We start from the raw sequence: 41,441 nt of genomic DNA, 5'->3' as shown, positions 1-41,441 counted from the left end.
GGCGGACGCCGCGGTGCGCCGCGACCGGGCCCTGCGGGAGCTGCGCACCGCCGAACGCGACGTCACGCAGGCCGAGCTGCTCCACGAACGGGCCAGGGCGCGACTCGCGTCGCTGCGGACCGACGGGCCCACCGCCGGGGCCGCCGACCCGCTGGACGCCGTACGGGAACCGCGCGTCGCCGGGACGCCGACGACCGCCGGGCCGTCGCTCCGCGAAACCCTGGTGGCCACCGGCGAGTTCAACGAGGCTGTACGAGCCCTGCGGGCCGCGCACCAGCGGCTCACCCGCACCGCCGAGGAGACCGACCGGGAACTCGCGGGGCTCGGCACGGGCCCGGCCGAGCGGACCGTGCACCCGGCCGGCGGCTCGACCACGGCCGAGGAGCGGTCGGCGCGCGCCGAGGAGCACCTGCGGGAGGCGGAGACCGCGCTGACGGCGAGCGTGCACGCCCGGGACGAGGCGGTCAGGGCCGTCCGGGCCGTCGACCAGGAGCAGGCCGCCGCGAGCGACGAGCAGAACCGCCGGGCGGCTGAACAGCGCACGGCCCGTCGAGCACTGGCCGACGCGACGCCTGCCCTGCGGACGGCCCGTGGGACGAGTGGAGAGGGCCGTATCGAGCTGCCGGTGGCGTCCCTGGCCTCACGCACTCCTCGGCGCCCGGTCACCGACACCGGGCTGCGAAGCCGCCGTCCCGCCCCGGAACCGGCCCCGCTGCGCGAGATCGTGGTGGAGAAGTCCGACCGTACGACGACACCCCCGCAGGCCGCCCCGCGCCCCGGGACCGTCACCAAGTCCCGCACCGCACCCGGCCGCAGCACCGCACCGACCGGCGGGAAGCGGTCCGCCGGATCTCGCTCCCACACCTCCACGACCCCGAACCCGGGACAGACCCGCGTCCTGAGCGGGCTGAACCGGACCGCCATCGACGTACCCCACGACGGCGACTGTCTGTTCAGCGCGCTGCTGCGCACCGCTCCGGGCCAGATCCTCGACCCGGACGGAAACACACCCACGCCCACCGGCATGCGGCAGCGGATCTCCGCCGACCTCACCCGGGAACTGGACCTGCCCCCGGCGGACCGGACCCGGTGGAACAGCATGACCGGCCAGGTCCAGGAGAGCCTGGCGGCGGACCGGGCCCGCCGGCGCCAGGGCGAGGCGGCACTGAACCGGCCGAAGGAACCCGCTCGGACCGACGCCGAACGGCGCGCGGAGTACGACCGGTTCGCCGACGAGGAGCGCGAGCGGCTCGCCGACACCGGCCCGACCGACGACGAACTCCGCGGGATCGCCGCCGACATGGGGACGCCGGGGGTCTACGACTCGGCCGCCGGTGACCTGGCCCTGGGACTGGCCACCCAGATCTACGGATTCAACGCCCGGGTGATCGGCCGGGGAAGCCCGTACCCGGTCGGCGACGGCCCCGGCGCGCCCGTCGTGCTGGTCCGCCTGGACCGGGCCGAAGCGGGGGCCGACCACTGGATGGCGACCGGGCCGAGGTCCAGCGGATCCAGGTCCACCGACACCACCGCGCCGGCCCCGCCGACGACCGCGGCGGCGCCGGAGGCGGCGGCCCCGACCCACCGCACGGCACGGACCGTGGAACGCCCCGTTGCCCGTGCCGCCTGGACCCACCGCCGGGCCGGTGCACCCGTGGCGCGCCTGAGTATCGAGCGCTTCGACCCCGCCCGCGACCCCGCAGCGGACACCCGCAGCGAGGGAACACTGGCCGGGAGCCAGACCCTGATCCGCTACAGCGCCCGCCGGGTGCAGGCCGACGACGGCACCTGGGTGCGCGACTTCACCCTGAACCTGCCGGTGCGGCGGACCGGAACCATGGACCCCTCCGTGCTCACCGCGCTGCAGGCGCAGCTCCAGTCGCTGTTGGACACCCACGTCAACACCGGTTACGCGCTGCCGAAGTCGGGCGACCAGGTGCATGTGGGCGTCCGGCTGGTCGACGCCCCCGACCACGGTGAGCACATCACGCTCACCGACACCCCTGAGGGTTCCGCACCGCCCCGCGCCCGCCAGCGGACCCTGGACCTGCGGCACAGCGACGGGGTGAAGCTGCACGAGATGCTGCACTACCTGGGGCTGCCCGACACGTATGTCGATCCCGACGCCCTCTTCCGGCGGTCGAAGGACCAGCCCGCGGTCCGTACCGAGGGGGTGATGACGGCCACCTGGAACCTCGTTCCGGGAACCCTGCCCCAGGAGTACGTGGAGCGGATCGAAGCCGTCGCCGACTCCCATCTCGTCCTGCGCGACCACCCGTTGGCCGCCCCATCGGCGACCACACGACCTTCCCGCCCGACCCCGGCGGACGCGGATCGCGCGGCGGAGCCCTACTCCACCACCGACACCTTCGACGACGAGTTCACCGCTCTGACCGACGGCAGCTTCCCCGTGCACGCCGCGACGGACCGCTGGACGGTCTGGGGAGTCGACGGGGACGCCAAGGCCCTCGTGGCCGAGATCCCCGGCCTGGGTCTGCGCGGTGCCCACGTCGACGGCGGGGAGCGTCCGCACGCCGGCCCGTTCACCGACCCGGCCGGGGAGCCCCGGCGCGACCAGGACCGGTCCCCCGCCTGGAACTGGTATCTGCCCGGCGAGGGCGCCGTCGCGTCGTCGCACTGGCGCACCGCCCCGCCGGACGCCCCGCACCCGGTGGGCCCGCGCCCCCCGGTCGACCCCGCCGTCACCGCCGCCCGCCGCACCGACACCACGGCCCTCCCCGAGGGCACCCGGTGGCGGCAGGACGACGACACACTGCACGTGTTCAGCGACCTGGCCCCTGACGAGGTCTTCCGTACAGGCCTGCTCCCGGGCGGCCACAACCCGGTGCACCTGCTCAAGCACGCCGCCGACGCGCCCGCCGACAGCGCCTACCTCACCGCCGGACGCCGAACCGATCATCCACGGTCCGCCACGGCGCGGTGGCGGTACGACCTCAGGGTGCCGGGCGGGATCGATCTCAACGCCACCCTCGACATCGCCTCGCCCTTCCCGGACCGGCACGAGGTCGCGTTCCCCGGCGGCGTCGGCTCCCGCTTCGTCCAGGGCGCGCAGCGGCTCACCGACGGGGCGCCGGACGGCACCCGCCACGAGAACCCCGGCTTCGCCCCGGACCGGACAGAACCGGACCGGACAGAACCGGACGGGGCAGAACCGGACGGGCAAGGCGGCCACGACGCCCCGACGAGCGAGGCGGACGGCGACGACCGGTGGGAGACGAGCCCGGCACCGCTGCAGCAGGTCACGGACTACACCCTCCTCTTGACGAGCCCGCAGGCCGTACCGTTCCGGCGGATCGCGCCGGTGGAGACAGTCCTCGCCGTCGACCAGCAACTGCCCGGCGCGGCGGCGTTGGCCATGGTCCGGCGACCGATCGTGCTGGACCCCGGCCATCCCCCGCTCAGGGTCTCCGGCGACGGAACCCTGGCGATCAACAACGCGGGACCCGGTGTCCAGGAGGTCTACGCGACCGATCGTGCCATCGCCGACGCCAACCGCGAACTGGCCGAGGTCGGCAGCGCGGTCACGCTCGGCATCGACCCGAGCACCGTGGTGCGGCTCTTGCCGCACACCCTGCCTCTCCGCCGGGTCGTACCGGTCTTCTCCGGCGGTTCGAGGCCGTCGCCCGAGTGCAACAACTTCGCGGGCCGGGTCCTCGGTGGCCTACCCGACGCCATCGTGCTGCGGAACGGGATGGGCACCATCGTCCCGGTCAGGACGAGGGACGTGTCCAACAACCTGATGGCCAACACCCACCAACTGGTCCACTCGATGAGCCGCCAGATCGAGCAGAGCCCCTCGGCCGACACGCGCACGGCCGTGAACGCCATCGTCCGGAACGTGAAGCTGAACGAGCGGAACGGTTCCGGGTCAATCGCAGTCGGGGCGCGATACCAGGCCCTCACCACGCACCCCGTGGCAGCACCCCGGTGGGATCGGCTGAGCAGCACGATCCGGGTGAACGAGTACGCCTCGGCGGGTGTGGGTGACGGTTACCTCATCCAGTCGACAGGCGATCTGAACGCCAACGGTGAATTGCGGCTCCCCACCCCGGCGCCGGGAACAGTCCCGCCCTTCGGCTATCACTTCGCCACAACGGTGCTCGCCAGCGAGGACGGAACGTCGCACGTGACGCTGGAGAACCGCAATCGCGCCGGGGAGACGCAACGTGCCATGGACGAGGCCATCGGCATCAACCGGGCGAACCACCAGCCCGTGGGCACAGATCGCCGCAGCGTCCAGCAGCTCTCACGCGACCACGACCTCATGCCCAACGACTCGGACCTGTGGCACTTCCGGATCTACGGGCCGGGTGAGGGGGTTCACCGATCGGTGAACCAGCCGGTGGCCGGTACGGACAGCGCGGCGATGCATCGGCCGTTCACAGCCGTGGTGACCGGTGGCCGCACACCGAACCGGTTCTCGGCGGTGCGGTTCGAGGAGAAGGCCAAGACCCTCGAAAGGCCCTATGTCAACCAGCTCAACGAACTGGCCGCGAAAACGGCCCGCAACGCCCTGTGGAGCGCCAAACGCAACCTCCCGATGCCGACCGTGACCATCACCGGGTACGGCCACAGCTCCTTCCCGCCCCGCGCGGAGGCCACCGGCACCGCACGGGCGATCCACACCACCGAGCTGTTCCGGCACGCTCTGCAGGGGGCGCTCGACAGTCTCCAGCGGCTCCGGCCTCCCGGACACCCCAGGATCACGGCCCAACACATCACCGTGCGATCGGCGACCGGCGGCAACAGGTTCCCCACCGACATCGAGGACAGGGGCGGGACGGAGCAGAGCCTCCCGTTCGACCCGGCGGACCGGTTGCGGACCGCCACGATCGAGATCGACATCGCACCGTTCACCCTGCCCTGAGCGGCGCCCCGAACGAGCACCACCCACACACGACGGAGTAGGAACACGTGGAACAGACGCCGGCACGACGGCAGACCACCGAGGACCCGGCCGCGGTCGGTGGACGTCCCGCACCGGAGCCGAACGACGACGAAGCGGCGGTCTGGGAACAGCCACTGCCCTGGCCGGCCACCTCGTCCGAGCCGGAACCGGACCCGGTCGCCGAGTCAGAGCCCGTTCCCGCCCCTGTGGCGGCGCCGGCGGTGTCCGACGACCGCACCGCGACACGTCCCGACCGGCCCGTGGCCGTACCCCCGACCACCGGACAGGACGACGTCCCGGCCGGGGAACCCGCGGACGCCGACAACGCGGAGCCGCCGGATCCTGACGATCAGCGGTCCCGGCTGCTCGACCGGCTCGCCTCGCTGCGCGCGTTGGCCGCGTCCTCACGGGAGGCCGGCGACGAGGAGTACTCGCCGCCGTCCGGAGGGTCGGGAGCATCCGCGCCGGGACCGTCCGACGCGGACTCCACCGCACGGGTGCCCGGAGCAGTCGTCGGCGGTGCCGTGCTGCTGGTCTGCGCGCTGGCCGCCGTCCCGTTCCTGCTGGCGTCCGGCGACGACACACCGGCCCGGAAACACCGCGACTCCGCAGCCGATGCGGCCTCCGACGTGACCGTCCGCTACAACTCTCCGGGCGCGACGAACGGGCCCGGCGCCCCGGAGCCCGGCAAGGGCGGCTCGTCGCACAAGCCCGCCAAGGACGCCGGGGGGAAGTCCCCGGGCAGCGCGACGGACGAGGCCGACGGCAGCGACGCCGGCAGTACGAATGCCGACCCGGACAGCACGTCGTCCGGGAAGCCCGCCGCCTCGGGCGGCAAGAACACCAAGCCCGCCGAGGAGGGAGACACCACGACGGCCTCTCCCACGACGAAGGCCACCGCCCACGCGGCCACCGCGACCAATGGCACAGTGGCCCCCGCCGGCAGGATGATCGCCGGTTACCCGTCCTCCCGGTGCATCGAGATCTCGTCGCACAGCGGCACAGACGGCTCTCCGCTGCGGCTGTGGGACTGCGGCAGCGCCTCATGGCAGAAGTGGGTCTTCAAGTCCGACGGCAGCGTGCGGTCGATGGGCCTGTGCATGGACGCCGCCAACGCCGGCACCGCGAACGGCACCCGGGTCCAACTGGCCACCTGCAACGGCGGATCGGCGCAGCAGTTCAACCTCAACAGCTCCCACGACCTGGTCAACATCCGGGCCGGCAAGTGCGTCGACGCCGTCGACACGGGCACCGGCAACGGCACCCGGCTGCAGCTGTGGGAGTGCGAGGGAAGCTCCAACCAGAAGTGGTACCTGAAATAGCCTCACCTACCGCCGCCCCCGTCACGGCGGGAAGCTCCGCCGCGACGCCCCTGCCACGCTTCGAACCCGCCCTGACCGTTTCCCAAGTCACTACCGGGGGTTTCCGGTCCGGGACTCCTGGACGAGTCATTCCGAATGCTGACGGTGTGTCCGGGAACGCGGACGGGGCGTCCAAAATCATTGCGTGACGAACAACCTGGACGCCCTGCTGACCGCACTGCACATGCAGATCGACGACGAGATCGGGGAGTACCCGGTGGCTGGGCCGACCGCTGCGGCCGACGGATTCCGAGCTTGTCCGCCTCACTGTCGCGCAGGCGCTGCTGGGCTTCACCTCGGAGTCGCGGTGGCTGCGGTTCGTGGACACCCGCTCGGGCGGGATGATCCCGGGACTCCACGAGACAGGGTGCATCTCATAGTCCCCGGATTCGGCCGTGCACAGTTGCGGTCGCCCGGGGGCGCCGGGATCTGACCGGGCCAGGGGACACCCGTCGAGGCCGCCTGCCGCATCATCATCCTCGAAGACCAGCTCGAGGAAGCCCAGCGCATCAACACCGAACACCGCCGCGCAGCCGAAACACCGGATCCGACGACCACGGCCTGAGACGGCTGAACCCGGCGCAATCAGACCCGGCCGTCGGCACCGTACGGGGCGTACAGGTCCAGCAGTCGGGTCCGGGCCGAGCGGAGACGGTGGGTGAGCACGTCACCGACCCACTGGGCGATGGTGCTGCCGATGGCCGGGTCCTCCTGGCACATCGCGCGGACTGCCGTGGCGTCGAACTCGTACGCCCGCACCGGGGTCGTCGCTTCGGCGCCCAGGTGCCAGGTGTGCGGGCTGAACAGCCAGGACACACCGACGAGTTCGTTGTGCCGGAGGGTCTCGATGACGGCCGCGCGGCGGCCCGGCACATGCATGTCGAGCTGGACCGTGCCCGTGCGGATGATCCAGAAGCGGTCGGCCCGGCTGCCCTCCTCGAACAGGCGCGTCCCCTGCGGGAAGGAGACCTCGTGGGCGAAGCGCATGAGCCGCAGCCGGTGCTCGGCAGGCAGCGCGCGCGGCAAGCTGAGTGTGGGGGCGGTGATCATGGCGTGCCTCCCGACGGAACGTGGGAACTGTCAGGACCAGCGTGTGCCCGACACCCGGCGGCAGCCCATGGGCCACCCGGTCCATCGGCCGGGCCACTCGGCTCCGAGCCGGGGACTTCCGGCATGCTGTGGCACCGGCGCCCCGGCTGTTCCATGAGTACGCGAGAGGGCCCACCCGGTGGAGGGGCGAGCTGTGGGTACCTGCCTCGCTCCCGACCTTGCGTACGCGTCGTCCCCCTGGAGGACTGAGCCATGCGCATCGTCATCGCTCTCGGCGGCAACGCCCTGCTGCACCGAGGCGAGCACCCCGACGCGGCGGTCCAGAAGGCGAACATCGACCGGGTGACCACCGCGATCGCCGCCCTCGCCCACGATCACGATCACGAGACCGTCATCACCCACGGCAGGTCGGGCACGCTCGTCCACCCGGACCCGCCCGTCGTGTGACGGTCGCCGGCCGGATGGCCGGCCGGCCCCGGCAGGAGGGGGCCGGACGGCCCGTCCGCGACCCTGTCCGGCCCTCCCGACGACCAGCACGTCGCACGAGCATGGAGCCAGGGAGACAGGGAGACATCCCAGTGCCGAGCAAGGGAGAGAACCGGCGATGACAGCGACAGTGACAGCGGGAACGACCGCGGGAACGCGCGCGTCCGAGGCATGGCACGGCTTCGTCGGCACCCCGTGGCGCGAACACGTCGACGTGCGCGCCTTCATCCAGGCCAACTACACGCCGTACGAAGGCGATGCCGCGTTCCTGGCCGGTCCCACGGACCGCACCCGAGCCGTGTGGGAGAAGGTCAGTGCCCTGTTCCCGGAGGAGCGGCGCCGGGGCATCCTCGACGTCGACACCGCGACCCCGTCCACGATCACCTCGCACGCACCCGGATACATCGACCGCGAACGGGAGTTGATCGTCGGCCTGCAGACCGATGCCCCGCTGAAGCGCGCGATCATGCCGAACGGCGGCCTGCGGATGGTCGAGAACAGCCTGAAGGCGTACGGGTACGAGGCCGACCCCTTCGTCTCCCGCGTCTTCGGGACCTACCGCAAGACCCACGACGACGGTGTCTTCGACGCGTACACCCCCGAGATGCGCGCCGCCCGCAAGGCCGGGATCATCACCGGGCTGCCCGACGCCTACGGCCGGGGCCGGATCATCGGCGACTACCGGCGCGTCGCGCTGTACGGCACCGCCTTCCTCGCCCACGCCAAGCGTGCCGAGCGCGCACTGCTCGACGCCGGGCCGTCGACGGCGGACACCATCCGGGACCGGGAGGAACTCGCCGAACAGATGCGGGCGTTGGGTGAGCTGACGCGGATGGCGGCCACGTACGGCTGCGACGTCTCCCGTCCTGCCGGCACCGCGCACGAGGCCGTGCAGTGGCTGTACTTGGGCTACCTGGCCGCCGTGAAGGAGCAGAACGGCGCCGCGATGTCGCTGGGCCGCACGTCCACCTTCCTGGACGTCTACCTCCAGCGGGACCTCGAGGCAGGGCTGATCGACGAGAGCCGCGCCCAGGAACTCGTCGACGACTTCGTGATCAAGCTACGGATCGTACGGTTCCTGCGCGCCCCCGAGTACGACGCGCTGTTCTCCGGCGATCCGACCTGGGTGACGGAGTCCATCGGGGGCATGGGCGCGGACGGGCGGACCCTGGTCACCCGTACCTCCTTCCGCTTCCTGCAGACCCTCCACAACCTCGGCCCGGCACCCGAACCGAACCTGACGGTCCTGTGGTCGCCACAACTGCCCGCCCCCTTCAAGGAGTTCTGCGCCCAGGTGTCGATCGACACCAGTGCCGTCCAGTACGAGTCCGACGAGCTGATGCGGTCCCGTACCGGTGACGACACCGCGATCGCCTGCTGTGTGTCGGCGATGGCGGTCGGGAAGCAGATGCAGTTCTTCGGGGCACGGGTCAACGTGGCCAAGGCGCTGCTGTACGCGGTCAACGGCGGCCGGGACGAGATGACCGGCGACCAGATCGCGCCCCCGACGCCCCCACTGACCGGGGAGTACCTGGACTACGACGAACTGTCCGCGGCGTACGACCGTGTCCTGGACTGGCTGGCGCGGACGTACGTCGACGCGCTGAACGTCATCCACTACATGCACGACAAGTACGCCTACGAGCGCGTCGAGATGGCGCTGCACGACCACCCTGTGCACCGTTTCATGGCCTGCGGCATCGCGGGGCTGTCTGTCGCCGCGGACAGTCTGTCCGCCGTCAGGTACGCGCGGGTGAAGGTGTTCCGGGACGCCAACGGCCTCGCCGTCGACTTCCGTACGGAGGGCGAGTTCCCGGCGTACGGCAACAACGACGACCGCGCCGACAGCATCGCCGTCGGCCTGGTGGAGTCGTTCATGGCGAAGGTGCGCGAGCACCCCGCCTACCGGGACGCCGAGCACACCCAGTCGGTGCTGACGATCACCTCGAACGTCGTCTACGGCAAGCGCACCGGGCACACCCCCGACGGGCGCCGGGCCGGACAGCCCTTCGCGCCCGGCGCCAACCCGATGAACGGCCGGGACCGGCACGGGGTCGCCGCCTCCGCGCTCTCGGTCGCCAAACTCCCGTACGAGCAGGCCCGCGACGGCATCTCACTGACGACGACCATCACCCCGGAGGGGCTGGGGCACGCCCCCGAGGAGCGTGTGGGGCACCTGGTCGGCATCCTCGACGCCTACATGGCCGCGGCGGCTTCCACATGAACGTGAACGTCCTCGACCGCGCCACGCTGTACGAGGCCCTCGGTGTTCCGTTCCCGCTGCGCGACGCTCCCGTCCCCAGTCCCGAACTGGTCGAACGTGTCCGTGAACAGTTCCGGGCGCATGGCCTGTCCGCCTACTGAGCGCGACACCAGGCACGGCAGGGGGCCGCCGCAGCCGCCGGCCGCGGTGATCGCGGGAGGCGCTGCGGGCTCGTCGGTGGGCCCGCAGCGCGGAACACGTGCCAGGGCCGTTCGGTCCCCGGCAGGGACCTGCGGCCCCTGCCGGGCGACTCGTCCGAGGACGAGGCTCTCACCCAGGACCCCCGATCCGAGAGGTGGGCATCATGCCCCGCACCGTCACCGTCGGCCTCGACGGTTCAGCCGAGAGCCGCACCGCCGCAGAGTGGGCCGCCCGCGAGGCACAACTGCTCGGCCTGCCATTGAAGCTGGTCCAGGTCTGGGAGCCGGTGCCGGCACCCATGGCGGAGGCGCCACTGCCCGGCGCCGAGACGCAGAAGTACTGGACCGAGAGGATTCCCCGCGAGACGAGCGAAGGGATCCGACTGCGCCATCCCGGCCTCGACGTGACCAGTGAACAACTGTCCGGCCGGCCCGCCGACGTGCTGGTGGGCGCCATGAAGGACGCGGAACTGCTCGTCCTCGGCTCGCGCGCGCTGGGCGGGATCGGCGGGTTCCTGGTCGGCTCGGTCGGGCTGTCCGTCGTGGCGCATGCCGACCGGCCGGTCGTGTTCGTCCGCGCCGGGGAACAGTCCGCCGACGAACACGAGACCGACCCGGTCGGCATTCCGTCCGCGGCGACTCCGTTCCGGCCCGTCGTCCTCGGCCTCGACGTCGAGCACCCCGACGACGAAGTGATCGGCTTCGCGTTCGCCGCCGCCGCCCGCCGCGGCACCTCCCTGCGCGTCGTGCACGGCTGGAACCCGCCCGCCTACTACGCCCACGGCCTGTCCATCGACCTCGAACTGCACGGATCCCTGGCGGTGCGCGAATCCACCGCCCTCACCGAGGTCCTGCGCCCGTGGAGCGAGAAGTTCCCGGCGACCGAGGTCACCGAGGAGTGCCCCTACGGCAGCCCCGGCAATCACCTCGTCGACGCATCCCACAAGGCTTCCCTGGTCGTCGTCGGCCGTCGCCGCCGCCGCGGCCCGCTCGGCGCCCACATCGGCTCCGTCACCCACGCCGTCCTGCACCACTCCACCGCCCCCGTCGCCGTCGTCTCCCACGGCTGACCCATCACCCCAGCACCCCATCACCCCCAACACCCATCCCAAGGAGCAGCAACCATGAAGGCAGCGGTTGTCCGAGCCTTCGGCGAACCCCTCGTCATCGAGGACCGCCCCGACCCCGAGCCCGGCCCCGGCCAGGTCCGCGTGCGCGTCGAGGCGTCCGGGCTGTGCCACACCGACATCCACGCCGCCCACGGCGACTGGCCGATCAGGCCGACCCCGCCCTTCGTCCCCGGCCATGAGGGCGTCGGACTCGTCGAGAAGCTCGGCGACGGCGTCACCCACCTGTCCGTCGGGCAGCGGGTGGCCGTGCCGTGGCTCGGCTGGGCCTGCGGCCGGTGCGAGCACTGCCTGACCGGCTGGGAGACGCTGTGCGAGCGGCAGATCAACACCGGCTACGGCTGCGACGGCGGGCACGCCGAGAAGATGCTGGCCTGGGCGGACTTCGCCCAGCCGGTGCCCGATGGTGTGAGCGCCGTGGACGCGGCCCCGCTGGCCTGCGCCGGGGTGACCACGTACAAGGCGCTCAAGGTCGCCGGTGTGCGGCCCGCGCAGCTCGTCGCGATCTCCGGGATCGGCGGGCTCGGTCACCTGGCGGTGCAGTACGCGAAGATCGCCGGGGCGACCGTCGCCGCGATCGACGTCACCGACGAGAAACTCGAACTGGCCGCCGAACTCGGCGCGGACCTCGTCATCGACGCCCGCAAGGACGATGTCGGCCAGGTCCTCAGGCAGCACGGCGGAGCGCATGCCGCGATCGCGCTGGCCGTGAACGAGGCCGCGTTCGGGGCCGTCAACTCGGGCCTGCGGCGCGGCGGGAAGCTCGTCATGGTGGCGCTGCCCGCGCACGGCACGATCCAGGTCCCGATCTTCGACACCGTACTGAACGGCACCTCGGTGATCGGCTCAATCGTCGGTACCCGGCAGGACCTCGCCGAGGTCCTCCAGCTGCACGCGGCCGGACAGACCAAGGTCATCTGCGAGACCCGGCCGCTGGCCGCCGTCAACGAGTCCATCGACGAGGTGCTGCGCGGCGAGGTCAAGGCACGGATCGTCTTCGACCTCGGTACGGGACGGTGAGGACGATGGACCTCCCGATCGTCGTCGGAGTCGACGGCTCCGAGCCCGGCCTGCGGGCCGTCGACTGGGCGGCCGACGAGGCCGTACTGCACGGGCTGCCGCTGCGGGTGGTGTACGCGTCGCTGTGGGAGCGGTACGAGGGCACCTCGCTCGCCCAGGACGTCGGCAAACCGTCCGAGCAGGTGCTGGCCGAGGACATCGTGGAGACCGCCGCCCGGCGCGCCCGCCGGCGTCGGCCCGACCTGAAGGTCTCCACGGACGTGCTGCCCGAGGAACCCGAGTACGCGCTGGTGCGGGAGAGCCGCGGAGCCACACTGCTGGTGACGGGCAGCCGTGGCCGCAGCGGCCTCGCCGAGGCGCTGCTGGGCTCCGTGAGCCTCACCGTGGCCGGGCACGCGCAGTGCCCGATGATCGTGATCCGCGGCAACCACGACAACCAGGCCCGGACCGGAACGCACGGCCGCGTCGTCGTGGGCGTCGGAGAGAAACCCGCGGGCTCGGCGGCGGTGCGCTTCGCCTTCGAGGAGGCGCGGCGACGCGGGGTGCCGCTGGACGCCGTACGGGCCTGGCGGTGGCCCGCGCACCAGAGCACCGACCATCCCCTGCTCACCGGAGAACCCGCTCGGCTGCACGAGCAGCAGGCGGTGGAGACCCTGGAAACGGCGCTCCAGGACGCCCCCGCCGACGTCGAGGCACACCGCCGCGCGGTCGAAGGCCACACCCGGACCGTGCTCGTGGACGCCTCACGGGACGCCGACCTCCTGATCATCGGAGCCAGGCGCCGCGCCGGGCACCACGGACTCCAGCTGGGCCGGGTGACCCACGGAGTACTGCACCACTCGGCCTGTCCGGTCGTCATCGTGCCCGAGCGGGGATGAGCCGGCTGAGCACCGGGGCACGGCGGCTTCCCGCACCGGGACCCCGGCTTCGTCGCCCCGGTTCTCGACAAGAGCTCTGAGGTCGTGCGCGTCCGCTTGCCGGATGTGCGGTGCAAACCCGGCGCGACCGGGACTCCTGACTCGTACCGGCAGCCGAGATCCCGCCCCCCTTCCGGCGTCGCAAGCCGAACGGCCCTGTCCCAAAGGGCCGTTCGGCTTTCTGACGGGTCCTCATGGCTCCTGCCCCTCGGGCCGGCGGACGACGAGCATCGTCGGTGGAGGCACTCCGGCTCGGATCGTCGGGCGGCGCCCCGGTCCGCAGCGGACCTGTTCTCGGCGCCTCCTGCCTCAGGCACACACGCCCTGGGCACACCCTGAGCGTGCGGAAGGGAAGCAGGCCCATGACTCTCCAACACGTGGTCGTCGGAGTGGACGGCTCACTGGTCTCTGTACGGGCGTTGGACCAGGCCGCGGAGGAAGCGGCCCGGCGTGGCATTGCGCTGCGCGTGGTGTACGCCGTGCCCGACCGCGACGAGGCCGGCCCGGTTCTCGCGTCCGCCGCCTCGCGCGTGCGTGAACGCCACCCCACCCTGCCCGTGGAGACCAGGGCCGAGGAGGGCGGCATCGTCCGGGCGCTGGTCCGCGAGAGCACGGACGCGGTGCTCACGGTCGTGGGCACACGGGGACTCGGTGGACTGGCCGGCTGGGCGAGCGGAGCGGTGAGTTCACGGCTCGCCGCGCAGGCACACGGCCCGCTGCTGGTCGTACGCGGGGAACGTCCGCACGACGTCTGCCGCGAGGTGCTGCTCGGTCTGGAGAGCGACATCAGCGCGGACGCGGCCCTCTACGCCATCAAGGAGGCGGAACGGCGCGGCACACGCCTGCGTGTCCTGCACTCCTGGACGCACCGGCACCCGAGTCCCGAACTGTCCTCGTCGGTACCGGCGACGAGCCCGGGACACGAGCCCCACCCCAGGACGGAGTCCGAGAGCCGGACAGTCCGCACCGCCCCGGCGGCATCCCTGGTGGAGGCCACCCGGGATGCCGCCGTCGTGGTCATCGGATCGCACCGGCCGGGCAGCCGGCACGGCGGACACCTGGGGCCGGTCGCACACGCCCTCCTGCACCACTCGCACTGTCCCGTGGTCGTCGTCCCCACCGGGTGAAGCACCCCCGTTGATGGGGCGACTACCCCCCTGAGCTCTGCCCGCCACGGCGCAGCACGGTCACAAGGACGACTAGAGTCAGCATGCCTGTCCCCTACCCAGGGGTGTGCCGGGTTCGGCTGGGGCTGCGGGGTGGGAGAGGCTCCTGTGAATGATCGGGACCGGGGTAGCTGGAAGATGCTGGCCGGTCTGCTGGCGTCGAGCCAGCTGATACCCCTTGAGTGGTTGCCGGCGAAGACGGCCGAGCATGCGGCGTCCGCGGGTTTCACCCAGGCACTGATCTATCTGGCGGACCTGCAGCGCGAGGTGCTGCAACTGCTGACCGGCCACGGACTGGACGCCGCGGGTGAAGCCGGCGCCGAGGAGACCGGGATCAGGATCGAGGGCACGCTGCCGGGCCGGGCGTACCAGTACGGGCAGATACTGCGCGGTGGCCGCTCGGATCCCGGAGAACAGCAGTGGTGGGTGCCGTTGCTCAACGGCACCGAGCGCCTGGGCGTGCTGCGCCTCACCACGCGGGCCGATGACGCGCGCACGCGGGAGAACATGGAACTGCTCGCCTCCCTGATCGCACTGATCATCGTCAGCAAACGGCAGAGCAGTGACTCCTATGCCCGGCTGATGCGCACCGGACCGCTGAACATCGCCGCCGAGATGCAATGGCATCTGATGCCGCCTCCCACCTACTCCGACAGCCGCGTGGCGATCTCCGCCGCGATGGAGCCGGCGCACCACATCAGTGGCGACGCCTACGACTACGCCACCGCCGGCTCGGTGGTGCACGTATCGATCTTCGACGCGATGGGCCACGACACCGCCGCAGGCCTGACCGCGGCCCTGGCGATGGGTACCTGCCGCAACACACGCCGCCAGGGTGGGAGCCTGCTGGACATCGGCGAAGCGATCGAGAAGGCGCTGATCAAGCAGTACCACCAGACGCGATACGTCACCGGAATCCTGGCCGATCTCGACACGGACACCGGAGTCCTGACGTGGGTCAACCGGGGCCACATGCCGCCGGTGCTCATTCGTGCGGGCCGTTCGAGCAACCAGTTGAGCTGCAAACCCGCACACCCGATGGGCACCGACCTGGGGCTGGAAGCCACGATGTGCCGTGAACAGCTGGAACCCGGTGACCGCATCGTGTTCTACACCGACGGCATCACCGAAGCCCGCGGCAGCGGCGATACCGAACTCGGTCTGGAACGCTTCATCGACTTCCTGATCCGCCACCATGCCGACGGACTGCCCGTCCCCGAAACGCTGCGCCGTCTCATCCACGCACTCCGCGACTACCACGACGGCCGGCTTCAGGACGATGCCACCATCCTGATCTGCGAATGGCACGGCCCCACCGATGCCCCCACGGCACCCGGGACAGGCAGCGACTGAACAGCCCGGTCGCGCCGCTGGACCAGCACACAGAACCGGTGGCGCCAACCTCGTCCGCAGGCCGGCGCGCCCTGATCGGTTGACGGAGGACCTCACGGCGCTGGTGGCCGACGACTGAGAGCACCGGACTCAGGCAGGCGTCCTCCCCGCCCAGGCCCATGTCCGCACCCTCGATGTCCCCCAGGTGCCGGCCTGGGCCGTTGCCTGTGTGGGACCAGGCATTAGGGCCGACCGGCCCCCCACGCACCCCCGGACAGCCCATGGGATCGCCGCCCGATCCGCTGGATGCTCGAAGTGGTGAAAAGCCTGGAGGAGACCCACGATGACGGATGACACGGTCAGCCGACCGACGGTCCATGCCCTGCTCTCGGACGGCACCACGGTGTGCGTACGTCCTGTGCTGCCAGGCGATCACGAGCGGCTGCAGGGGCTCTACGAGGACATGTCCGCGGAGAATCTGCGGCTGCGGTTCTTCGCGGCGAGCCGGCGTTCCGCCGTGATGGCCGCCGACCGGGCCTGTGCGCCACCGCGCCCCGGATCCGGCTACCGGGCGCTGCTGGCCGAGTCGCGAGGGCAGGTGATCGGCCTGGCCGAGTACGAGGCCGGCGAGGACGCGGCCTCAGCCGAGATGTCCATCGCCGTGGCCGACACCTTGCACCACCACGGCGTCGGCACGCTCCTCGTCGAGCACCTAGTCTCCGCCGCCCGCGCTGACGGCATCACCACGTTCACGGCGGATGCGCTCTCGGAGAACCACGAGGTGCTTCGGCTCTTCGCCGACCTGGGTCTGCGCACCGCGCGCCGTTTCGATGGTCCGGAGGTGCGTTGCGTCATCGAGTTGAAGGAGGACGACGGTTATCTCTCCGCCGTCGAGGCCCGTGGCCGGGCCGCGGACGTGGCCAGTCTGGAGCCGCTGCTGCGGCCGAAGGCGGTCGCCGTGGTGGGCGCCGGGCGCCGGCCAGGATCGGTGGGGCGGGCCCTCCTGCACCATCTGCACGAGGGTGGCTTCACCCGGCGGCTCTTCGCGGTGAACCCCTGTGCCACGTCGATCCTCGGCGTGCCGTCCCACCCCTCGGTCAGCGCGCTGCCCAAGGTCCCGGATCTCGCGGTCCTCGCGGTGCCCGCGGCCGCCGTCCCCGACACCGCGGAGGAGTGCGGCAAGGCCGGAGTACGGGCACTGCTCGTCGTCTCGGCCGGCCTCGACAGCCGGCAGGCGGAAGCCCTCATGGCCACGTGCCGTACCTACGGCATGCGGCTCGTCGGCCCCAACTCCCTCGGCGTCATCAACACCGACCCGGCGCTCTCCCTCGACGCCACCTTCGCGGCGGATCATCCGCGCCGCGGTACGGCGGGCGTCGCCGTGCAGTCCGGCGGCGTCGGCATCGCCCTGCTCGACGGACTGTCCCGCCTGGGTATCGGCGTGTCGTCCTTCGCCTCGCTCGGCGACAAGTACGACGTCAGCGGCAACGACATGCTCCAGTGGTGGGAGAGCGACGGCCGCACCGAGCTCGCCCTGCTGCACCTGGAGTCCTTCGGCAATCCGCGGGCCTTCTCCCGTACCGCACGGCGGGTGACCCGCCGTATGCCCGTGCTGACGGTCGACGCGGGCCGTACCGACGCCGGGCGCCGCGCCGCCGCCTCGCACACCGCTGCCGCCGCCACCCCGACGATGACCCGGCAGGCCCTGTTCACCCAGGCGGGCGTCACCGCCACCCGCTCGGTGGGCGAACTCCTGGAAACCGCCGCCCTGTTGCACTCCCAGCCGCTCCCGACGGGAAGCCGCGTGGTCATCGTCACCAACGCGGGCGGCGCGGGTGTCCTGGCCGCGGACGCCTGCGTGGAAGCGGGGTTGTCGCTTCCACCGCTCACGCCCTCGGTGGTCGAAGACCTGCATGCCGTACTGCCCGACGGTTCCACCGTCGGCAACCTCGTCGACGCCACCGCGGCCGTCACGGAGGAGCAGCTCGGAGACTGCGTGGACCTGATCATGGGGTACCCGGGTATCGACGCCGTCCTCGTGGCCCTCGTCCCCACGGCCGTCGCCGCCGCGACCGGCGACGACCTGGTGCGGGCCCTCACCAGCGGCCCCGCGCGCCGCGCGCTTCCGGTCGCCGTCGTACGCCTGGAGCAGGACCTGCCGGTCAGGCTGTTGCAGACGCGGGACGGCGGCGCCATCCCGTCGTACGCCGAACCAGGCTCGGCGGCACGGGCGTTGGCGCACGCCTCCCGCCGTGCGGCCTGGCTGAGCCGGCCCGCGGGCACCGTGCCGGAACTCCCTGAGGTCGCGGAGGTCGACACGGCCCGGGCCCGCACGGTCGCCGAGACCTATCTCGCCGCCCATCCGGACGGCGGCTGGCTCGATCCGCGCACCTGCGCCGAACTCCTCGGCTGCTACGACATTCCCCAGCTCCCGTGGTCCTGGGCGGAGACGGAGGACGACGCCGTCCTCGCGGCCGAACGGCTGCGGGGCCCCGACGGGCGGGTGGTCATGAAGGCCCACTGGCCCGGCCAACTGCACAAGAGCGAACAGCATGCCGTGCACCTCGATCTTGAAGGTGACGCCCAGGTGCGCTCCGCTTTCAGGGACTTCGAGACACGGTTCGCCGGCCTGATGACCGGGGTGGTCGTCCAGCCGCTGGCCGCACGCGGCACCGAACTGTTCGCGGGAGTCGTGCAGGACGAGGTCTTCGGCCCGCTCGTGCTGTTCGGGCTCGGCGGCACCGCGACCGAGGTCCTGGCCGACCAGGCCGCCCGCCTCGCCCCGCTCACCGACCACGACGTCCACGACCTGATCACCGCGCCGCGCTGCGCACCCCTCCTGTTCGGCGCGCACGGCAGCGGACCCGTCGACCTCCAGGGTCTGGAACAACTGCTGCTGCGCCTGTCCCGCCTCGCGGTCGACCTTCCGCAACTCGCCGAGGCCGACTTCAACCCCGTCCTCACGACGCCTGAAGCGGTCACGGTGCTCGACGCACGAGTCCGTCTGCTGCCACGCACGGCTCAGGACCCCTATCTGCGCCGACTGCGCTGAGCCGCGAACGCTCTGAGAGGAAGTGCACCGTCATGCTGAACAAAGTGCTGATCGCCTACGGAACGACGAACGGTTCGACCGCGCGGATCGCCGAGACCATCGCCGAAGTCCTGCGCAAGGAGGGGGTGTCGGCCGAGGCCCTTCCCGCCCGGTCCGTGACGAGCGTGGAGTCGTACGACGCGGTGGTGGTGGGTGGCGGGCTGTACGCGGGGCGCTGGCACAAGGACGCCCGCCGCTTCGTCCGCCGTCACGGCCGCACGCTGGCCGGGCGCCCGCTGTGGTTCTTCAGCAGCGGCCCACTCGACGCCTCGGCCTCGGAGCGGAACATCCCGCCCGTACCCGGAGTGAAGCGGGCCATGGTCCGGCTCTACGCCAGGGAACACGTCACCTTCGGGGGCTGCCTCGAAGAGGGAGCGAAGGGATTCGTCGCGCGGAAGATCGTCTCCTCCGGGAAGGGCGGAGACTTCCGCGACTTCGACCAGGTCGAGGCGTGGGCCACACGGATCGGCGCCGGGTTCACGGCCGAGTCGCAGAGGATCTGAGCCAGGCGGGCCTCCCCCGTGCCCGTACGCCGCGCCCGGAGGACACGACCGGAGGACACGACCGCAGCCGCCTCGTCGAGGAGCTGCGATCGTCCCCCACTCGACCTCGACGCCCACGGGCACGTCGGTGCGGCACCCGTGAAGCACGGCGAGACGGCGTGCTGGAACCGGCGTCGTGCCTGAGGGAACGCAACGCGCCACCGGGACGCCAACATGACTTCGGCCCGTCCGGCGGCCATGTCGAGGCACCCGGACAGTACGGTGAAGGCAGGGCAACCGGTTCGATCCGCCCTGTCTGCTGTGTCGGTCGGAGGAAGTCATGAGCGAGGATCGACGCGGCGGTACCGAGGAACTTGTACCCAAGCTGCGGCTCGACGAGCTGCTGGGCGAGCTGCAGGTGCGCATCGACGCGGTGCGCGGGACCCGGGACCGCCTGCACAGCCTGCTGGAGGCCGTCCTCTCGGTCGGGCGGGAGCTCGACCTGCCACAGGTGCTGCGCAGCATCGTCGAGGCCGCGGTGGTGCTGGTGGACGCCGAGTACGGGGCGCTGGGCGTGATCGGCGGTGACCAGAAGCTGTCCGAGTTCCTGACCGTCGGTATAGGCGAAGAGGGACGGTCGGAGATCGGGGCTCTGCCCAGCGGGCACGGGCTCCTCGGAGAGCTGATCCGGCACCCGTCGCCACTGCGGCTTCCGGAGCTGTCTGAGCATCCGGCGTCGTACGGCTTCCCGGCGCACCACCCGCCGATGCACTCCTTCCTCGGCGTACCGATCCGGGTGCGCGACGAGGTCTTCGGAAACCTCTACCTCACCGAGAAGCGCAGCGCCCGGGAATTCGACGTGGAGGACGAGTCCGTCCTGTCGACGCTGGCGGTGGCCGCCGGAGTGGCCATCGAGAACGCACGGCTGTACGAGGAGACCATGCTGCGCGAACGCTGGCAGCGGGCCAGCGGCAAGGTCACCAGCATGCTCCTGACCGGTGCGCCGAGCGCGGACGTGCTGGAACTGATCGTCGACGAGGCCCGGAAGATCGTATCCGCCGACATGGGACTGATCGCGGAACACGTACCGGGTGAGGAGACACTGCGGCCGGCCCTGGCGGTCGGCCTGGGCCGGGAGGAGCGCAGCGGTCTGGTGCTGTCCGCGCGGGACGGTTTCGTCGGAGCGGCACTCGGCGCGGCGGCGCCGGTGGTCAGCGCCGACATCGAGCGCGACGCACGCACGGGCGAGGACGAAGCCCAGTGGGCCGGGCTCGGACCCGTGGTCGCTGTGCCACTCGGCGCCGGCGGCAAGGCGCGGGGCGTGCTGCTGCTGGGACGCGTGCCGACCGGCACGCCGTTCGGCGACCTGGACACCGGGCCGCTGCTCGGGTTCGCCGACCAGGCGGCACTCGCCCTGGAGCTGGCCGAACGACGGCGGGACGCGGAACAGCTCACGCTGCTCCAGGACCGTGACCGCATCGCACGCGACCTCCATGACCTCGCCATCCAGCGGCTCTTCGCAGCCGGCATGACCCTGCAGAGCACCCAGCGCTTCATGGAACACCCCGAGGGCATGGAGCGGCTGACCCGGACCGTCGACGACCTCGACGACACCATCAAGATCATTCGGTCCACGATCTTCGGACTGCGCACCCACAGCGGGGTCGGGCGGGAGAGCGACGGCCTGCGCGGCCGGGCGGCCGAGGCGGTGAGTGCGTCGGCCACGTCACTCGGATTCCCGCCCGCACTGCGCATCGAGGGGCTCGTGGAGACCGATGTCCCCGGCGACATCGCCGACCACGTGATCGCCGTGCTCGGCGAGGCCCTCAGCAACGCCGCCCGGCACTCCGGAGCACAGGCGGTGGACGTCCAGCTTCAGTGCGCCAGGGGCGAGTTGACGCTCACGGTGACGGACGACGGCTGCGGGGTGCCGGGTGACGTCGGACGCAGCGGGCTGAAGAACATCAAGGAGCGGGCCGTCGCCCTCGGCGGAACCCTGACACTCTGCGAACGGCCGGAGGGCGGCGGCACCCGGCTGGTGTGGCGGGTGCCCGTGAGTGCGGACGGTGTCACGGACGGGAGCTGACCGCGAACGGAGCCTGACCGCGGTTGGCCGCGGCCTCGCCGACCCGGACGACGAGGCGGGGCAGCGCGGACTCATCGCGCCGGGCGGTCGGGGGAGGCGGGCTGTTCGAGATGGCTGGCCAGGACCGCCGCCTGCACGCGGCGCTGGACACCGAGCTTCGCCAGCAGCCGGGAGATGTGGTTCTTCACCGTCTTCTCGGACAGGTAGAGCTTCTTGCCGATCTCACGGTTGGTGAGCCCGTCCCCGATCAGCGCGAGGATGTCCCGCTCGCGGGGTGACAGGCCGGCGAGCTCGGGTGCGGGTGCCGGTTGCTCGGTGGGGTCCGCCCGCAGCGAGCGCATCAGGCGGGCGGTCGTCGCCGGATCCAGCATCGACTGGCCGGAGGCGACGGTGCGGACCGCCGCGACCAGGTCGGACCCCCTGATCTGTTTGAGCACATAGCCCGCCGCCCCGGCCATGATCGCGTCGAGCAGGGCTTCCTCCTCGTCGAAGGACGTCAGCATCAGACAGGCCAGCTCCGGCATCCGGCTGCGCAGCTCACGGCAGACACTGATCCCGTCACCGTCCGGCAGGCGCACGTCGAGGACGGCCACGTCCGGACGCAGCGCCGGCCCGCGCACCAGCGCCTGCTCGACACTGTCCGCGTCGCCGACCACCGAGATGTCCGGCTCGGAATCCAGCAGGTCGGTGAGACCGCGTCGGACGACCTCGTGGTCGTCCAGCAGAAAGACCCGGATCGGGTTCTGCTCGGTGAAGGTACGCGCCTCGGCCATGACGACCCCTCGTTCGCTGGTGAACCACGGACCATGGGCCACATTCCACGGACCGCATGCCGACTGTGATGACGATCGTCTCCCGTCCGAACCACCCGCACCAGGGCCGACCGGGCCAACCCGAGCCCACCGCGGCGTCCTCGCCGTCCTCGGCGTCCTCGCCGTCCTCGGCGTCCTCGCCGTCCTCGGCGTCCTCGCCGTCCTCGGCGTCCTCGCCGGGCCGGCATCAGGGCCGAAGGGCCCCACGGAAGGGCCCGCCCGGCCTCTGTCCCGGTGCTCCCCCCGGTACCAGGCTCAGTGGCAGAAGAGCGACCCATGGGCAGCAACGCTGGAGGTACGCCTCATGCTTCGACACGTCACCGCGGGGATCGACGGCACTCCCGAAAGCCTGGCAGCCGCGCACTGGGCGGCCCGGGAAGCCACGCGCCGGGGCGTCGCGCTGTGCCTGGTGCATGCCTGGGAGTGGCATCCGCGTCCGGCCCCGACCGTGCCCGCGGACATGTCCGAACGGGCCGTGGCCGAGGACCTGCCGGAACGGGTGGCGGACAGCATGCGCGCCGCGCACCCTGGTCTGCGGGTCATCAGCCAGGCGCTCGCCGACTCGCCGGTCTCGGCCCTCCTCGAGGCGGCCGGGCAGGCCGAGCTGCTGGTCCTCGGCTCCCGTGGACTCGGCGGCGTCGCGGGGTTCCTGTTGGGGTCGGTGTCACAGCGGGTCGTCGCCAGGGCACCCCGTCCCGTGGTGCTGGTGAGGGCAGGCGCGAGCACCGCCGACGAGCACTTCTCGGCACCGGACGGCATCTCCCCGGAAGAGATTCCCGGGATCCCGTACCGCGACGTCGTACTCGGTCTCGACACGGACCGGCCCTGTGACGAGCTGATCGAGTTCGCGTTCGACGCCGCCGGGCGCCGGGGATCCTCGTTGCGCGTGATCAACGCCTTCAGCCGTCCGCCGGACTTCGCGGCGGCGGACAGGATCGTCCCGGTGAGCGGCCCGGAGCTTCGGGCGGAGCGGGAGCACGCCGTGGCCGCCGTCCTGCGCCCTTGGTGCGAGAAGTTCCCCGAGGTCGCCGTCACCGAGAGCGTCACCGAAGGACGTGCGGCCGACGAGCTGATCAGCGCCTCGGCCGGCGCGGCCCTCGTCGTGGTGGGAAGCCGGATCCGCGAATCCCGTCTCGGCACCCACCTCGGCCCCGTCGCACACGCGGCGCTGCATCACGCGCCCTGCCCCGTCGCCGTCGTCCCGCACGCCTGAACGCGCCTGAACGTGCGTGAAGAATGGGCGAGTTGGCCCGGTACGCATACATGTACATGCGCGTATACGCATTTGCCGAGGGCGGCCGTGACATGGCGGACGTGCTCGGTCACGAGCTTCCTGCCGGTCCGCTTCTGAACAGGGACGTTCGGCCCCGTGACGGTACCTCTCGGCCCCTGACGGTCCGACAGGTCCGGGCGGGACATTGAACTCAGGACGACGACGGCACGCGGACAGATACCGCGCCACGCCTACCAGACCTCCGGACAGGGATGAGCATCATGGCGGTACACGAAACTCCCGGCCCGCACACGGGTTTCCCCCTCCCGTCGCGGCACCGGGCCAGGACGGCCCGAAAGGCCGACGACACCACGGCGGACACGACCGACACGACGACCACGACGGCCGCGGCGACCCGCGCCCGGGTCTTCGCGGGGCTGCGGATCGTCACCGGGTTCGTCTTCCTGTGGGCCTTCCTCGACAAGACCTTCGGCTGGGGCTACGCCACCGCCTCCGGCAAGGGCTGGGCCGACGGCGGCTCGCCCGCCAAGGGCTTCCTCAGCGGCGTCGCCGCCGGGCCCATGGAGTCCACCTTCCACTCCTGGGCCGGAGCGGGCTGGGCGAACTGGCTGTTCATGCTCGGCCTGCTCGGCGTCGGCCTCGCCCTGGTCAGCGGCATCGCACTGCGGCTCGCCGCGGTCGCCGGGACCGCCCTGATGGCGTTCATGTGGATCGCCGAGTGGCCGCCCGCCAAGGCACTGTCCGACGGCACCCCGAGCATGTCCTCCAACCCGCTCATCGACTACCACGTCCTGTACGCCGCCGTCCTGATCGCCCTCGCGGTCGCCTCGGCCGGCACCACCTGGGGACTCGGCAGGACCTGGGCCCGCCTCCCCGTCGTCCGCGACCACACCTGGCTGCGCTGAGACACCGCCCGCACACCCGGAACTCCGCCCCGACGGCAAGCAGAGGCACCGCCATGACCGTACGTACAGGCATTGACGGCTTCGGCCGCACGGGCCACGACAACCGCCTCCTCGACCTCCGCAACCTCACCGCCCTCCTCGGCATCGGCATCGGCATCACCGAACACGTTGCCACCCGCCGGTGACCGCCACCGCCGGACAGACGCTGGTGCCGCGCCTGCGGGCGGTTCGGGCCGTGGTGTTCGACACCGACGGGGTGATCACCGACTCGGCCCGGCTGCACGCCGCCGCCTGGCAGTCGGCCTTCGACGCCTGCCTGGAGGCGGCGGGTGAGCAGCGCCCGTTCGACCCGGTGGAGGACTACCGCCGCTACGTCGACGGCAGGGCCCGGCTGGACGGCGCCGCCGCCTTCCTCACCGCGCGCGGGCTGCGACTGCCGCCCGGCACCCCCGACGACCCGCCCGGCACCGGCACTGTGCAGGCCGTCGCCGCCCGCAAGGAGCAACTGTTCGCACGACGGCTGGCGGCGGGTTCGATCGCCGCCTGGCCCGGCACCGTACGGCTGCTGCACGCGCTGCGCGCCGAGGGCGTGCCGTGCGCCGCGATCTCGGCTTCCCGGCACGCGCCGGAACTGCTGACGGGGGCGGGAGTCCGGGACCTGTTCGGGGCCGTGGTGGACGGCAACGAGGCGGCCCGCCTCGGGCTGCCCGGCAAGCCCGACCCGGCGATCTTCCTGGAGGCGGCCCGGCGGCTGGGCGTACCGGCCGGAGATGCGGCCGTCGTCGAGGACGCGCTGGCCGGTGTCGAGGCCGGCCGGCGCGGCGGCTTCGGCCTGGTGGTCGGGGTGGACCGGACCGCCGGGCCGACCAGCGCCGACGACCTGAGCAAGCACGGGGCCGACCTGGTGGTCGCGGACCTCGCCGAGTTGCTGACCGCCACGGAGGCGTGACCATGCCGGACGACCGGACCCTGAACTACGAGGGCTACGACCCGGCGGACGAGCGGCTGCGCGAGGCGCTGTGCACGCTGGGCAACGGTTACTTCGCCACCCGGGGCGCCGCCCCGGAGACGACGGCAGGCCCGTCCCACTACCCCGGCACCTACGTCGCGGGCGTCTACAACCGGCTGACCTCGACCGTCGCCGGACGGCAGGTCGAGAACGAGGACATCGTCAACCTCCCGAACTGGCTGCCGCTGCGCTTCCGCACCCGGGCCACCGGCGGCGACCTGCCGGGCCCCTGGTTCTCCCCCGACGACGGCTCACTGATCGAGTACCGGCAGACCCTGGACCTGCGTCGCGGCACGCTCACCCGGCGGATGCGGCTGCGGGACACCCGAGGCCGCCTGCTGACGGTCGACCAGGTCCGCCTGGTGCACATGGGCGATCCCCATCTGGCTGCGCTCCGAACGGAGTTCACCGCCGAGGACTGGACGGGTGAGCTGGAGGTGGAGTCCGCCCTCGACGGCGACATCACCAACGCGGGAGTGGACCGCTACCGCGACCTGAACGGCCGCCACCTCACCGAGTGGCGCACCGGGCCCGCAGAATCCTCCGAGTCCTCCGGGCCCGACACCGTATGGCTGGACTGCCGCACCTCCGAATCCGGCATCCGTGTCGCGATGGCCGCCCGCAGCCGGACCGTGTCCGGTACCCCGGCGGCGGTGCGGCTCCTCCCGGGGGAACGCGGCGTCGCCCACCTGCTGACAGTGCCGATCGGGCCAGGCCGGCCCGTCGCCGTGGAGAAGACGGTGGCCCTGTACACCTCGCGGGACCCTGCGTCCGGCGATCCGCTGCACGCCGCGATCAGCGGGGTGCGGGGAGCCACCGACTTCGCCGGGCTGCTGGCCTCCCACAGCGCCGCGTGGGAACACCTGTGGCAGCGAACGGAGCTGGACGTCCCCGGCGAGGCCGGAAGGATCCTGCGGCTGCACCTGTTCCATGTGCTGCAGACCCTGTCGCCGCACACCGCCCGGCTCGACGCGGGCGTACCGGCACGCGGGCTGCACGGCGAGGCGTACCGGGGACATGTCTTCTGGGACGAACTCTTCGTCCTGCCTTTTCTGAACCTGCACCTCCCGGAGGTCTCCCGGGCACTGCTGATGTACCGCCACCGCCGACTGGGCCGGGCGGTCGGTGCGGCGGCCGAGGCGGGCCGTACCGGCGCCATGTATCCGTGGCAGAGCGGCAGCGACGGCCGCGAGGAGACCCAGACCCTCCACCTCAATCCCCGCTCGGGCCGCTGGCTGCCCGACCACTCCCGGCTCCAGCACCACGTGGGCTCCGCTGTCGCCTACAACATCTGGCAGTACTCCCAGGCCAGCGGCGACACCGAGTTCCTGCACGGGCCGGGCGCGGAGATGCTGCTCCAGATCGCCCGCTTCTGGGCCGGCAGCGCCGTCTGGGACCCGGCCCACGCGCGCTACCGGATCCGGGGCGTGGTCGGCCCCGACGAGTACCACGACGCGTACCCGGGCGCCACCGTGCCGGGCCTCGACGACAACGCGTACACCAATGTCACCGCCACCTGGGTGCTGTGCCGCGCCCTGGACCTCGCCGCCGCGCTGCCCACCCCGCGCCGCCAGGAACTGTTCGAGCGCATCGGGCTGGACCCGGCGGAACTCGAACTCTGGGAGGACATCTCACGCCGGCTGCGGGTGCCCTTCCACCGGGGCGTCATCAGCCAGTTCGAGGGCTACGGCGACCTCGCCGAACTGGACTGGGACGGCTACCGCGAGCGCTACGGCGACATCCGCCGCCTCGACCGGATCCTGGAGGCCGAGGGCGACACCGTCAACCGCTACCAGGCGTCCAAACAGGCCGACGTACTGATGCTCGGCTACCTCTTCTCACCCGCCGAGCTCTCCGGACTCCTCGCCCGCCTCGGCCACACCCTCGACGACGGCACCTGGCGCACGACGGTGGACCACTACCTGGCCCGCACCAGCCACGGCTCCACCCTCAGCGGCCTGGTCCACGGCTGGGTACTGGCCCGCACCCGGCCCTCCGAGGCCTGGAAGTACGTCCAGGAAGCCCTCACCGGCGACATCGCCGACCTCCAGGGTGGCACCACCGCCGAAGGCATCCACCTCGGCGCGATGGCCGGCACCCTCGACCTCGTCCAGCGCGGCCTCACCGGCCTGGAGACCCGCGACGACGCCCTGCGGTTCGATCCGGCGCCCCTCCCCGAGCTGGCCGAGTACGGGTTCGCCGTCCGCTACCGGGGCCACCGGGGCATCGGCCTGAGCATGCGCGCCGGACACCTGCGCATCAGCGTCCCGGCCTCCGACCGGACGCCCGTCCACGTCTCCCTCGACGGCCACGACATCACGGTCGCACCCGGCCGGCCCCGGAAGCTCGACCTGCCCGGCCCCTGACCGCGCGGCGGGAAGCAGACCCCACCCCCACTCCAGAAGGAAGTCGGCATCATGACCCGCGTCATCACCGCAGGACTGGACGGCTCACCCGAAAGCCTGGCCGCCGCGGACTGGGCGGCCCGCGAGGCCCTGCTCCGCGACCTGCCCCTGCGCCTCGTCCTCGCGTGGGAACCGCAGTCGTACGACTACCCCACAGCCTCCCCGCCGCCGGCCGGCCCCGACCTGCGGCGCGACTGGGCGCAGCGGGTGACGCGAAAGGCGGAGGAGGATCTGCGGCGCCGCCACGCCGGGCTCCGGGTCGGTGCCGACGAGGTGGACGGGCAGCCGGTCCCGGTGCTGCTGGCAGCCGCCGATGACGCCGAGCTGCTGGTCATCGGATCGCGAGGGCTGAGCGGAGTCGGCGGATTCATCCTCGGCTCGGTCGCCCTCTCGGTCGTGGCCCGGGCCACCCGCCCGGTGGTCCTCGTACGGGCCGAGGAGGCGGTCACCACCGGCCGTCCCCCGCAGGAGCCCCCGTACCGCGAGGTCGTACTCGGACTCGACCCGCACAGGCCCGCCGACGCGCTGATCGAGTTCGCCTTCGACGCGGCGGCCCGCCGAACGTCGGCGCTGCGCGTCATCCACGGCTGGACCCCGCCGTTCTACTACGGCCTGGACGGCGGCTTCGGCTACTCCTCCGCCGGCGTCGACCTGGAGGTGGGCGCCGAACTGGCCGCACAGGAGGCCGGCGCGCTGACGGACGCGTTGCGTCCGTGGCGGGAGAAGTTCCCCGGCGTCGAGGTGACCGAGCAGCCCGTGGTCGGCGGACCCGCCCACCACCTGGTGGAGGCCGCTTCCGGCGCCGGCCTGCTGGTCATCGGACGCCGCAACCGCGGTTCGGCGATCGGCGCGCACCTCGGCTCGGTCGCCCATGCGGTGATGCACCATGCCACGGCCCCGGTCGCGGTCGTCCCGCACGACTGACCTGACCGGATCCGGGGCGGCCCGGGGTCCGTACACCCGCCCCGGGGCGGGTCAGCGGGCGGTGATCCGGCGTCCGGTGACCCGCTCCGGGGTGATACGCACCCACAGGTCACGGTCCCCGCCCGCCCACGGCGCTGAGGCGGCCGCACTGACGAGACGCCCTGTGGCGGCAGGGTCGGTGACCCATTCGGCACGGCCCACGACCAGAACGCTCCACCCCTCGCTCAGCGCCTCGTCGATGTGGTCCACCTCGAAAGCGGCCTCGGCCCCAGCCGCCAGAGCAGGTGTGGCGCCGCGCGCTGTACGGAAGGCGACCGCACCGTCCACGACCGTGTAGTTGACCGGGACGATCGCCGGACCCTCCGGCGTGGACACCGAGACGCGTCCGACGCCGTGTGTGGACAGCCGGGCCCAGCACTCCCCGTTGGCCAGCTCCGTCAGTTCGGGATGGTAGGCCGCCTGCCCGATGCCGGGGGGCAAGTCGGCGTCGCTGCCGCGCAGCCGGGCCACGGTGGTCTCCAGCGCGCCGGCGAGCCGAATCAGGAAGCTTGTGCCCGGGGACGCGGTCGGCCGCTCCTCCACATACCGCAGGTAATCCGCAGCCGTACCCGCCCGCTCGGCCACCTCCTCCCTGCTGAGCCCCAGCTCCTCACGCCTCGCTGCCACCCGCCGCCCGATGTCTCCGGCATTCCTCGTCGGTTCCGGCATAGCCGATCACTTCCCTTCGCCTTGCCACTCGTCGGTCATGGGGTGGGGACCGGTGTCTCGGGGTGGGCCCCGTCCGGGCGCCCAACAGCCCGGGCGGACCGGCTCTCCGCACGAGCGGTGCCGAACCCGATCAGCCCTGCGGCGAGAGCCGCTGCCAGGCCGGGCCAGGAGGGCGGCGAGGTCTCCAGGACGGCCCGCAGGAACGGCACGTACAGCGCGGCGACCGCCAGCCCCACCGCGGCCAGCACCGCCCAGGGCAGGAAGGGGTTCTCACGGGTGAGCAACCGCTCCCGCAGCCCCAGTACAACGCCGAGCTGGGCGGCCAGCAACGCGAGGAACAGCGTGGTCTGCCAGGGCTGCCCGGTCTGCCGGACCCACAGCCCCGCGGCGAGGCTCGTGCAGGTGGCCACCGTGCCGAGGCGCAGTATCCGCTGCCAGAGGCCGCCGCCGAGCACCTGCTGCCCGGGCGGACGCGGCGGACGGCGCCTGGCGTGCCGGGAGACCGGCTCGGCGCCCATGGCGACGCCCGTCAGACCGTGGGTGAGGAGGTTGAGCCACAGGATCTGGCCGGCCCGCAGGGGCAGGGCGAGTCCGAACAGCGGGCCGAGCAACATGACGAGGATCTCCGCGACGCCGCCGGCCAGGGCGTAGAGCAGGAAGCGACGGATGTTGTCGTAGACCCTGCGGCCCTCCTCCACCGCCGTGACCACGGTGGACAGTTCGTCGTCGGCGAGCACCAGGTCGGCGGCCTGCCGGGCGACTTCGGTTCCCCGGCGGCCCATGGCCAGCCGCCGGGCGGCCTGGTCCTCGGTGAGACCCGCCGGGGGCGCGATGCCGGGGGCAGGCGCCGACTGAGCGGTCATGGGTTCTCTCCGGGTTCGATGCGGTGGCCGCCGGTGGTGCGCGGTCTCGGGGGCGTGCACCCGGCATTCGCGGGGTTGCGTGCCGGTCCTGGCACGCGATCACCCCGGGTGTCCGCCGTCACGGCGGTGGAACCGTCGGGCCTTCCTGCTCGGAGCCCGGTGCGTTGTCAGGCGTGCTTCCGCTCCACCGGGGACCGGTGAGGGCCCATGCCCGCTCCCACTGCTCCGCACGGTGCCGGTCCAGTCCCATCCTTACGGCCTTGCGGCCGGCCAGCAGCAACAGGGCGACACCGCTCGCCGCGAGCGTCCCGGCGAAGGCGGACAGTGCGACGGCCTGTCCCGGGGTGAGCGGCGCGCTGACCAGCCGGGCCTGCCCGTCCGTCCAGATCACGGCCTTGGTGCCCGCCCTGCTGCCCGCCGCGACCCGCACCCCCGCCGTACGGACCGTGTCGTCGGACGCCGTCCACCGCACAACCGCCCAGGTGTGGGCATACGTACCGGGCCCCGGATCGCCGGCGTCCTCGGTCAGCACGGCGGAGGTACGGTGCCGCTCCTGGCGCTGCTGGACCAGCACGCTTCCGACACGCACCGAGCTCAGGGCTCCGGCCAGGGGCATGCCCACCGCCATCACCACGGACGTCACCAGGACGACCCATGCCTCGACGGCATCCGAGCGGCGCCTGAGCGGACTGCGCCGCCACCGCCACCACCCCACCTTCGTGCCCATGGCCGACCCCACTTTCCGAACCCGGCGGCACGAGTGCCCCTCAGCGACAGTCGCACACACACCGCACACGGAGCAGGGCCCATCGGCTCGGACAATAGGCTGATCGGCCCCGTTCGGCCGTCGCCGGAGACCGGCCGCGTACCGCTCCGACCGAAGAACGTCCGCACTGCGGGGCCCAGTTCGGCGGTCCGCCGATTGTCGGAGAGATCCAGGGGACGTCCACAGGCACGGTGCGGGATCGGGGCCAGCGGTGCCGACGCACCGCAGGTCCGTCCGCCCTGCTGTTGTTCGGCGTCTGGCCGTTCACCCGGGTCCATCGCAGCCGGGACGCGCGGCTGGGCGCCCGCGCGCCCCGGCGTGGACGGGAACACACCCGATGAACACCCACCGTCGACACCAGGTCCGCGAACTCCGGAAACTCCGGAAACTCCGGGCGAACGAAAGGAACCGTCGCCGCGCTTCCGAGACTCCGCGTCACCCTGATCGCGCTCGCGACGGGTTCCGACCTCGCCGAGCACGAGGCCCAGGGCGCAGCCACCTCCACCTGCCTGACCGGCCGGGTCACACTCCGCGCCGCCGACCGCACATGGCCCCTCGGCCAGGGCGACATCGTCGCTTTCCCCCGGACGGACCGCCGTTCTGGGGGCTTGTTCGCCGCCCGCGGGATCCGCCACACAAGACGTCCACCGCACCAGGCCCAGCCCTGATCGCCGCACCGGTGGAAGGCGCGGTGCCGCCGCGCCGGGGTGGCTTCCCGGCGCGGCGGTGTCAGTAGCGGGACGGACAACCGGGGCGGAGAGGGATCAGAAGGTGAGGCTCCAACTGTCGAGGTAGCCGGGGTCGACGGTGAAGATGCCGGGGGTGTTGTCCGTGACACGCAGTTTCCACGTGCCGGTGGCGGGAAGCGCCGAGGCGTCGACCGTGAAGGTCGCGTGCAGTTCCGTTCCGGTGTCCCAGACGAAGTCCTTCACCAGCAGCACGGTGCCGTCCTCGCTGACAAGGTTGATGACTTGGCCGCCGATGAAGTCGTGCACCAGATCGACGGTCACCTTCAGATCACGGGACGCGTTTCCCTCCCGCCCTGTGACGGTGATCGGGGACTCGATGGTCTGCCAGTTGGGGATGTCGTACCGGTCGGGGTTGATGAAGAAGCCGCCGCCGGAGCCGAAGACGGGCCAGACGAAGGTCAGGGTCAGTGTCTCGGCCGCGGAGTTGGTGATGACGACGGTCGTCTCGAAGTCGCCGGCCGCGGTCGGCGTGCCGGAGATCAGTCCGGTGCCGGGGGCGATCGACAGACCGGTGGGCAGGCCGGTGGCGGAGTAGGTCAGACCGCCGGGGCGAGTGGTGGTCGCCTCGATCTGCCGGGCGACCGACTGGCCGACGGCCACGGCCCGGGTGGAAGGGGCATTGGCGGCGATGTGGTTGACGTAGCGCGCCCCGACGTTGACTGCGGCCCATGCGTTGCCGACGGCCTCGTACGCGTCACTGGAGGCGCCGAACAGGTCGGCGGCGGCCTGAAGGGTGGCCGTGCGGGCTCCCGCGTAGTCGGTGGTGCTGGTCATGTAGCGGGTCAGCGCCCGGTACCAGACGGTGGTGGCGCTTTGCAGACCGATGCCGGAGACCGGCAGACCGTCGTAGGTCGGGCTGTCGTAGTCGATGCCGTTGAGGGTTTTCCTCCCGCTGCCCTCGGCGAGCAGGTAGAAGAAGTGGTTGCCCACGCCGGAGCTGAAGTGGGGGTCGAGCTTCCTGGTCTGTGCGGTCCAGTAATCCTGGGAGGTACCGGCGGCGTTGGTCTCCTTGGACGGCTGGTCCATGTAGCGCAGTGGCCCTCCGGTGCCACGGAGGTCGATGAGTTCACCGATCTGGTAGTCGGGTACGTCACCCGCGCTGTTCGCGAAGAACTCGACGGCGGTGCCCATGATGTCGCTGGTGGCCTCGTTGAGCCCGCCGGACTCACCGGAGTACACCAGGCCGGCGGTGGCGGAGGTGACGCCGTGGGTCATCTCGTGGCCGGCTATGTCGAGTTCGGTCACCGGCCTGTCGTTGGTACGGCCGTCGCCGTAGGTCATGCAGAAGCAGGAATCGAGCCAGAAGGCGTTGGCGTATCCGACGCCGTAGTGCACGCGGGAGTAGGCGCCGCGTCCGTCGTCCGCGATTCCGTTGCGGCCGAAGCGATCGTGGTAGAAGTCCCAGGTCTTCGCTACGCCGTAGGCGGCGTCCACGGCCGCCGTCTGGCGGTCGGACGGTGTTCCGTCTCCCCAGACGTCGTCGTCATCGGTGACCAGCGTGCCCTTGTTGAAGGTCCCACCCGCGTCGAACGTCTGGTGGCTGCCGCGCTGACGATCGGTCAGCTCGAAGCGGTCGTTGTTCCGTACGCTGTCTATCTGGACCCGGCCGTTGTACCGGCTGATCCCATCGCCGTTCTGGACCTCCTCGTGACTCGTCAGCCGGGCGCCGGTCGTGGCATCGGTCAGGACCTGGAGACGGCTCGGCGTCCCGTCCGCCCGCGTACCGCTGACAACGTTTTCCCAGGCCAGTTTCGAGTCACCGTCGCCCGCCCAGACGACCAGCCGCGGCTGCCCCTGCAGGGCGGCCTCGCGAGTGTCCTCCCGCTTCGCGGCGGCCAGCGCGGACTTCTCCGCCTTGACCGCGGAGAGGGCTGCCGCGGTCGTCGGGACGGAGATCGCCTCCTGCGAGGCCTTGGTGACCGTACGGGAGCCACCGCGTTCGTGCACCACCAAGTCGCCCCCGCGGACGGGTAATCCGGCGAAGGTGCGCTCGTAGCGGGTATGCACGGTGCCGTCGGCGTCCTTGATGACGTCCTTGGGTATCAGCTCCTCCTGTCGGCCCAAATCGAGTGCACGGGCCGTGACACTGCCCGCGTCGGCCGCCGTCTCGAGCATCATCTTCCGGTCCGCCGAGGACAGTTGGACAGCTCTGGCACCCGGTCTGGGTTCCGCGGCGATCTGCCGGGGCGCTCGACCCGTGTCGTCCGCCGCCGGGGCCGCGCTCCAGGCGGGAAGCGTCGATCCGAGCAGTGCGGCCATCGTGCCGACCGCGATCCCCGTCATGCGTCGGCGAACGTAGGCGCCACGACGGGAAGGAGGGGAACCATGGAACGAAGTCGCCCCGTGGGCAGGGAAGTTGTTCGTCACTGCTGCAACTCCTTGTACCTGGCTGCGTGATGGGCAGCCGGCGAGAACGAGAACGGAGAACCAGAAGGTCCTCCGCCGAGGAGATGTGCGTTGTGGCGCCCGGGCGTTGAAAAGATCGTTCCAGCCGGCGGGGGCATCTGTCATCAGTGCGGAGATCGTTGTCCGGAATCCGGAAAACCAGAGCTGTCCCGACAGCTTCCGGCGCGGTGGACCACGTGCGCCTTTACGTGCCGGCAACACGCCCGCATCATCCCCTTTGGCCGCTTCCCGCCCATCGGCAGACGGCCAACACGTCAGCCCGGCAGCGGAGCCGAGACGCTGTTCGGGGTTCTGGTCGTCTAGGGACGGAATGCCAAGCCGGGGGTGCCTCTATGTCTTTCGTCAAGGCACCCCCCCACGTACGGATACGGGTACTCGGGATCGACCGGCAACGGCAACGGCAACGGCAACGGCAACGGCAACGGCAACGGCAACGGCAACGGCAACGGCAACGGCAACGGCAACGGCGGGAACGCCCGGTCAAGGTCCTCCGGATCCCGTGCGCCGACTCCCGCCTACGCCGACATCGCCCTGCTCCCCCGCAGCACCAAGGCGTCACCCAGTGGGGATCCGGCAACGAGGCCGAGCAGGAGATCGAGCACCGCCGATACACGGCATGCCACCGTTCGCCGTCCCCGGACCAGGTCGCCGGACGTCCATCCGCTCGTTGATACATCCGCTGTCCAGGGCCACCGGCGTCTGCTGTTCTCGGACTGCGGCCGTCATCGTGGCTGAGCGGCGCGCGAGTCGTCCTCGGCGGCACAAGGACGCTGCCGTCGCCGCTATCCAGCCAGTTCCGCCAGTTTCGCCAGCCACGGATGTCCGGGGTGGACGCGCTCCAGCCATTCGCCAAGGACATCCCGGCGTGCCCGCCCCAGGAGCGGCAACACCCTGTCGAAGTCCGCCTGGTCCTTGGGCCGCGGCGCCTTCGCTTTGAACAGCAGCACCAACTCCGGCACCAGGTAGGGGATCCCCTCCGGGGTCCGCTCGACAATCGCGTCGTACGGCAGCCTCAGTCCCGCATCCCGCCGGCAGATCCACGTCCCGCCTTCGTGGGGCTCGCGGAAGACGTCGAACAGGAACTGGCCGCTCACCGGATCCCGCAACCAGGTCTGGTGCGTGGCTGCCAGCGCCTCAGCCCCTGCCTGTGCCCATACACGCCCCGAGCCCACCGCGTCGCACACGCACTCGGGGAAGCGGTCGCGGATCTCCGGGAATCCCGCTGCGGGCACCGCGATCTCCAGATCGCCGTGCGGTCGCGACTGGCTCCCGCGGAACAGATCCAGCGCCCACCCGGCCGCGACGCACCAGGGCGCGCCGACCCCGGCCAGTCGCTCCGCGACCTGTTCCGGCCGCCAGGCGTCCGCCCACCGAGCGTCCAGTTCGTCCGCATCAAGCACAACACCACCGGGCGGCAGGGATTCCGTCACCGGCACAACCTACTGCCGCGACCCGCGTCAGGAACCCTTCTGCCGAGGCAGTCGAAGAGGTCGGGGCGAGCAAGCAGGAAGCCGCCTTGTGGCGGACGCGCGGGTGGAGGCCAACACCGCCGCTACGTCGGTCTGCTGTGCGGGGCCGGATCGCTCAACCACGGCCACAGTGCGCCCGCGATCGTCGAACGGGTGACGGCGCGCCGCGCGTCCCGAGCGACGGGGGTGCACAGCGGCAGCCTCAACGGTGGTACCTCAGGGAAGTCCGGACGGTACGGACGTTCGGCCTTCTTGCCCTGCTCGTACTGCCCGGTGCGGGGTGGTTCCTGTGGCAGACGTAGCCGCTCACGAGCTGGGAGGAGGCAACTCTCACGCCGGCATGGCCGGCCGCCGCAGGAACACTCCCGATCACCGCAGCAGCTGCCAGGTCCGCCCTCTCGCCTGTGGCCGGTCGGCACTCCCCTCACGATGACCTTCACCGCCGCCAAAGCCGTAGCCGCCGCGACCTTCTTCATCAGCTGGGACCTGCTGGGCGCCCGATCCCTCGAGCCCGAGCGGCAGCTCAGCGCGTCGACCCTGTTCGACCTGGTCAAGCTCGCCTTCGGCGCGGTGGTTGGGTCAGGGGCGCTGGTGGCTCCGGTGGTCGCCTACCCGCAGGTACTCACGTGCTGCCCGGATCGCCGTTGCCGTCGCCATGGCCCCTCCCCGTCACGTACGGTCGTTCTATGGCACCTGAGGACGTCCCGTTTGATTGGGGGATAGTTCATGGATTGTGCCAGGTTATGGGCGTTTCGCCGGTTGCTCGTCTCGCGAGGTTTGAGATCATCGCGAGACGGATCATGCTCTCGGAGTGGGCGGGTTTGGCCTCGTAGTCGCGAGCGAGGCGCCGGTGCATCATGATCCAACCGAAACTCCGCTCTACCACCCAGCGTCGCGGTACCACTGAGAAGCCCTTGACCTGGGTGTTTCGCGGGACGACGTCGACGTCGATGCCGAGTGCGGCGCCGTGTTCGATGGCCTGGGTCTTGTAGCCGGTATCGACCCACGCCTTGGTGATCGTGGGGTGGTCGGCGGAGATCTGACTGAGCAGCTGCTTGCCGGCCTCGTTGTCGGAGACGCTGGCCGCGGTCACCATGACCAGCAGTAATAGGCCGAGGGTGTCGACGACGATGCTGCGTTTACGGCCCACGATCTGCTGGCCGGCGCCTGCTACGACGCATACGACTTCCTGGAGGCAGTGACCGGCACCGGCGCGTCCTTCCTGCTGCGCTCGACCCGCGGGCGGCGCCCGACGGTGCGCCGCCCGCTGCCGGACGGCTCCTGCCTGACCACCATCTGTGCCGGGAGATACCAGGCCGGGCGCGGTTACGGGCGGCTCGAGGTACGGATCATCGAAGCGTGCATGACCATCGAGCTGGCCGACTGCACCCGCCGCACCGAGCTGTGGCGGCTGATGAGCAGCCTCCTGGACGCCGAGAGCTACCCCGTCCACGAGCTGATCACGTTGTATCACCGCACGTGGCAGGCGGAGACCTGCTACTTCTCGTTGAGGTCGACCGTCCTCGACTGGCGGGTGTTGCGCTCGCGGACGACCTGGTCACGGTGCAGCCGGGCCTGTCGGCGGAAGCATGTCAGCCTGATCGTGTTGCTCAATGCCGCCGCTGACCAGATCGTGGCTGCCCGCGGCATCGCCCCGGTCGGTCCGGTGGGCCTCGTCGGGGCGATCGGTCGTGTCGCCCTGGCCGGCCCAGGAGCATCCGCCTGATCCCTCGATTCGGCGCCAGGACTTCCTGCGGCGCCGAATCGACGTCGTCCGCTGTCTGTCCCGAACGTGAACGGGTTCGGTGGTGCGGTGGGATCGAGCCAGTCTCGAGGTCTGGTCAAGCGGTCACCGTCAGGTTGTTGTCGATCAGGCAAGGGTTGGCGGAGCGTTCGAGAGCCGGTGACGGGGGCTGCGGACGGAACCGCCCGATCCACACGCACGACGACAGCGTGACGGGAAGGCGGACTACGCCGTGACCAGCAGACTGCCCGACCCCGACCCCGACCATGACGCCGACACCGACACTGCGGAAACTCCGATCGTGATCGTCGGTCTGGCGGCCCCGGAGGGAGCTCCCGAGGTTGTGCGCCCGGCGGAAGGGTGCGGCCCGGTCGGAGTGCGGGTGTGTTGTGCGCCCGACGGGGTCGCGGCATTCTTCGGGGACTCCGTGCTCGGGGCGTCCCGGGAGCGGCTCAGCGCGCTGCATCTGGTCTGGGCCGCGTTGGAGGACGCCGGGATCGTTCCCGGTGCGCTGTGCGACGCCGATGTGGGTGTGTTTCTTGTACAGGCGGAGGCTGGGGACGCCGACGGCTCGGATGCGCTGGCGGCGCTCGTCGGGGGCGATCTCCACTGGGAGCGGGGACCCCGGGTGACGCTCGGGGCGGAAGGGTCGGCGCGGGCAGCGGTCGAGTCGGCCGCCGAGCAGTTGCGCCACGGGGACTGCGACGTGGCTGTGGCGGGTTCCGTCACGGGCGCGGTCGCGGTTCTGCGGCGGGGCTCCACCGCCGTACGGGCCGGTGAGCGGGTGCTCGCACCGGCGGAAACGTTCGGCTCCGACGCTCCGCCCGGCCCCGCCTCCGCCGGTGTGCCGGCAGCGTCGGCCGCGCGGCTCGTGCCGCTCGTGCTGTCCGGGCGGAGCGACGCGGCTCTGGCGGCGCTGGCCCGGGATCTGCTCGCCCGTTTCGAGGCCGGCCCCGAGTTGTCGCCGGCCGACCTGGGGCGGTCGCTCGCGACGACCCGTACGACCGCCCTCGGGCGGCGGGCCGTGCTGCTCGCCACCGACCGGGCGGAGGTGGTGCGCGGGCTGCGTGCCGTCGCCGAGGGCGGGTTCGCCCCGCTGCTGTTCCGTACGGCACCCGGCGCGAGCGTCGAGGACGGTGGACGCCCGGTGTATGTCTTCCCCGGGCTGGGCTCCCAGTGGCGGGGTATGGCGCTCGATCTGCTGGACGCCTCCGACGTGTTCCGTTCCCGGATGGAGGACTGCGCGCGGGCTCTCGAACCCCTCGTTCCGTGGTCACTGCACGATGTGCTGCGCGGTGCTCCGGGCGCGCCGACGCTGGAGGACGTGGACGTCGTCCTGCCGGTCCTGTTCTCGGTGGGTGTGTCGCTGTCCGCGCTGTGGAGGTCCTGCGGTGTGGAGCCCGCGGTCGCCGTGGGCGCCAGTCTCGGTGAGATCGCCGCCGCGCAGGTCGCGGGTGCGCTGACGTTGGACGAGGCCGCGCGGGTGGTCGTCCTGTGGAGCCGGATGCAGGCGGAGGCGGCCGGAGAGGGCGAACTGGCCGCAGCGGCACTGTCCCCCGACGAACTCCGTCCACTGCTCGACGCCGAACACCTGCGCGGCCGAGTCCACTTCGCCGGTGCGAACGGTCCGCGCTCCGTGCTGTTCGGTGGGGAGCGCGCGGCCGTGACCGAAGTCGTCGAGACGCTCACGGCCAAGGGCATACCGGCCAAGGGGCTGAACCTCGGTCTCGCCGCGCACACGCCGGACGTGACCGTCGACTCCACCGCGTTCCTCTCCGGTACGGCGGCGATCGCACCGGCCCCCGCCACCGTGCCCTTCTACTCCTCCCTCACCGGCGGCGAGTTCGAGACGACGGGTCTGGACGGCGCGTACTGGCTCCGCAACCTCGCCTCCGAAGTCCGTTTCGAGACGGCCGTACGCGCCTTGTGGGCGGCGGGTCACCACACGTTTCTGGAGGTCAGTCCGCATCCCGTGCTGCTCGGCGGGGTGCAGGAGACGCTGGAGGACGTCGATGCTGGAACCGGGGCGGCGGCGTCCGGCGTCATCGGCACCCTGCGCCGAGGGCAGGGCGGGGTCACGGAGTGGCTGACGGCGATGGCTCGGCTCTACGTGCGCGGGATCGACGTCGACTGGGCCGCCTTCTTCCGGGGCCGTGGCGGCCGGCGGATCGCCCTGCCGGCGTACCCGTTCGGTGTCGAGGAAACGGACGGGGCGGAGGGCGAGGGGACGACCGGCGGTGCACCGGCCCACGGCACAGCCTCCAGCACAAGCACCGGTGGCAGCACCGGCACCAGGGGGCTGTCTCTCGCCGGGCTCACGGCGGGCGAACGTTCGCAGGCGGTCGAGCAGTTCGTACGAGCCCAGGTGGCCATGGTGCTGAGGCACGACGACCCGGCTGCGGTCGCCCTCGAGGGTGGCTTCCTGCAATCGGGCTTCGACTCCCTGCAGGCCGTGGAACTGCGCAACCGGCTGGGCGAGGCCACCGGGCTGCGGCTGCCCACGACGCTGATCTTCGATCACCCGACTCCCGCGTCCGTCGCGGGCCTCATCGGGGAGCTGCTGGCCGCCGGGACGGAGCGGGGCGCGGACCGGAGCGCGGAATCGGCGGTCCTCGACCAACTCGACGCCCTGGAAGGCGAACTGCTCGCCTCCGGCCTGCTGTATGACGGCGCCGACGGCCCGGGAAGCGTTCCCGCGCGGGAACGTGTGGCGGCACGTCTGCGCGATCTGCTGGACCGGCTGGCGCCCCACGACGAGGACGAGTTCGGGGACGTGTCCCTGGAGGAGTTGCTCGACCTCGCCGACAACGAACTGCGCAAGTCCTGACGTAGCGGAACACGCGGAAAAGCCCCCCACGCACAGGAAAGGTCACGGCCCCATGACGAGCGGTGCGAAGAACGGGACGGCCGACGCTGCGACCAGCGACGGCAAGGTCATCGACACGTTGAAGCGGCTCACCGTCGACCTGCGCAACACCCGGCAGCGGCTTCGGGACGTCGAGGAGTCGGCCCGCGAGCCGATCGCGATCGTCGGCATGGCCTGTCGCTTCCCCGGCGGGGTCGAATCCCCCGAGGATCTGTGGCGGGTGGTGGCGGAGGGCCGGGACGTCATCTCGCCGCTGCCCATCGACCGGGGCTGGGACGAGGGCCTGTACGACCCGGATCCGGCGCGGCAGGGCACGGTCTACGTCCGGGAGGGCGGCTTCCTGGACGATCCGGCCGCCTTCGATCCGGCGTTCTTCGGGATGAGCACCCGGGAAGCGCTGGCGACCGACCCGCAGCAGCGGCTCCTGCTGGAGACCTCCTGGGAGGCCGTCGAACGGGCCGGTATCGACCCGTCGTCGCTGCGCGGCAGCCGTACCGGTGTGTTCGCGGGCGTCATCCCGCAGGACTACGCGGGCCGGCTGCGCAACTCCCCGAACGAGTTCGAGGGATACCTGGGCAACGGCAGCACGGGCAGTGTGGCGTCCGGCCGGATCGCGTACACGCTGGGCCTCGAAGGACCGGCCGTCAGCGTCGACACGGCCTGCTCCTCGTCGCTGGTGGCCCTGCACCAGGCCGCGCAGGCGATGCGGGCGGGCGAGTGCGATCTGGCGCTGGCGGGTGGGGTGACGGTGATCGGGTCGCCGCTGTGGCTGCTGCAGTTCAGCCGGCAGCGCGGGCTGGCGGCGGACGCGCGGTGCAAGCCGTTCGCCGCCGCCGCGGACGGCACGTCGCTCGGCGAGGGTGTCGGGATGCTGCTGCTTGAGCGCCTGTCGGACGCGCGCCGGAGCGGCCGGCGGATCCTCGCGGTCATCCGGGGTTCCGCGGTCAACCAGGACGGTGCGAGCAGCGGACTGACCGCGCCGAGCGGGCCCGCGCAGCGCCGGGTGATCCAGCAAGCCCTGGAACGGGCGGGGTTGGCGCCCGCCGACGTGGACGCAGTGGAGGCGCACGGCACCGGCACGAAGCTCGGCGACCCCATCGAGGCACAGGCCCTGATCGCCGCCTACGGCCAGGACCGCCCCGCCGGCCGGC

Annotated in this window: 28 protein-coding genes and 5 pseudogenes (1 of these 33 only partly in view); 25 read left to right on the top strand and 8 right to left on the bottom strand. The window is 71.7% G+C overall.

Annotation, left to right across the window (positions count from 1 at the left end; translation table 11 throughout):
- Nucleotides 1-13 precede the first annotated feature (13 nt).
- The 3 genes and pseudogenes from G3I56_RS16250 to G3I56_RS43870 all read left to right on the top strand — a co-directional run.
- Nucleotides 14-4,888 carry a hypothetical protein gene (locus G3I56_RS16250; protein WP_164409669.1) on the top strand — a complete coding sequence of 1,625 codons (4,875 nt, stop codon included), beginning with the start codon at nt 14-16 and terminating at the stop codon, nt 4,886-4,888.
- A gap of 47 nt (nt 4,889-4,935) precedes the next feature.
- Nucleotides 4,936-6,231: a ricin-type beta-trefoil lectin domain protein gene (locus G3I56_RS45055; RefSeq protein ID WP_164409668.1), complete on the top strand. Its 1,296-nt coding sequence runs from the start codon at nt 4,936-4,938 to the stop codon at nt 6,229-6,231.
- 478 nt (nt 6,232-6,709) lie between these two features.
- Nucleotides 6,710-6,835 (top strand): annotated as a pseudogene (locus tag G3I56_RS43870) (MerR family transcriptional regulator); the annotation flags it as partial.
- 20 nt (nt 6,836-6,855) lie between these two features.
- Here G3I56_RS43870 and G3I56_RS16235 read toward each other — a convergent pair.
- Nucleotides 6,856-7,320 (bottom strand): cyclic nucleotide-binding domain-containing protein, encoded by a 465-nt coding sequence (locus tag G3I56_RS16235; RefSeq protein ID WP_164409667.1) that lies wholly within the window; start codon nt 7,318-7,320, stop codon nt 6,856-6,858.
- Nucleotides 7,321-7,572: 252 nt separating this feature from the next.
- On the opposite strand from G3I56_RS16235, the pseudogene G3I56_RS16230 reads away from it, so the two are divergent.
- From G3I56_RS16230 to G3I56_RS16185, 11 genes and pseudogenes are all read left to right on the top strand, one after another.
- A pseudogene (locus tag G3I56_RS16230) lies at nt 7,573-7,725 on the top strand (carbamate kinase); the annotation flags it as partial.
- A 199-nt stretch (nt 7,726-7,924) separates the two neighbouring features.
- Nucleotides 7,925-10,071 (top strand): annotated as a pseudogene (pflB, locus tag G3I56_RS16225) (formate C-acetyltransferase); the annotation flags it as partial.
- Nucleotides 10,060-10,170, top strand: a pseudogene (locus tag G3I56_RS43865) (pyruvate formate-lyase 1-activating enzyme); the annotation flags it as partial. The pseudogenes pflB and G3I56_RS43865, both read left to right, overlap by 12 nt.
- Before the next feature lie 203 nt (nt 10,171-10,373).
- Nucleotides 10,374-11,279, top strand: coding sequence for a universal stress protein (locus tag G3I56_RS16220; protein WP_164409666.1), 906 nt, complete (start codon nt 10,374-10,376; stop codon nt 11,277-11,279).
- 54 nt (nt 11,280-11,333) lie between these two features.
- Nucleotides 11,334-12,356: a zinc-dependent alcohol dehydrogenase gene (locus G3I56_RS16215; protein WP_164409665.1), complete on the top strand. Its 1,023-nt coding sequence runs from the start codon at nt 11,334-11,336 to the stop codon at nt 12,354-12,356.
- Nucleotides 12,357-12,361: 5 nt separating this feature from the next.
- Entirely contained in the window at nt 12,362-13,234 is an 873-nt protein-coding gene (locus tag G3I56_RS16210; protein WP_164409664.1) for a universal stress protein, read from the top strand.
- Nucleotides 13,235-13,635: 401 nt separating this feature from the next.
- Nucleotides 13,636-14,400, top strand: a complete 765-nt coding sequence (locus G3I56_RS16205; protein WP_203689957.1) for a universal stress protein — start codon at nt 13,636-13,638, stop codon at nt 14,398-14,400.
- Between the two features lie 177 nt (nt 14,401-14,577).
- Nucleotides 14,578-15,792, top strand: coding sequence for a PP2C family protein-serine/threonine phosphatase (locus tag G3I56_RS16200; protein WP_164409697.1), 1,215 nt, complete (start codon nt 14,578-14,580; stop codon nt 15,790-15,792).
- 322 nt (nt 15,793-16,114) lie between these two features.
- Entirely contained in the window at nt 16,115-18,823 is a 2,709-nt protein-coding gene (locus tag G3I56_RS16195) for a bifunctional GNAT family N-acetyltransferase/acetate--CoA ligase family protein (RefSeq protein WP_164409663.1), read from the top strand.
- A gap of 32 nt (nt 18,824-18,855) precedes the next feature.
- Nucleotides 18,856-19,365, top strand: coding sequence for a flavodoxin domain-containing protein (locus tag G3I56_RS16190; protein ID WP_164409662.1), 510 nt, complete (start codon nt 18,856-18,858; stop codon nt 19,363-19,365).
- Nucleotides 19,366-19,684: 319 nt separating this feature from the next.
- Nucleotides 19,685-21,430: a GAF domain-containing protein gene (locus G3I56_RS16185; protein ID WP_164409661.1), complete on the top strand. Its 1,746-nt coding sequence runs from the start codon at nt 19,685-19,687 to the stop codon at nt 21,428-21,430.
- 71 nt (nt 21,431-21,501) lie between these two features.
- On the opposite strand, the gene G3I56_RS16180 is transcribed toward G3I56_RS16185, so the two are convergent.
- Nucleotides 21,502-22,203 (bottom strand): response regulator transcription factor, encoded by a 702-nt coding sequence (locus G3I56_RS16180; protein WP_164409660.1) that lies wholly within the window; start codon nt 22,201-22,203, stop codon nt 21,502-21,504.
- A 343-nt stretch (nt 22,204-22,546) separates the two neighbouring features.
- Between G3I56_RS16180 and G3I56_RS16175 the strand changes: the two genes are divergently transcribed.
- The 6 genes from G3I56_RS16175 (at nt 22,547) to G3I56_RS16155 (ending at nt 28,719) form a co-directional block, all read left to right on the top strand.
- Nucleotides 22,547-23,455 (top strand): universal stress protein, encoded by a 909-nt coding sequence (locus tag G3I56_RS16175; protein WP_164409659.1) that lies wholly within the window; start codon nt 22,547-22,549, stop codon nt 23,453-23,455.
- A 281-nt stretch (nt 23,456-23,736) separates the two neighbouring features.
- The gene (locus G3I56_RS16170; RefSeq protein ID WP_164409658.1) at nt 23,737-24,381 is read left to right on the top strand and encodes a hypothetical protein; all 645 of its coding nucleotides are present in this window, start codon (nt 23,737-23,739) and stop codon (nt 24,379-24,381) included.
- 53 nt (nt 24,382-24,434) lie between these two features.
- A complete protein-coding gene (locus G3I56_RS44730; protein ID WP_275406730.1) occupies nt 24,435-24,566 on the top strand; it encodes a hypothetical protein in 132 nt (43 codons plus the stop codon).
- Nucleotides 24,563-25,330, top strand: a complete 768-nt coding sequence (locus G3I56_RS16165; protein ID WP_343239962.1) for an HAD-IA family hydrolase — start codon at nt 24,563-24,565, stop codon at nt 25,328-25,330. The genes G3I56_RS44730 and G3I56_RS16165 overlap by 4 nt, the downstream gene beginning before the upstream one ends.
- Nucleotides 25,331-25,332: 2 nt before the next feature.
- The gene (locus G3I56_RS16160) at nt 25,333-27,756 is read left to right on the top strand and encodes a glycoside hydrolase family 65 protein (RefSeq protein ID WP_203689956.1); all 2,424 of its coding nucleotides are present in this window, start codon (nt 25,333-25,335) and stop codon (nt 27,754-27,756) included.
- Between the two features lie 51 nt (nt 27,757-27,807).
- On the top strand, nt 27,808-28,719 hold the full coding sequence (locus G3I56_RS16155; RefSeq protein ID WP_164409656.1) for a universal stress protein: 912 nt from the start codon (nt 27,808-27,810) through the stop codon (nt 28,717-28,719).
- 51 nt (nt 28,720-28,770) lie between these two features.
- Here the strand turns inward: G3I56_RS16155 and G3I56_RS16150 are convergent, their stop codons facing one another.
- The 4 genes from G3I56_RS16150 to G3I56_RS16135 form a co-directional block, all read right to left on the bottom strand.
- The gene (locus G3I56_RS16150; RefSeq protein WP_343239961.1) at nt 28,771-29,385 is read right to left on the bottom strand and encodes a pyridoxamine 5'-phosphate oxidase family protein; all 615 of its coding nucleotides are present in this window, start codon (nt 29,383-29,385) and stop codon (nt 28,771-28,773) included.
- A gap of 77 nt (nt 29,386-29,462) precedes the next feature.
- The gene (locus G3I56_RS16145; RefSeq protein WP_164409654.1) at nt 29,463-30,290 is read right to left on the bottom strand and encodes a cation-translocating P-type ATPase C-terminal domain-containing protein; all 828 of its coding nucleotides are present in this window, start codon (nt 30,288-30,290) and stop codon (nt 29,463-29,465) included.
- Between the two features lie 118 nt (nt 30,291-30,408).
- A complete protein-coding gene (locus G3I56_RS16140; RefSeq protein WP_203689955.1) occupies nt 30,409-31,017 on the bottom strand; it encodes a hypothetical protein in 609 nt (202 codons plus the stop codon).
- A gap of 803 nt (nt 31,018-31,820) precedes the next feature.
- Entirely contained in the window at nt 31,821-34,088 is a 2,268-nt protein-coding gene (locus G3I56_RS16135) for a M4 family metallopeptidase (RefSeq protein ID WP_164409653.1), read from the bottom strand.
- A 447-nt stretch (nt 34,089-34,535) separates the two neighbouring features.
- Here G3I56_RS16135 and G3I56_RS16130 point away from each other — a divergent pair, with 447 nt between their 5' ends.
- Nucleotides 34,536-34,946: a hypothetical protein gene (locus tag G3I56_RS16130; protein WP_164409652.1), complete on the top strand. Its 411-nt coding sequence runs from the start codon at nt 34,536-34,538 to the stop codon at nt 34,944-34,946.
- A gap of 47 nt (nt 34,947-34,993) precedes the next feature.
- On the opposite strand, the gene G3I56_RS16125 is transcribed toward G3I56_RS16130, so the two are convergent.
- The gene (locus G3I56_RS16125; RefSeq protein ID WP_164409651.1) at nt 34,994-35,641 is read right to left on the bottom strand and encodes a hypothetical protein; all 648 of its coding nucleotides are present in this window, start codon (nt 35,639-35,641) and stop codon (nt 34,994-34,996) included.
- A gap of 468 nt (nt 35,642-36,109) precedes the next feature.
- On the opposite strand from G3I56_RS16125, the gene G3I56_RS43220 reads away from it, so the two are divergent.
- Nucleotides 36,110-36,403 (top strand): hypothetical protein, encoded by a 294-nt coding sequence (locus tag G3I56_RS43220; RefSeq protein ID WP_203689954.1) that lies wholly within the window; start codon nt 36,110-36,112, stop codon nt 36,401-36,403.
- Between the two features lies 1 nt (nt 36,404).
- Here G3I56_RS43220 and G3I56_RS16115 read toward each other — a convergent pair.
- Nucleotides 36,405-36,845, bottom strand: a pseudogene (locus tag G3I56_RS16115) (transposase); the annotation flags it as partial.
- A gap of 33 nt (nt 36,846-36,878) precedes the next feature.
- Between G3I56_RS16115 and G3I56_RS16110 the strand changes: the two are divergent.
- The 3 genes from G3I56_RS16110 to G3I56_RS16100 form a co-directional block, all read left to right on the top strand.
- Nucleotides 36,879-37,406 (top strand): hypothetical protein, encoded by a 528-nt coding sequence (locus tag G3I56_RS16110; protein ID WP_164409461.1) that lies wholly within the window; start codon nt 36,879-36,881, stop codon nt 37,404-37,406.
- A 250-nt stretch (nt 37,407-37,656) separates the two neighbouring features.
- Nucleotides 37,657-40,251: an acyltransferase domain-containing protein gene (locus G3I56_RS43860; protein ID WP_164409650.1), complete on the top strand. Its 2,595-nt coding sequence runs from the start codon at nt 37,657-37,659 to the stop codon at nt 40,249-40,251.
- Nucleotides 40,252-40,303: 52 nt separating this feature from the next.
- A protein-coding gene (locus G3I56_RS16100) for a type I polyketide synthase (protein WP_203690006.1) crosses the window boundary here: on the top strand, nt 40,304-41,441 show its 5' end (the start). The gene runs 4,331 nt beyond the window's last position; 1,138 of the gene's 5,469 nt are visible here — the first part of the coding sequence; the start codon lies at nt 40,304-40,306; its stop codon lies off the right edge, out of view.

The organism is Streptomyces sp. SID12488, assembly GCF_010548275.1.
Taxonomy (GTDB): Bacteria; Actinomycetota; Actinomycetes; order Streptomycetales; family Streptomycetaceae; genus Streptomyces.
The sequence above is the reverse complement of the archived record's forward strand: the minus strand, read 5'-3'. Positions and strand labels throughout refer to the sequence as shown.

Excerpts from the sequence above, each read along its gene's own strand:
- G3I56_RS16145 (WP_164409654.1), bottom strand. The coding sequence starts at position 30,290 with ATGACCGCTCAGTCGGCGCCTGCCCCCGGCATCGCGCCCCCGGCGGGT.
- G3I56_RS16135 (WP_164409653.1), bottom strand. The coding sequence starts at position 34,088 with ATGACGGGGATCGCGGTCGGCACGATGGCCGCACTGCTCGGATCGACG.
- G3I56_RS16180 (WP_164409660.1), bottom strand. The coding sequence starts at position 22,203 with ATGGCCGAGGCGCGTACCTTCACCGAGCAGAACCCGATCCGGGTCTTT.
- G3I56_RS43220 (WP_203689954.1), top strand. The coding sequence starts at position 36,110 with ATGACCTTCACCGCCGCCAAAGCCGTAGCCGCCGCGACCTTCTTCATC.
- G3I56_RS16195 (WP_164409663.1), top strand. The coding sequence starts at position 16,115 with ATGACGGATGACACGGTCAGCCGACCGACGGTCCATGCCCTGCTCTCG.
- G3I56_RS16175 (WP_164409659.1), top strand. The coding sequence starts at position 22,547 with ATGCTTCGACACGTCACCGCGGGGATCGACGGCACTCCCGAAAGCCTG.
- G3I56_RS16185 (WP_164409661.1), top strand. The coding sequence starts at position 19,685 with ATGAGCGAGGATCGACGCGGCGGTACCGAGGAACTTGTACCCAAGCTG.
- G3I56_RS16155 (WP_164409656.1), top strand. The coding sequence starts at position 27,808 with ATGACCCGCGTCATCACCGCAGGACTGGACGGCTCACCCGAAAGCCTG.
- G3I56_RS44730 (WP_275406730.1), top strand. The coding sequence starts at position 24,435 with ATGACCGTACGTACAGGCATTGACGGCTTCGGCCGCACGGGCCACGAC.
- G3I56_RS16140 (WP_203689955.1), bottom strand. The coding sequence starts at position 31,017 with ATGGGCACGAAGGTGGGGTGGTGGCGGTGGCGGCGCAGTCCGCTCAGG.
- G3I56_RS16220 (WP_164409666.1), top strand. The coding sequence starts at position 10,374 with ATGCCCCGCACCGTCACCGTCGGCCTCGACGGTTCAGCCGAGAGCCGC.
- G3I56_RS16190 (WP_164409662.1), top strand. The coding sequence starts at position 18,856 with ATGCTGAACAAAGTGCTGATCGCCTACGGAACGACGAACGGTTCGACC.
- G3I56_RS16170 (WP_164409658.1), top strand. The coding sequence starts at position 23,737 with ATGGCGGTACACGAAACTCCCGGCCCGCACACGGGTTTCCCCCTCCCG.
- G3I56_RS16210 (WP_164409664.1), top strand. The coding sequence starts at position 12,362 with ATGGACCTCCCGATCGTCGTCGGAGTCGACGGCTCCGAGCCCGGCCTG.
- G3I56_RS16200 (WP_164409697.1), top strand. The coding sequence starts at position 14,578 with ATGCTGGCCGGTCTGCTGGCGTCGAGCCAGCTGATACCCCTTGAGTGG.
- G3I56_RS16160 (WP_203689956.1), top strand. The coding sequence starts at position 25,333 with ATGCCGGACGACCGGACCCTGAACTACGAGGGCTACGACCCGGCGGAC.
- G3I56_RS16205 (WP_203689957.1), top strand. The coding sequence starts at position 13,636 with ATGACTCTCCAACACGTGGTCGTCGGAGTGGACGGCTCACTGGTCTCT.
- G3I56_RS16235 (WP_164409667.1), bottom strand. The coding sequence starts at position 7,320 with ATGATCACCGCCCCCACACTCAGCTTGCCGCGCGCGCTGCCTGCCGAG.
- G3I56_RS16215 (WP_164409665.1), top strand. The coding sequence starts at position 11,334 with ATGAAGGCAGCGGTTGTCCGAGCCTTCGGCGAACCCCTCGTCATCGAG.